The sequence below is a fragment of the Gordonia sp. C13 genome (assembly GCF_023218005.1).
GTDB lineage: Bacteria > Actinomycetota > Actinomycetes > Mycobacteriales > Mycobacteriaceae > Gordonia > Gordonia namibiensis.
This window is the reverse complement of record NZ_JALPSY010000013.1, coordinates 1-57,671: the sequence shown is the minus strand read 5'-3', so window position 1 is coordinate 57,671 and position 57,671 is coordinate 1. Positions and strand designations below refer to the sequence as shown.

Genomic DNA, 57,671 nt, shown 5'->3' with positions numbered 1-57,671 from the left:
AACCAGTCCCGACGGTCGGCGTCTATGGCGTCGCGAACAGGGCCGGTGCGGCTGTCGAACTCCACCGTCGTGGCCACCCGGAAACACCCGCCGGGCATCACCGGTTCGCCGATGTAGTCGAACCAGCGGTCGACGAGCGCCCGCAACCGAGGCATCCCCGCCGGCTCCGAACGCGCCGGCGTCACGACATGCTCGATGAACACCTCACGCGCTGCCTGTACCGCGGCCAGCTGCAGGTTCTCCTTGCTGCCGAAGAGCGTCGCCACGCCGCTCTTGCTGACCCCGAGATCGGTGGCCAGTTTGCCGAGACTCAGCCCCGTCAAGCCTTCCGCCGACGCCACGTCGGCCGCGTGACGAGCGATCGTCGCGCGCGCCCGGGCACCCTTGATCAGCCGCTGGTCGGATATCTGCCTCGCATCAACCACCCCCTCATCTTGGCACCCAGGCCTTGCTATGTCGAACGAACGGTCGTACGGTAATTAATACGTACGACCGTACGTTCTTTTTGGAGGTAGCGATGACCATCGAACAGATGCCGTCCGAGGCGGGGACACTGACCGAGGCGAACGACCCGATGCTGCTCAGCGAGGCCGCAGCTCGCGAACTGCTCAGAGGTGCACCGTGGCAGCGGTTCGCCGTCCTCGGCGACTCGGTCGCCGCCGGCACCGGCGATCCGTGGCCCGGTTACGCCGACGTTCCATGGGCGGACCGGCTCGCGGCAACGATGACTGCCGTGCGTCCCGACCTCGTCTACCTCAACACCGGCGTCTACGGCGCGACGATCGATCAGGTTCGCCGCGAACAACTCTCGACGATCCTCGACTTCCAACCCGACCTCGTCCACGTCTCCTGCGGCGGGAACGACCTGTTCTACGGTTCGGATCTGACAGACATCGAACGGGATCTCGACTCCCTGTGCGCCGTCCTCGCTGGCAGTGGTGCGCAACTGTCCCTGTTCACGCTCGCCAACGCGTTCACCGACCGGCTACGCCGGTTTCAGCCGAGCTTCGCGGCTTACGCCGACATCGTCCGACGCGTCGCCGCCAACCATGATGCGATCCTCACCGAGTTCTGGGACCACCCCGCGCGCCTACGCACGAACTGGCTGAGCGCCGACCATATCCACCTCACGAAAGCTGGCCACGCAGTGGTCACGACCGAGGTCACCCGGTCACTGGGCCGAGCGATCCACGGTGCGTGAAATGGCTCGCGCGTTGTCGAAAACGCTGTGATGCAACATCATCGACGCTTCGGGCGCACCCCGGGCTTCTTACGTCCGCTCTTCCCCGGGATCTTGCCCGCGGCCTCGTGCGCGGCACGCTTCGCGGCGGCCTTCTCCTTGGCCGACCGTTTCGGCGCAGGTTCGGACTGTCCCCTCGACGATGTCGCCTTGCGGCCGCGCACGATCCCGATGAACTCGTCGGCGAGTTCGGTCGTCGGGGCCGGCCACAGCAGGCCGACGGTGCCGGTCGGCGCGTCGGTGACCGGGCGGTAGACGAGATCCTTGCGGTGGTGCAACCGCGCCAGCGACTGGGGCACCAGAAGGACCCCTATGCCCGCGGCGACGAGTTCGATTGCGTCGCCGGTGGTTTCCGGACGGTGCTCGACGGCGGTGCCGGGACCTCGATACGCGGCGTCCTCGCTACGCTCGGTCGGTGCTACTCGGCCGGCAGGACCGATGCCGGCGACCGGCTCGTCGAGCGGCCACAGGAACTGCTCGTCGGCGAGATCTGCGAGGGTCAGCTCGTCCCCCGCGGTGAGCACGTGATCTCTGGGGACCACGACGACGGTGGTCTCCTCGTACAGTTCGATCGTGTGGTGCGGACCGGCCTCGCCGTGCCGCAGGGCGTCGGGCAGACGCGTGATCGCCATCTGCACATTTCCCTGAGCGACGGCGCCCGCGCACTCGGCGACCTCGAGGGCGACGAGTTCCAACGGGACGCCGGGTCGCCGCTCCGACCAGATGCGCACCCATTTGCCGGGGGTCACGCCGGGGACGTATCCCAATCGGAACGTCGAAGCCCCGGAATCGCCTGCCCGGTCGGGTGTGGTCACGACCAAAGGCTACCGCCCGATACCCTGGGGCAATGAGTTCGCAGTCGATGAAGCCGGCCACCGCCGCCAAGAAGCTGGACGTGTACCTGCCGGCGACCCCCGCGGAGTTCCGCGAGGGTTCCATCACGCGCGCCGAGCTCGCCGCCCTTCAGGCCGATCCGCCGGAGTGGCTGAAGACCCTCCGCGCCGAGGGACCGCACCCGAAGAACCTGGTCGCGGCCAAGCTCGGTGTCTCCAACTCGGCGCTGGTCCGCAACGGGATCACCGAGGCGCTGACCACCGCGCAGATCAACGACCTACTCGCCGAGATGCCCGAGTGGCTCGCCGCCGAGCGCGCCACGCAGGTGGAGGTCCGCCGCGAGGAACGACGCGTCAAGTCCCTCCACGAGGATCGTCGCCGGGACCGCGAGGAAGCCGAGAACCCCGAGGCCTGACCTGTCGGCCAGAGAAGCCCAGCCCCGCCCCAGCCCCGCTCAGGGAACCGACAGCACGCCGTTGCCATCCCGCGTTCCGCCGTCACAGACCGTCTCGGCCCTCGCAATGCCCACCGGCGCCCGGGGATTCACCGACGCAGTGGACGTAGACCTCTGGTGTGACCGTTTCGCGAACTTCACCGATCCATCTTCGTTATCCTCCCAGCGAACCCACCCAGGGTGAATCCCGCGTGAGGAGACCAGAGGTGCCGCGTCGAAACCACCACCGTCGGACGGCGATCGCAGTGGCTGCTGCAATCGGCCTCGTCGGACCCCTGTGCTTCTCCGGAGCCGGTCCCACACCCGCGGCCCCGACCCCGTCGGTCTCCGGCGCGGTGGCCGCCGACGGTCCCGCACGGGCATGGGATGTGCGCGCCTGGATCACCGGGACCGACTCGTCGACAGCACGCAGTGCGGGGGTCGCGCAGTCGGACCGATCCGGTCGCTTCACTCTCCGACCCACCGCACAGCCCGGCGCGGACGAGGCCTTCTACGTGACCGCCACCCCGGCGGGACAACCGAATTCGTTCACGACCCTTGCCACCATCTCACCGACCCTGCCCTCCCGCCTGACCGTGAACGAGCTGACCACCGTCGCAACGGGTTACGCCATGGCACAGTTCGTCGACGACACTCGCATCAGCGGACGGGCACCGGGAGTGCGCAATGCGGCGTCGATGGCCGGCAACCTCGCCGACCCGACCATTGGCCGGATCGGTTCCACCCTCGCCTCCGCACCGAATGGCGCACAGACGTCGACCCAGGCCGCCTTCCTCTCGCTGTCCAATGCGCTCGCCGCCTGCACGTCGTCGGCCGAGGGATGCGCCGCCCTCCGATCCGCGACGACGACCCCGCTGAGCGGCCGACCGTCGAACATGGTCGAGGCGATGGCCAACATGGCGAAGAGCCCGGAGCACAACCCTGCCGGGCTGTTCGGCGTCGCGCTGCGCAGACCCGCTCGACCCGGCGCGCTTCCGCTCCCTCCCGCCGCCTGGACACTGGCGCTCCGATTCGACGGCGGCGGTGGGCTACTCGCCGGCCCGGGCAACTTCGTCATCGGCGAGGGCGGCGACATCTGGGTCAACGCGAACTACGAGTACGACGCCGATCCGCGAACCCCGGTGTGCGGCAGCAAGTATCTCTTCCGCTTCGGGCCCGACGGCACACTCGTCGGCGGACGCCCCATCACCGGCGGCGGCCTCAGCGGCGCCGGTTACGGCATCACCCGGGACCACTCCGGCGACATCTGGGTCAGCAACTACGGCTTCGCCGCACCGGAACCGGGCTGCCCCGCCGACCGCCAGCCGCCGCACAACTCGATGTCGAAGTTCAGCGCACAGGGTGAAGTCCTCTCTCCGCCCGCCGGATTCACACAGGGATCGATCAGCTGGCCGCAGGGCATGACCACCGACCGCACCGGATCGGTGTGGACCACCAACTGCGCCACCAACTCGCTGACCGTCTTCCCCGACGGCGACCCGAGCCGGGCCCGCAACATCAAGGTCGACGTCAAGCAACCCTTCCATCTCGTCGACAACGGCCGAGCTCTCTTCGTCAGTGGCCTGCAGAGCAGTTCGATCGCGATGCTCGATCGATCCGGGCGACCGTTGCGCACCCCGATCACCGGACCCCACGTCGACAATCCGCTGGGCCTGGCCACCGATGCCCGCGGCAACGTGTGGATCGCGAACTCCGGGGTCATCACCCTGCCGTGCCCCGACCGTCCCACCGGCACGGGATCATTCGGTTCCGTGTCCGCTCTCGGCCCGACGGGCAAAACCCTCGTCGGGCCGCTGCGCGGTGGCGGCATCACGATCCCGTGGGGCATCACCACCGACGGCGATGGCAACGTCTGGGTCGGCAACTTCGCCGGCAAGCGCGTCTCGAAGTTCTGCGGCGCGAATGCCGCCACCTGCCCGCCCGGCAAGCGCACCGGCGACGCCATCTCCCCGGACGTGACCGGTTACTTCTTCGACGGGCTGGCGCGCAGCACCGGCATCATCGTCGACCCCGCGGGCAATGTCTGGACGACGAACAACTGGAAAGAGGTCCCGCTCCAGACCAACCCGGGCGGACTCCACATCGTCGCCCTGGTCGGTGCCGCGGCCCCGGTCCCGGTGCGCTGACCGGTCCGCAGCCGTCGGCCCACCACCTCACAGACATCGCGCCGGTGATCGCCACCGAGTCCGTGTGTCCGATTTGCGGAACTTTGTCACAGATTTCACTCTAATTCGCGTGACTAACGGAAGCGTGCAGGTCACGCTTGTCATCGCGCCGGAATCGGGGACCAGTGCAAAAGTGGTACTCAGTAACTAGTGTTAGTCACTAACACATGTGGCGCGACCGTCGCATGTCGCATCAACGGTCGGCGCCGGCGCCGGCCCTGCGCTCGAAAACCGAAAGGGTTCACACGCCATGGCGTCGCTTCTGTTCAGGCTGGGGAGTTTCTCCTTCCGGCACAAATGGGCCGTCATCGCGGCCTGGCTGGCCGCGATGATCGCGGTCGTCTCACTCGTCGGCGTTCTCCAGCCGAAGTTCGCCCAGGACTTCAGCCTTCCCGGAACCGACTCCGGCACAGCCACCGAGCAGGTGCAGGAGTACTTCCCGCAGGTCATGAAGGAGCAGGAGCGCGCCTCCACGAGTATCCTCGTCGCCGCGGACGACGGCCTGCAGAACCACACCGACCAGATCAACAAGCTGGCCGAGGATCTGCGCACACTGCCCGATGTCATCGCGCCGGAGGCCGTGGTGAACCCGGTCGTGGCCGCCGCCGTCGACCCGGCGATCGCCCCGTCGGTCCTCGGTGACAACGGTCGCGTCGGTCTCATCCAGGTCCGTCAGAACATCACGGTCATGGACCTGACGGCCGAGAACAAAGAAGAGCTCGTCAAGATCCTCGACGAGAATCGCGGCAACGGCCTACAGGTCGAGGCCACCGGCGCGCTGATGCAGGTCATGGATCAGGGCGGCGCCGCCGAGCTGATCGGCTTCGCCATCGCCTTCGTGGTCATGATCGTCGCCTTCGGCGCTCTGATCGCCGCGTTCATCCCGCTGGTCACCGCCATCGTCGGCGTCGCGATCACCATCATGCTGCTCACGCTCTCGGCAGAGCTGCTCTCGATCAACCAGTCCGCCACCGCCATCGTCACGATGCTCGGCATCGCGGTGTCCATCGACTACGCGCTCTTCATCGTGTCCCGGTACCGAGCCGAACTGAACCGAGGTGGTGATGCGGCCGATGCCGCCGGCCGCGCGGTCGGCACGGCGGGATCCGCGGTCGTGTTCGCCGGTCTCACGGTCATCATCGCGGTCGTCGCCCTCGTTGTCATCGGCATCCCGATCATCACCCAGATGGGTGCCGGCGCCGCCGTCGCGATCTTCATCGCCGTCTCCGCCGCACTCACGCTCATCCCTGCCCTCCTCGGCGCGTTCGGTCGTTTCGCCTTCCGCCCGAAGATCCCGTGGATCAAGCACGCCGAGCAGGCCGAGTCCGGCGACACCCTGGGAGTCCGCCTGGGCCGCACCGTGGTCAAGGCCCCGATCCCGTTCATCGTCATCGGCCTGCTCGCTCTCGCCGCGGCGGCCATCCCGGCCACCAAGATGGAGCTGGGTCTGTCGCTGTCGACCGAGGACGAGGCACCGGCACAGGCGTTGCTGAGCAAGGGATTCGGTGAGGGCATCAACGGCCCGCTGCTCGTCGTCCTGCACGACGACGACGCCCCGATCGCACCCGTCGCCAACGAGGCCGTCAAGCACATCGCCGGCCTGAAGGACGTCGTCAACCCCGAATCCCTCACCTGGATCGGCAACGAGGGCGGACAGAACGGCAGCACCGCGCTCATCACCGTGACACCGAAGAGCGCACCTTCGTCCGCGGCGACGCACACGCTGATGGACAACATCCGCGCGTACTCGCCGACCGTCGACAAGGAAGGCGCCGAGCTGCACGTCGGCGGACAGACCGCGATCATGTCGGACCTCTCGCAGAAGCTCGACGACGCGCTGATCCCCTACCTGATCGTGGTCGTCGGCCTCGCGTTCCTGATCATGATCGGCGTCTTCCGCTCGCTCTGGGTGCCGCTGGTCGGCACGGTCGGCTTCATCTTCTCGGTGCTCGCGACCTTCGGCATCACCGTCGCGATCTTCCAGGAGGGCTGGCTCGGGATCATCACGAACACCCAGCCGATCATCTCGTTCCTGCCGATCTTCCTGATCGGCGTGGTCTTCGGCCTCGCAATGGACTACCAGGTGTTCCTGGTGACCCGAATGCGCGAGGAGTACATCCACGGCATGACCGCCAAGGAGGCCATCGTCGCGGGTTACCGGCACGGCGCCCGCGTGGTGACCTCCGCGGCGATCATCATGATCAGCGTCTTCGCCGCGTTCATGCTGTCGCCGGAGACGACGGCCAAGATGATGGGCTTCGCCCTCGCCTCGGCAGTCCTGTTCGATGCCTTCGTGATCCGCATGCTGGTCGTCCCGGCCGTCATCGCCCTTCTCGGCGACCGCGCCTGGACCCTGCCGCGCTGGCTCGACAAGCTCGTCATCAACTTCGACATCGAGGGCGAAGCAGTCCGCCACCGCGGACTCCCGGACCCGGACGACAAGAAGACGCCGGTACCGGCGAGCTGACCGTGTCCACCGCACCACCCACCACCGACGCCCCGGGCAACCGCCCGGGGCGTCGGCCCGGGTTGCGCGAGCAACAGAAGATGCGCACCCGCAACGCCATCCGCGAGGCAGCCCTGCATCTCATCGCCGAACAGGGTTACGCGAAGACGACCGTCGAGCAGATCGCCGAGACCGCCGGCGTCTCCCACACGACCTTCTTCCGCTACTTCCCCACCAAGGAACAGGTGGTGGTCGGCGGAGAACATTTCGAGTCCGAGGCGCGCGCCATCGTCGAATCGATGCCACCCGGCCTCGGGCACTTCGACCTCATCCGGCGGCTGTTCACCGAACTCCACCGCCTCACCGTCGACGACCCGTGGGTCGGCAATCCGCTTCGGATGCAACTGATCCGGTCGGAACCCCTGCTGCAGAAGACCTTTCAGGCCGAGTCCGAGCGGATGATGACCGGGATGCGGCAACTCATAGCCGACTACCTCGGCCGCGACGCCGACGACTTCGCCCTCGGCGTGTTCCTCGACGCGGTGGCCGGGGTGACCTATCGGCTCGCGACCGAAGGCGACGACAACCCAGTGGACCTGCAGATCGAGACAACCCTGCGTGCGATCGACCTTCTCGAGCAGGGTCTTCCGCTCGACTGACCCCCGGCTGCAACCGGAATGCGCCCCGGAATGCGCCCCTGAAATGCGCCCCCGGTAAGCACCCTCCAGAGCGGCGCGGGCGACATAGTGTTGTCGGTCTGGCCATGGAGGGCGTATTTCGGGGGCGGTTCCGAGGGGCGCATTTTCGTGACGCCTTTCGATCCAGTTTCCGAAAGCTGCAGTGCACGGGCATAACCCAACCTACGATGAGCTGATCCGTGCAGGAGGGATCAGCATGCGCCTCACCCGACACCTCCAGATCCGGCTCTGGCCACGCGCTCTCGCGGTCTCCGCGCTGACGTTCGTCCTTGTCGCGACGTCGTTGATCGCGGCCTCGCCGCCGACGGCCCGGGGTTTCGCCGAGGACATCTGTTACACGCCAGGGGCACCACCCCACAACTGCGCACCGTTGCCGTTCGCCTGCCCGCCGAACAACGGCGACGATCCGTTGTGCGGTATCCGCGGCGCCATCCGTTACGGCTACACGCTGCAGCAACCGCTCGGCGGACGCAGTCTTGTGCACACGGATTCGACGTACATCATGGCGCGCAAGGTGGGCTTCTCGCTGCAGGACGCCTATTGGATCGCCGCCTACAGCGAGGCCACCGACCTCGGCACCTTCGCGCCCCGTGACATGCGCAGCAACAAGGTCCCGCACGCAGCCGCGTTGACCACCAGGGACATCAGCGGCCTCGTGCGCACTCACTTCAACACCGGCGGGTTCCTCTTTCACGTGCTGCCGACGATGCGTGATCCTCGATCGCCGGTACCGAACGGGTTGCGACCCAACGTGAACGATCCGCGGCACGAAGTGATGCTCACCCACATCCGGCGCTGGGCCATGGAAGGCCCCGGCAGCGACGCACCCCTGTGCACCGGCGGTTTCACCGACCGGACCGCACGCGGCGACTTTTCCACCGGAACAACGTGTTACGGCGGTCGGAACCCGGCCCAGATCACCGGCCAGTACAGCGTCGCCTATCCGGTCACCCTCCCCTTCCAGAACGTGACCGGCCGCCAGGTCATCACCGACGGGGTGACCTCGGAGCGATTCGACTCCTACGTCGGTGAGCAGTCGGCCAACGCGCGTATCGGCATCTACATCCACGCACTCGGCGACCGGATCTCGCACCATACGTGCACCGACCGGGCCTCGATGACCCCACCGACGCCGCGACACCGCGCCTTCGACATCGACCTGGTCGATCGCGCCTGCAATCAGGGACCGCACGCGGTGCGCCACGAATACGAGACCGGCGTGGACTTCCACGATCTCGCTGCGGAGGACCGCACCACCGAGGCAGCCCTCTCGATGGTCTACGACGAGCTGGTGAACTTCGCCCGTGAGCGCGGGGTGCTGGACCCGGCAGCCACGAGCCCGGCAGCGAAGACCACGGTGGTCACCAACGGCCTGGTTCCCGCGCTCGAGCGGCGCAATCCCGAGGCCCGGATCCGCGCGGTGACCGCGGTCGGTTGCGGTCTCGGCGTGCCGGCGTTCCCGGGTAGCCCGTCCTGCTGATCCCGGCGGCCCCGGCGAGTCGCACTAGTCAGCCGAAGCGGCCTCGGACTCGTCCTCGACGTGCAGCAAGGCCTTGACGCGAACATCTCGCGTCCGCTGCAGGTGACGTGTGATCAGGTCGCGCGCCGCGGCGACATCGCGTGCCCGCATCGCGTCGATGATCTGGAGATGCTCGTCGTGGCTGTGGGACAGGTTTCCGGTCTCGGCCAGTGACTGGGTCTCGTAGGTTGCGAGCTGAGAGGTCAAGCGCTCCAACACCTCACAGATGGTGTCATTGCGTGAGGCGGCGGCGAGGACGCGATGCCAACGCCGGTGCAGCTGCCGTGCACGGTCGTGGTCGGCTTCGGCGACGGCATTCTCGTGAACGAGCGTCAGCCTCGCGAAGTCGAGCTCGGTCGCGTGCCGGATCGCCGATTCCACGGCCTCGGCCTCGAGGGCGATACGCACCTGGTAGATGTCGTAGATCTCCTCGGGCGTACGAACCCTGACCACCGCGCCGCGCGGGCCGCGTTCGACGAGACCTTCCGCCTCGAGCCGCAACAGGGCGTCACGCACCGGCGCGCGGGAAACACCGTGCCGGTTGCTGAGCGCGACTTCTTGCAGTGCGCCACCCGGGGGCGGGTTGCCGGCGAGGATCTCCTGCCGGATCACCTGATACAGAGCACCACGCCCACCCGTCGCATCGGCGTTCGATTCGCCGGCGGCCGAACCCGGCGCCGGCTCGAGAACTTCTCGTGGCACATGCCCTCCTATGGCGATGGTCGTGGCAATGGTGTCATCTGCGACATCTCACCGTCGGGGCGGTCTGTCGACCTCGTCGTTCACTGCTTCTACCGGATGCACCTCGGCTTCACGAAGTTCCCGGCCGACAAAAGCTCACGCTGCGCGGAAGTCTTGTCGCAGGCGATGGTAACGCCGTATGAGTACGTCTGTCGACATCCGTAGACATATGTTGACGGGCGCTTACCAGCCATTTCCCACGCCCGCCCGCGCCGAACCGCCCAAGGTCAGAGGAGACAGCCACGTGAACACGCCGCGTGAGCATCGCACACCCGAGAACTCCCTGATTCTCATCACCACCGCGATGGGCGTCGGGATGCACCTCGGTGCCTGGCGGTACCGGACGGGCGAGGCCTCGGACTATCTCGACCTCGAGTTCTACAAACACGTCGCCCGATCGGCGGAGCGCGGCGTCCTGCACGGACTGTTCCTCGCCGACACGCTCGCGTTGTCGGAGGAGAATCTCGAACGGCCCAACCTCGGCGCCCTCGACCCCATCGTGGTCCTCGCCGCACTGGCATCGGTCACCGACCGCCTCGGACTGGTGGCGACGTCGTCGACGACGTTCAACGAGCCGTTCAATCTTGCCCGCAGGTTCTCCGCGCTCGACCACCTCAGCGGTGGCCGGGCCGGTTTCAACGTCGTCACGACCTTCGTGCCCGACGTCGCCGCGAACTTCGGCGCGAGCGACCTGCCCCAGCACGACAACAGGTACGCCCGGGCCGAGGAGGCTATGGACGTCATCACCGCCCTCTGGCACAGCTGGGGTCAGGATGCACTGATCGGCGACAAGACCTCCGGGGTGTTCGCCGATCGCGAGCAGGTTCGGCCCATCAACCATGCCGGACAGCACTTCTCGGTCCGCGGACCGCTCACCCTCCCCCGGACCCGTCAAGGCTGGCCGGTGGTGTTCCAGGCCGGGGCGTCCGAAACCGGACGGCAACTGGCCGCTCGCACCGCCGACGCCGTGTTCACCGTCCAGAACACCCGATCGGCGGCATCGGAGTTCCGCGCCGACATCCGTCGTCGAGCCGAGGGTTTCGGCCGCCATCCGGATTCGGTGAAGGTGCTGCCGGGTCTCGTTCCCGTCATCGGACGAACCCGGGAGGAGGCGCGCGCCCGCAAACTCGCCCTCGACGAGTTGAGCGCCGACGCCGAGCTCCGCAAGCTCGCTCTCCGGATCGGAGTGCCCGTCGACGCACTGGACCTCGACAAACCACTCCCGGTTGACCTCATCCGCGCGAACCCCTCGTTCAACGCCTCGCACGGATTCCGCGACGCCGTCGTCCGGCTGGCCGTCGAGGAGAACCTCACCGTCCGAGAGGTGCTGTACCGCAACGGTGGTGGGCACGCTCAGGTCGTCGGGACACCTGACGACGTCGCCGACCTGATCATCGACTGGTACCGCAACGGGGCCGTCGACGGTTTCAACCTCATGATCGACGTCCTGCCCGACGGCCTCGACGACTTCGTCGATCTCGTGGTCCCCCGCCTCCAGGATCGCGGTGTCTTCCGAACCTCGTACCAGGGCACCACGTTCCGCGACGACCTCGGACTCTCCTCGGCCCTCCAGACCGTGTCCTGACACGGCGCCCCTCATCCCGAACACCCCACCCCCGACCCCCGACCCCCGAAGGAGAACTCATGCTGCAGATTTCCCGTATCGATCTCGCCGAGGCGAGGTCGCTCATCGCCGCGGCCACCGAACGCTCGCAAGAGATCGGCGTGCCGATGTGCATCGCGGTCGTCGACGAAAGCGGATACCTCGTCGCGTTCGACCGCATGGACACCGCGAAGATCACCAGCGTCTCCATCGCGATCGACAAGGCCTTCACCGCGGCCGGCGCCCGCAACCACACGTCGTTCTACGGCAAGGTGTCCCAGCCGGACGGACCGGCGTGGGGCATCAACCAGACCAACGACGGCCACTTCAACGTCATCGCCGGCGGAATTCCGATCATCGTGGACGGCAATGTGATCGGCGGTATCGGGATCAGTGGCGGCAACTCCGCCCAGGACGACGACGTCGCGGCTCATGCGGTGAACCGCGCCGGCGTCGGCGAGCCGGTCGAGCTACCGGTGTCGGCCGGGGCACACTGATGGCGTCGAAGTCTCTTCCGGCCGGCATCATCGGCGCCGCGCTGACCCCTTTCACCGAAGACAACCGCGTCGATCGTGCGCGCCTCGATCCGTTGCTGGACTTCATGGTCGACCACTGTGACGCGGTGTCGCTCCTGGGTGCCGAGGTCTCCGAGTACCAGATCCTCGGCGAGGCCGACCGGGTCGCGACACTTCGGGCCGCCATCGACACCGTCGACGGACGTGTTCCGGTTCTGGCCGGCGCCTCCTCACCCGATGTCGCCGAGGTCCTTCGGCTCGCCGAGTCCGCGGCGGACGCCGGCGCCGACTTCATCCAGGTCCTCATGCCCCGGCACCCGGGTGGCAACCCGGCGCGGGTGGGCGATCTGGTCGCGTTCTTCGAACGGATCGCGGCGTCGTCGCCGCTTCCGATCGTGGCCTACCACAATCCATCTCAGGGGACCGACACCGATGCCGCGACCATGGTCGAACTCTCGCTGATCGACGGCGTGGTCGGGTTCAAGGAGAGCTCGCGCGACCTGACCAAGATCGGGCGGCTGTGCGCCGAGATCGACTCGGCCGGCCACGCCCGCTACTTCACCACGATGCAGCCGCTGCTCACGACTCTGCTGCTGGGCGGTTCAGGCGCGATGATGCCGCCGCCCGGCACCCTGATCGGCGCACAGGTCGTCGGTGCGCTCCGCGACGGCGATCACGAGCGGGCTGCTCAATGGCAGCGCCACTTCCGACTGTTCCCCAGCCGGTGGGCCAAGTACGGACTGACCACCACCATGAAAGCCGCGATGGGCGCCCTCGGTCACGACCTGGGCGGTCCCGCAGCACCTTTCGGCCCGATGCCCGAAGCGGACATCGAACTCCTCGCACGACAACTCGATTCGTTCGACCTCCCATCCCCACTTGTGGCGCCGGCGACCGACGGCGCCCTCGCGAAGGGCCTGTCCTCGTGACTCATACGCTCACACCCCCGAACACCGAAACCCCAGAGCAGCGCAACGGCGGGCGGCACGCTTTCGCCGGTGCGTACCTCGGCTGGATGTTCGACGGCTACGAGACATTCGCGACCGTGCTCGTGGCGTCGTTCGTCGTCAACGACCTCGTGGGCAAGGATGCCTCGCCGTACTACGTCGGTGCCATCCTCGCGATCACCCTGCTGTCGTGGGCGATCGGCGGTCTCGCATCCGGCGTGCTCGCCGACCGTTTCGGTCGGCGGAAGGTCATGATCGTCTCGAATCTCTGGTACGCGATCTGCGCGGGACTAACCGCACTGGCACCCAGCTACGGCGTCCTCCTGGTGCTCCGCTTCCTCACCGGCCTCGGCATGGGCGCCGAGTGGGGCGGCGGCAGCTCACTGGTCGCCGAGACCGCACCTCCCCGTCGCCGCGGCCTTCGACTCGCGTTCCTGCAGAGCGGCTTCGGCATCGGCTTCCTCATCGCGACCGGTGTCTGGCAGTTAGTGAACCAGGGCAACCCGGGTGACTGGCGCTGGATGTACGCGCTCGGCGTCGTACCCGCGCTCCTGGTCCTGTACATCCGCCGGCTCGCCTCCGACTCCCCGCTGTGGGTCAAGGTCGACCAGCAGCGTCGGGCGCTGACCGAGGCCGTGTCTTCTGGCAGCGTCAGCAGCGCGAAGGCCGCTGAGTTCCTCAAGCCGTCCATCAGCCAGGTGTTCTCCCACCCCGTCTACCGCCGTCGGGTCCTGATGCTCACCCTCGGCGCGCTTGCCTCGATGATCGGCTGGTGGGCCGTCTCCACGTGGATCCCCGCCTACGCCCGCAGCATCCTCGTCGGTACCACCGACGACGTCCCCAGTGCGGTCACCCTGGTCGTGCTCGCCTACAACGCGGCCGGCATCGTCGGTTACCTGGTCAACGGATGGCTGGCCGACCTGGTCGGTCGCAAGCCGGTGATCTTCACCTTCTTCGTCGCATCAGTCGCGTTGACCCCCTGCATGTTCCTGATCCCCGACAGCAAGGGCTCGCTGATCTTCTGGGCGGCGGTGAACGGCTTCTTCACCCTCGGCCAGATGACCTGGCTGGCGCTGTACCCGAGTGAACTGTTCCCCACCAACGTGCGCGCCACGGGTATGACCCTGGTGTTCAACCTGGCGCGCTTCCCGGCCGCCATCGGCGCGCTCATCAGCGCCTCGCTGATCACCACGTTCGGTTCGATCTCCGATGCTGCCATCGTGATCGGTTGCGCAGGTTACGGTCTCGGCGTGATCGTCGCCCTGTTCCTCGGGCCGGAGACCCGCGGAACCAACCTGCCGGCACCAGTGGACATCGCCGAGATCACCAGCACCGAGGAAGGAGCCCAGCGATGACGGACTCATCGGACACCACTGCGGCGCTGCATCAGCCGCCTTCACCACTGGAGGACCCGTCGAGTCCGCTGTCGCGGATCGCTCGGCAGCCGATGATGCTGGGGTTGTTTCTCCCCACGCAGACCGGGGCCTTCTCCCAGTCGACCTACCCACGCGACACCCGCTGGGATTTCGAGTACAACCGCGAACTCACGCTGAAAGCGGAAGCGCACGGCCTCGACTTCGCCTTCGGCCTTCAACAGTGGGTGAAGAAGGGCGGATTCGGCGGTGAGACGAACTATCGGGAGAACTTCCTGGACCCGTTCATCTCGACCATCGCACTCGCACCGCTGACGACGCGGCTGGTCACGATCTCGACGGTCCACGTGCTGTACGGGTCCCTGCATCCGCTGTACCTGGCCCGTTTCGCCGCCACCGCCGATCACATCGCACAGGGACGGTTCGGCCTCAACATCGTGACCGGTTACGACGCCCGCGAACCGCTCATGTTCGGCATGCAGCGCATCGAGCACGACGAACGATACGCCCGCGCGGACGAATTCGCCTCGATCATGGAAGACCTGTGGGCCGGTGAAGAGGACCTGACCTTCCACGGCCGGTGGTACGACCTCGAGAGCGCCTACGTGTCGCCGCGTCCGGTCCACGGGCGCCCGATCATGGTGTCGGCCAGCGCATCGGCGGCAGGTTTCGCCTACGCCGCCGACCATTCCGACATCGTCTTCACCTCGAGCCGGTCGGGGGCGCCGTATGCCGATGCGATGCGGTCGATCCCGACGATCACCAAGGAGATCGACGAGGCCTACGACCGGACCGGTAGGCAGCACAAGACGATCATCTTCCCGATGGTCATCTGCAAGGAGACCCGCGAAGAGGCCTACGCCTACCGCGATGCGATCACGGCCCGCGCCGACACCGCGTCGATCGTCAACTACGACGCGCGGCACCGCGCGGGCGACGCACAGGGATGGCCCGAACACGTGCCGTCCGACCGTGTTCTGGGCGGACACGTCCAGATCATCGGCAGTCCCACCGATGTGGCGGACCAGCTCGAGGGGTTGCACGAAGCCGGCATCGACGGTGCGCAGCTGGGCTTCTACGACTACGGTCCGGAACTCGACTTCTTCGCCGAAGCCGTGCTCCCGATCCTCGAGGCCCGCGGCCTGCGTATCCCCGACCCGATCGTCAGCAACCCCCGAGAGGCGGTGGCCGCGATGACCGCCGTCTCGTCCACCGAACCGGTGCTGGTCCGGGCCGAACACGATGGCCCGATCACGACAGTCACACTCTCCAACCCGGAACGTGCCAACGCTCTCACCTATGGTGCGATGCAGCAGTTCATCGAAGGGTTGCGGGCCGCTCACAGCAATCGGTCGCTGCTGCTGATCATCCGGGCCGAGGGTGACGACTTCACCGTCGGACGCGATCAGAAGGAGAAGGTCCCCGGTGTCACCAAAGCGCAGTCGCTGGGACTGATCCTCGAGGCCAACGCGTTGTTGCGCGGGTTCCCCGGCATCAGCGTCTCCGTGATCCGTGGCCGCGCCCTCGGGTTCGGCAGCGGGATCTCGGTGCAGTCCGATCTGTCCATCGCCGCCGACACGGCCACCCTCGGGTTCGACGAGGTGCGCCACGGCCTCGCCCCCTTGGTCGTCGCCGAATACCTGCCGCCGCTCATCGGACCTCGCGCCACCGCGGACCTCATCTACACGGGGCGGGACGTCTCGGCCTCGGAGGCACTCGCAATCGGTCTCGTCAGCCGCGTCGTGCCCGAGGCCGACCTGGAGGCCGAGGCCCGTGGTCTCTGTGACTCCCTGGTGGCCGGTGAACCCGGCGCGCTCCGGCTGATGAAGAGTTACTCAGCCCGCCTGCGGGCCGGGGGCATCGCCGATCCGCAGGCCGCGGCCGTCGCTGAGCTCGACACCTGGCTGTCGGCCGGGCGCCCCGCGTTCCCGGACGTCCCGGAGAATCCCGCCGCCCGATAGTGGAACCCGATAGTCGAGCCCGATAGTCGGACCGGGCGCCCCTCGCCGCTCATCAGAGTCGGGGAGGGGCGCCGCCGCGTCCCGGCCGTTCGTCCGGCGAAACAACATCTACGATCGTGAGGTGACCTCGGACAGCGTCGCCAGACCCCGCACGACCTCCGCACCCCGCCCGCGCCGGCGGACCCTCGTGCGGCTGTTCGCGCCCGTCATCGCGACCGCTGCCGCCGTCGCAGCAACCGCCGCACTGGTGGCCCCGACGCAGGCCGCCCCCGCGAAGCCCGCTCCGGCGCCGTTCCCGATCGGCGACCTCGCGCGGCTCTACCCGTCGGACATCTCCTCGTTCCCCGGCGGCATCTACCTGCAGCCCATCGAGACGTTCAGTGCACTACGCCGGGACCACCCCGAGATCATGGCGCAGAACCTCGACAAGGTCGTGGCCATCAACCAGGCCGCGGACGATGACCCCGCCCTGCAGCGACGCGCACTCACCGACGCCCACGACGATCCGCTCGTGACGATGTCCGACGCGTTCGGACAGAAACTCGGCCGCCACTTCCGCGACGCTCTGGCCGCCGGCCGACTGCCCAAGACGACGTCGATCTTCAGCGACTACCTGGCCCGCGGTGGTGGGATCGCCAACACGACGCTGGTCGAAAAGTACGTCTTCGATAACGACCGCCCATTCGTCGTCGCCCCCAAGCGAATCCGGAAGTACACCCGCGCCGGCGCGAACGAGTACGACGCACTCGGAATGAACCCGTCGTTCCCGTCCGGGCACGCGGGCATGTTCTTCTGGCGCGGAACCCTTCTCGCCCTGATGCTCCCCGAGTTCGCCCCGCAGTTCCTCACGCGCGCTTCCGAAGGCGGTTATCACCGCGTGGTGCTCGGCGTGCACTACCCGCTCGACGTGATCGGCGGAGCGATGGTCGGTCAGGCGGCGGCCGCCGACCGGTGGAACGACCCGGAGTTCAACCGGTTGCTCCGCGCTTCCGCCGCCGAGATCCGTCGTGAGCTCGAATGGCGTTGCGGCGCCCCGTTGTCCGCCTGCATCGACCAGGACACCCCGTATCTCACCGACGACGAGGCGAAGCGCATCTACACCGAGCGCCTCACCTACGGCTTCGACCGGGTCTCCTCACCGACGCATCGAATGGTGGTCCCGCAGCAGGCCGTCGACATGATCGCCCCCGCCTTCCCGTCGCTGTCCGACGCGCAGCGGCGCCAGATCCTCGTCGCGACAGCGCATCCCGCCGGCTACCCGCTCGACGATCAGCGCCCGGGCCGCGCCTCCTGGCAGCGACTCGACCTCGTCCGGGCTTACACAGCCCGGGTGGCCGTCGACGCCGACGGCCACCTCACCGTTGACTGACGACGCTTCCCTCTTTCCTTCAGTGAATCGTTTGTCCCACTGCGCGTTGCGAACTCACCTCGCGTACACCTCGTCGTACCGATCTGGATCAGAGTGTGTCCAGTTTTTCGTCCTCCTCGACGAGCCCGCGGCCGGCCTCGACACCCACGAGAGCCGCGACTTCGGTGCCGAACTGCGTCGCATCGCTGCCACCGGCATCGGCATCCTCCTCATCGACCATGACATGTCGCTGGTCCTCGACGTCTGCGACCGCCTCTATGTGCTCGACTTCGGGAAGGTCATCGCCAGTGGCACACCCGCGGCCATCCAGGACGATCCGGCGGTGATCTCCGCGTACCTGGGCAGCCCGGAGGTGGACCCGGATGCGGTCGCCGAACTCGACGCGTCCGGGACATTCATCGAATCAACAGATCTGGCAACCGAAACCGAACCGACCTCGTCCGAGGAGAACCGATGAGCACGCCGTCCGACGCCTCCTCGGCCACCCCCGTCCTCGAACTCGACGACATCACCGTCGGTTACGGCGGGGTGCCGGCCGTGCGCGGCCTGAGTGCCTCGGTCCGCGCCGGGGAGATCCTGGCCCTGCTCGGACCGAACGGCGCAGGCAAGACGACCACCCTGCTCGCCACCGTCGGCGCCCTTCCGCTGATGTCGGGCTCCGTGACCGCGCTCGGGGAGCCGATCGACCATCACATCGAACGCAACGCCCGCCGCGGCGTGACCCTGGTCCCCGACACCCGCGGCCTCTTCCACAAGCTGTCGGTCTCGGACAACCTGCGACTGGCCAAGCGCAAGAACGGAACCGACCTCGACACGGTCGTCGGGTACTTCCCGAAGCTCAAGACCATGCGCTCTCGTCATTGCGGCAATCTCTCCGGCGGTGAGCAGCAGATGCTCGCCCTGGCCAAGGCGCTGCTCGCGCGTCCGCGGGTTCTGCTCATCGACGAGATGAGTCTCGGTCTGTCTCCGGTCGCCGTGCAGGATCTGCTACCGCGGCTACGCTCGTTCGCGGACGAACACCAGATGGCGGTGGTCCTCGTCGAACAGCACATCGACCTCGCCCTCGGGATCGCGGACTCGGCGATCGTCCTCCATCACGGCCGGGTGGCCCTGTCGGCGAGTGCCGCCGAACTTCGCAGCCGACGGGACAAAGTGGAGGCCGCTTACTTCGGTCGGACCATAGAGGAACAGGCCTCCTGAGGCCGGACACGACGAACGCCACCACCGACGAATCCGGGGACGCCGTGGTCACCGCCGACGATCGATCTGCAGAGGGGACCGAACGGTCCTCCGGGGGACGCGCCGAGCACGAACGCCCGGCGCGCAGCACCCGGAATCGCCCGACCGACGAGCAACTTCTCGATGCGGCCTGCGAGGTGATCGCCGAGGTGGGCGCCGACCGCGCGACGATGACCGCGATCGCCGAGCGCGGTGCCACCACCCGGGTGACGCTCTACGCACACTTCGGGTCCCGCGATGATCTCGTCGCCCGCGTGATCAGCCGCGAGCTCGACACCTTCACCTCGTTCATGTTCCGCGTCTACGACGAGAGCGAGGAGATGCCGTACGGGGCGCGAGCGCGCTACTCGGTGCGATGCCTGTTCGACTACGCCCGAAATCATCCCGCGGGTCTGCGGGTCCTCATGGGACACCGTGAGGGCCACGGCAACCGGCGCCTGTACGCCGCTCTCGAGCCGAGGATCTCCGCACGGCTGCGGAAGAACTACGCCGAGCGCGGCACCCGGATCGCCGCCGGCGCGGACGCCCTCGCATCGTTGCTGCTCGGCATGAGCCTCGACGTCGCGCATCGTGCCCTCATCGCCGACGGCGCCGGCATCGACGCAGCCTGCGACCTCGCCATCACCGCCACCATGGCCGTGCTCCGCGACGTCCGGCCGGAACAGCTCCAGGCACTCGACGCGTCGCTCGGACAGCGCTGACACCCTGACCAGGACCTCTGCCCAGAGGCTCCGTCCGAGATGGTCCAAGACGATCCAAGACGGTCCAAGACCCGGACAAGTCGACCCCAAGTTCCCCACAAGCGGACCGGGCGATTCTTTCTCCTGTCACACGAACCCCCACGGTCGACCGCCCCGGCACCCCCGGACGACGACCGCCCAGGAGAGGAAACCGCATGTCCCGCCAGCAGAACACCCAGCCCGACACCGATCGCCTCGAGATCGCGCAGATGCACCACGCGCAGATCGGTCCCGTTCCCGGCCCCCGCCGGCCGCTGTGGCAGATCGGCCGACGTGCCACCGTCATCGTCGCCTGTCTGGGCTTCAGCGCCCTCGCGGCCTGCAGCTTCAGCATCGGCTCTCAGACCGTCGAGGAAGCCTCCGACATCGACGTCGGCGAGTGCCTGCAGATCGGCGAGGAGGCCGGCGAGGGCAAGGTGAAGGCCACCAAGGAGGACTGCGAGGGCACCGAGGGCCTCACCTTCTTCGCCGCCGACAAGGTGGCGTCCGACTCGGAATGCACCGCCGACTACACCTCGACCCTCACCTTCGCCGACGGCGACCAGAAGCTCTGCATGACACCGAATTTCGCGACCGACACCTGCTATCAGATCCCGATCAACGGCGGGAAGCTCGCGGACTACCGCGAGGTCGAATGTGGCGCCTCCCCGGTCGAGAACACGGTCATCGCCAAGACGGTCAGCCGCGGTGACGGGTCGATCAGCTGCCCGGATGATCAGACGAAGTGGACCTTCGCGCAGCCCGTCTCGATCGGTTACTGCCTGACCGAGGACGTCACCGCTGCAGGCGCATTCGGCGGTTGAGCGGGCGGCCCGTCGACCGGGGGCCGGCCCGACGATGCGGAGGCGGCGGCCGCGTCGACCAATCCGTGGGTGACCCGGTAGTCGTCGCGCATCCGGGCCATCTCGGCATCGCGCACGCGGTAGGCCATCTCGACCCGACGACGAGCGCGCCGTGCGCCGCCGACACGCTGCGCCGCTCCGGCGAGCGCGAGAACCGGGCCGATCCGGCCGAGGACGTGTTTGACCCTCCCGTCCGGGATGCCCAGGGCGTCGGCGTCATGGTCGCCGACGAACACCCGCTGCAATCCGTACATGAGGTTGGTGGCCAATCGATCTCGCAGGATACGCGGACCGGGCAGTACGTTGGCGAGCTCGGGGGCGAGGTAGTCCTCGGTGAGCGCGACCACGAAGTCGTGATCATCGTGCCCCGGCCCCGGTGACGTCAGGCGGTACAGCTCCTCGATACGGACGTGGTCGGCCTCGCACCGCGGATTGAGTTCGGGACTCATGCCCACGACATGGCCGACGTAACGCCAGAGGTGGTAGATGTCGTCGAGTTCGCGGTCGGTGAACCGGACTCCGAGGGTGTGCATCGCGTCGATCGCGATGTGTCCGAACTCGGCGACCGTGAAGGCCATGTACGGCTGCGGAATCGGCACACCCCAAGCATTTTCGTCCCAATCTCCGCGCTCCCACAGCATGCGCCGTACGTGCGCATGGATCATGCGGACCGGCACGGTGTAAGCGAAACCGTCTCCGTCGCGCCGCATCCCGCCCGGGGTGATCACCTGACTCAGCCACTCCCCGACCTCCACCGACCGCATCGCCGGCTGCGACACATAGCGTCCGGTGATCGCAAGGCGTTTGGCGGCGATCGTGTTTCCCGCACCGCGCACCAGTGAGGCCGCGCCCAGTACGATGCCGAGCGGTGCGGTGTTCACGATGAGCGCATCCGCGGCCCGGGCCATCCGATCGTGGTCGACCTAGTCCGGTTCGTCGTCGAGAAAGGCGAACAGGGCCCGCATCGACTCGGTGGACTCGTCGAGCGAGGAGATCCCGGCGGCGAGCGCCTGCCGGAGCACGGAGGTCGTCGAGCCGCCCGGATGTGAGTCGGCCGCCACCGCGTCGGCGAGCGGATCGGCGAGCCACATCTGGTCGAGCCAGACCCGTCCGGCCTTCCCGTATCGCTGCACGGCCAGATCGGGATTCACCAGATCAGTCGGTATCCGCTCCATGACTCAATGAGAACACGGGCGTGCTCACTTTCCCTACCGTTTCCCGCTCCCGCCGGGAGCGCCTCAGAGACTGCGCTGTTTCGCGTACTCCGCCATCGCCGCGCGCTCACCGTCGTGATCCGGGTAGAAGAAGAAGACGATGGCGGCGCCCACCAGCACGATCGCCGCGGCGGCGCCGTAGGCGCGGTTGTCCCCGTGCACGAAGGCGTCCCGGGCGGCTCCGATGATCTGATCGGCGTACTGGGGATAACGCTCGGCGAGTATCTCTGCGCTGGAGAAGGACTTGGTCAGCGCTGCCTCGGTCTGTTCGGTGACCTGATTCGCCTGCGGGGAGTTCGCGATCGTCTCCCGCAACTGGTGGGCGTAACCGGCCGTCAGGATCGCGCCGAGCGTCGACTGCAGGATGGCTCCGCCGAGGTCTCGTTGCAGGTCCGACATGCTCGACGCCATGCCCGCGCGCTGGACGGGCACCGACCCGGTGAGCGACTGCGACGCCGGGGTGCCGGCCAGGCCCACGCCGATGCCGACGAGGACGTACACGAGCCCGACGTGCCAGAAGTGCGCGTGCTCGTCCCAGGTGAGCATCGCGAACACCAGCCCGAGCACGATGAAGGCGTACCCGGACAGCAGGGTGAACCGAGATCCCATGCTGTGCACCAATGTGGCCGACCGCGGCGCGACGATGACCATCGCTCCGGCGGCGGGCAGGATCGTCGCACCCGCGGCGAGGGTCGAGTAACCGAGCACGTTCTGCATGTACTGCTGGCCGATGAACATCGCACCCATGAGCGTGCCGAAGACGATGAGTCCGCCGAGCGCCGCGACCCAGAAGGTTCGACGGGACGCGATGCGGAGATCGAAGAGCGGAACACGCACGCGGAGTTGGCGCCACACGAATCCGGCGCCGGCGACGACCGCGATCGCGGCGAGGATGTAGACCTGCAGTCGCTGATCGCTGTTGGGCGCGAAGTTGATCGCGAGGACCAGCGCCCCGACCATCACGATCGAGACGATGCCGCCGAGGTTGTCGACGACCGCCGCCTCGTCACCGGTGTCGTCGGGCACCAGCCACCAGGCCGCCGCCAGCGCGAGCACCGCCAACGGCAGGGTCACCAGGAACACCGAATGCCAGTCGAACACCTCGAGCAGACCACCCGACATCACCGGGCCGAGCGCGGAGATCGCGCCGCCGAACGCCGACCAGGCGGCGATCGCCCGGGTGCGCTTCGGCCCCGACCACAGCGCGGTGATCACCGCGAGGGTCGTCGGGAAGGCCAGACCGGCCGCGATTCCCCCGAGCAGTCGGGCACCGAACAGCACCTCGACGTTCGGCGCGAAGCCGGCCACCAGCGACGCCGGAATCGACAGCGCCATGCCGAACACGAGCATTCGCTTGCGGCCGTGGCGATCTCCGAGCGCACCGAAGTACAGCACCGACGCGGCGAGACCCAGCGAGTACCCGACCGCGATGAGGTTGAGTTGCGTCGAACTGGCGTCGAGATCCTTGCCGATGTCCGGCAGCGCGACGTTGGCCACCGCGAGATTGATGTTGGCCACGCCCGCAACGAGGATCAGGGCGACGAGGATGGCACGCGCGCGTGCCGGTGCCGTACCGGTGTCAACCTCGGGCGTCGTCGACGTCATCGGTGAATCGTACGTGCGGAATCACTGCCAGAGCAGGACTTCCGCACGTCAGCGGCACGGAATTGCCACGCCCCGGGGAGCCTCGACCCCCGGGACGCGATCGTCGTGCCGTCAGATGCAGATGTTGAAGGACAGTGAACCCAACGGGACACCGAAGCAGAGCGCCACGGAACCCATGACGGGTTGCGCCTCCACCGGCGCCGCTGCGGCCATGGGCGCACCGGCGAATGCGAGTGCGCCTGCCGCGGCGACAGTGGTGATCCCGACGGTCAGACGACGAGTGATCTTGGATGTGTACATAGCGAGCCCCCTCGAGCACGTTTCCCCCACACCGAACCCCGCTCACGTGACCCATCGCCGCAGGTGGTGCTAGGTTTCGAGTCTACGCCGCCAGGTCAAGAGATCGTGTCGCACATCTGGAGGACATCGAGCGGAACCGCCGTCGATGACCGGGCTCAGAGGCTGATCCGCAGGCCGTCCCATTCGTGGTCGTGCATGAAGCCCTCGGCGAGCCCGACCCGGTACTTCACACAGCTGCGGAGGATTCCCGCGTAGGCGAGCGGGAGCAGGACCGCCGGTTTCTGGTCGCCGGACCGGGTGATCACGTCCGACGCGCCGCGGAAGTCACGCGCGAACTGGCGGAACGACCGGCCGTTGCGGGAGGGCGCGCGCCACCCGTAGAGCATCATGCCGAGCCCGATCATCTTGTCGACACCGGGTGCGGGAGTGATGATCTCGGCATCGGGGTCCGAGGTACCGAGGAAGGCTCGATCCACGCCGTCCTCCGGGGAGAACATCATGATGCCGCTCGTCGCACGTGGATTGCACTCGATGCAGAACAGATCCTTGTCCGGTCCGTCCTCGATGAAATCGAAGCCGATCTGCCCGGTGAAGTTGACGCGCTTGACGATATCGGCGACCCACGCCCGGATACGAGGATGGTCGACGGACCGGAAGTTCAGGCATGAGCTGCCGTCGATCGCGTAGTCGACCGGATAGGTGGCGTGCGCGTAGATCCGGCCCTCGTGGCACACCGAGTAGGTGCAGTACTTGTCGCCCGAGACCCACTCCTGCGCGACCCACGGGTTCTGCTCGTCGTGCTCCAACCAGGTGAGCGGATCCCCCGGCTGCACCTTGTGCACCTTCTGCGAACCGCGCGAGTAACACCGCTTGAGCGCGAAGGGCTTGTCGAAGTCGAGCGAACCCGCGTCTTCGGGTCCGGCGACCCGCGCGAACTTGCGGGTGGGGATTCCGAGTTCGACGAGCAGTTCCTGGAATTCGTACTTGTGGTGCAGCCGGTTCTCGATGTCGAAATCGGAGAGGAAGAGCCGACACTTCGGCGGGAACAATTCGGCCAGCATCGCGATGATGTCGGTTTCCTCGTGCACCGGGATCACCATGTCGACGTCGTTCTCCTCGACGATCCGCGCGAGGGCTCGGCAGTATTCGAGCGGCTCGAACTTCGGCGGCGGAACACGATGGAATTCGCCCACCGAGTTGGAGAATCTGCTGATGGCGACGGGTATCGAGTCGACGGTCGTCACACGATGACCACCCGCGGCCATGAGTCGTGCGAGTTCCAGTGAGAGGAACGACCGACCGAAGGTGATCAGTACATGAGCTCGTCCGGCGCTGTCCACCCGTCAGAGTCTAGGGGGTACCCCGGACCCTGCCGCGCCGCGTCGGCTCCTACGCCTGTTGAATGGAATCGGACACTGCGGGAATATTCGGTACCGGCCTGTCGGTTCGTCCTGTTAGTTTCCGCACGACCGCACTCGGTGCCGGTCGAGCCTGTGGTGGCAGGCAGTCGGATCGGGCGACGGCCCGGATGACCTCGAGAACCGGGGTCGACGGACCGAGTTGGAGGAGGCATGCAACTGTTCGTGGTCGGCGTCATCGCGGCATGCCTTGCCGCAGTCGCCTACGGGATGTCGACGGTACTCCGTGCGCTCGGCGCGCGTCGTGTCGCCGCGACCGCCGCCGAACAGGGCAAGGGCATCACCACCGAGACCGGGGCACCCACCATCTCCTCGACGATGTCGACCTTCGTCGATCCCGCCTTCATCCTCGGCACCACGATGGTCGTCTTCGGTTTCGCGGGCGGCGCACTCGCCGCGCGTTTCCTCCCCCTCTTCCTGTCGCAGACGATCGTGTCCGCGAACCTCGTCGTCACCGCGCTCCTCGGCACGATCATCCTCAACATCGCCCTGCACACCCGCGAATGGGTCGCGATCTGGCTCGTCGTGATGTCGCTGTGTCTGCTCGGTGTCTCGTCGTCGCATCACACCGGCGGTGGTGAAGAGGTCGGTTTCCACTGGGGTCTGTTCCTGGCCACCGTCGCGCTGTGCGCTTTCGCGCTCGTGGCCGTCTACAACCTCGGCTCGACCGCAGGCGCCCTCGTCGGCGGTGCTGCCGCAGGCCTGCTGTTCGGCATCATCGCCATCGCGGTCCGGATCCTCGACGGCGTCGACCCGTTCGATCCGGTCGCCCTGCTGACCGACCCGGCGGCGTGGACCATCGCGGCGGCCGGCGCGGTCGGCTTCTACATCCAGACCGTCGCGCTACAGCTCGGCGCCGTCAACGGCGTGACCGCCGTGTTGGTGGTCGGCGAGACCGCCGGGCCGAGCCTGGTCGGCGTCGTGTTCCTCGAGGACACGGCCAAGCCGGGACTCGGCTGGCTTGCCATCCTCGGTTTCGTCGGCGCCGTCATCGGCGCCGTGCTGGTGGCCTGGTACGGCTCGGTCGACCCCGATCATCTCGGCGAAGCACCGCCGATGAAGGGCGGCTGGCGTCGCGGGCGCGAGGAACCGGAGGACTCCGAGTCCGAAGAGCTGGGTTCCGAGGAATTCGACCCCGCGGAACTCGACGCCGAGCAATTCGACCCCGAAGAGTTCGACCCGGATGCGTTCGAAGCGGAGGCCTTCGAAGCGGAGTTCCGCAGCGACCCGGACGATCCCGGCGCTCGCGCCGGCAAGCGCGGACCGCGTCCCGACGCCCCCGAGTCGGACGATCGATCCGTCGGCAGCCGGGACTCGCGGCACAACTGACCGCCGGCGTCCATCGCCGCGAAGTGGTTGACACCCGTTCCGCCGGTGGAGAAGGTGGGGTGATGACGACCACAGCGACAGAGTCGCTCTCCCGCCTCGCCTACGAGACCCTCGAGCCCTTCCACATACTCGCGTACTTCAACCCGGGACTCCGCTCCGCACAAGAGGACACCGGTCTCGACGGCCACGCCTTCTACGTCGGCGCACGTGGCGCTCCCCTCGGCCCCTGCGCCGCCCCGGTCGTCTCCGCCGCGTTCTACAACTTCAACCCCGACCTGGTCGCCAAGTCGTGGCGGGCCGCGGTCGAAGTCGGCCTCGACCGCGTCCACGAACGCCGCCACGCGATGCTCGACGACTCGCTGCGAGAGATCCTCGGCGACTCGGCCGACGACGCCCTCCTCGACGAACTCGCCTCCGAGTACACCCGTCTCGCCGCAGATCTACCGCTCAGCGGTCGTCCCCTCGCTGCGGCGTGGGCCTCGGCGCCCACCCCGGACACACCACGTCTGCGGTTGTGGCAGGCGATCGCCGTACTCCGGGAGTGGCGGGGCGACAACCACATCGCCGCCCTCGTCCTCCACGGACTCAACGGTTTCGATGCCGCGGTCTTCCACGAGGCGCAGCTGCCCGATCCCTCGGTGAAGCGCCGGGTGATGGGCAAGCGCGTCGTGCTGCTCACGCGCGGTTACGCCGAACAAGACTGGGAGGACAGCATCGACCGGCTGACGGAGGCGGGCCTGGCCGAACGAGCCGACGACGGCCACCGACTCACGGCGCAGGGCGCCGCGGTCTACGACGACATCGAGGCGACCACCGACGCCGCCGGAGAGTCGTTGTGGGCAGGCAACTCCGAGCTGCTCGAACGAACCCGCCCGATCGTCAAAGCCGTGCTCGATGCCGGCGTCCTGCCCGGAACGAGGAACAAGTGAACAACCACAGCGAAGACCTCCGCGAGATCGAGAACCTCAAGTACCGGTACCTGCGGGCCCTCGACACCAAGGACTGGACGACGTTCGCGTCGACACTGACCGAGGACGTGACCGGTAACTACGGTGCGAGCCTGTCTTTCGACAATCGCGACGAGCTCGTCGGATACATGGAGGCCAACGTCGGCCCCGCGGTCATCACCGAGCATCGCGTGAACCACCCCGAGATCGAGGTCGCCGGCGACACCGCCCGTGGCCGTTGGTATCTGCAGGACCGCGTGATCGTCGCCGAATTCTCGTTCATGCTGATCGGGGCGGCCTTCTACGAGGACACCTACCGGCGGACCGAAAACGGTTGGCGCATCAGCTCCACCGGTTACGACCGCACCTACGAGGCCACCGTCGGACTCGCCGATCTGCCGAGCTTCAAGCTCGAGGTCGGTCCCGCCGTGCACATCTGAGGACACCGTCATGTCCGGCCGCGTCTTCTCCGACCGAGTCGCGGCCGGACGTGCTCTGGGCTCCCGGGTCTCGGAGAGACTGCGGGCCCGGGAGGACACCCGCGGCGCCAGGCCGGTGGTCATCGGCCTGGCGCGCGGCGGGGTCCCCGTGGCCCGCGAGGTCGCCGACGCGACAGGCGGCGACCTCGATGCCCTGGTCGTGCGCAAGATCGGCGCACCGGGGCACGAGGAGTTCGCGATGGGCGCCCTGACCGCCGGGCATCTCGTGGTCAACGACGACGTGCCCCGCCGACTGGGTGTCTCGCGTGCCGAGTTCGACGCGGTCGCCGACCGGGAACGTCACATCCTGAACGATCGTGAGGAGCTCTACCGCGGCGGACGCGCCCCGGTCGAGGTCGAGGACCGCGTGGTGGTGCTGGTCGACGACGGTCTCGCCACCGGTTCGACGATGGCCGTGGCCGTCGACGCGATGGATGCGGCCGGTGCGGCACGGTTGATCGTGGCCGTGCCCACGGCTCCCTCGGATTCGGTGGGCCGGCTCATCGATCGGGGCGTCGACGAGGTCGTCGTACTGACCATGCCGGAGCCGTTCGAGGCGGTCGGACTCTCTTACGACGACTTCAGCCAGGTCGACGACGACGAGGTGATCGAGTGTTTGGATCGCGATCGCGGACGTTGAAGGTGGTGCACGAGAGCGCCACTGAGGATTTGCGTGTCACGCGTCCCGAGCGCTGGTCACGAATATCGCGGTCGTCAGGAGGATCACGGTGACCGCCGCGAAGTACGCCAACGAGCCGTACGCGTTCCAGTGAAAGGCGGTGTCGCCGCCGGACAAGAAGTTCCACCCGTTGAGGAACGGCAGGAACGGCGTGATGTTCTCCCCGATACGCGGGAGCACGGACAAGATGCGCTCGAACGCGAACATCCACCCCAGCACGATCGCCACCGCTCCCGCGGAATGCCGTACCAGAGCACCCACCGACAACCCGATCAACGCACACAGCGTCGCGAAAACCGGAGTGCCCCAGAGTTGCCGAACCGTGTCCGGGCCACCGAGCGCGATACCGTTACCCGTGAGCGCCTGTCCCAGAACAACCCCGAGCAGGCCCACGACCGCGGCCACCACAAGGGTGAGCCCGCCGAACACGACGGTCTTCGCCAGGAGCACGAGCGGCCGTCGGGGTACTGCGGCGAAAGTGGGTCGGATGGTGCCGAACCGGTACTCGGTGGTGACGCCGAGAACGGCCATGATCGCGAAGACCGCGACCCCGAACTGGTTGACGCCGACCAGGTAGTCGATGGTTCGGGTGTCGACCGACGCCGAGTCTGCGTAACCGCCGGACAACAGCCAACCGAGAAGTACCGCAACACCGATCCCGAACACGACCACCATCGCGAGACACCAGTACGGGGCCCGGGTGCTGGACAACTTGATCCGCTCGGCGTCGACCGCCGCGAGTGCCTGGCCGATCATCGCCGACTCCCTTCCGCGGTGCCCTGACCGCCCCGACCGCCCTGACCGCCGGGTCCGGATTCGACGGGCCGGAAGCCGTCACCCCCGTGATAGTCGACGGCGTGGGCGGTCATCGACATGAACACCTCCTCCAGCGAGGCCGATTCGGCGGCGAGCTCGTGCAGCGTCACGCCTGCCGCGGCGGCGATGTCCCCGACACGGTCGGTCGTCGTGTCGGGCACCCTCATCACCGGCCGTCCCGCGGCATCGGGTGCACCGGGCGCCGGCGTGAGACCGGCCTGTTCCAATGCGGTGTGCAGCTTCTCGAGTTCGGGCCCGCGCACCCGCACCGACTGCCGCGCCCGACCGGTGAACTCACCGACCGAGCAGTCCGCGATCAGACGTCCGCGGCCGATGACGACGAGATGATCTGCGGTGAGCGACATCTCGGTCAACAGGTGACTGGAGACGAGTACGGTGCGTCCTTCGGCGGCCAACTGCCGCATGAAACCCCGAATCCACACGATCCCCTCCGGATCGAGGCCGTTGACCGGTTCGTCGAACAACAGGGTGTGCGGATCACCGAGCAGCGCACCCGCGAGCCCGAGCCGCTGCGACATACCGAGCGAGAACCCACCGGCCCGCTTCCGGGCCACCGACGCCAGCCCGACGATCTCGAGCACTTCGTCCACCCGGGACCTGGGAATCCGGTTGCTCGCCGCCAGCCAACGCAGATGCGAACGCGCGCTGCGATTGGGGTGGATCCAGTGTGCATCGAGCAGTGCACCGACCTGACGGAGCGGGTGGTCGAGTTCGCGGTACGGCACGCCGTTGATCGTCGCGGTCCCCGACGTCGGGCGGTCGAGTCCGAGCATCATGCGCATCGTCGTCGACTTGCCGGCGCCGTTGGGTCCCAGGAAGCCGGTGACCCGCCCCGGCCCCACCTCGAAGGTGAGGTCGTCGACCGCGCGCTGACTCCCGAAATCCTTCGTGAGATTCGTTACCCGCAACACGCCTCGACCATAGCGGCCGGGCGGTGCTCCGCCGGGTGGTTGCGACACGCCGGGCCTTCGAGGCTCGTCGACTTCGATACGCTCCTTCGTCGCTACTCAACCCGGCGGCTTGCGCTCCCCGCACCTCGGGCAACAGGGTCGGCTCAGGCGCGATCCGGGGTCGGTGACGACGCCTGCGCCCAGAACCGTTTCGGGATACGACCCGCCTGCGTGGCGAGCCTTCCGGCGATCACCGCATGCCGCATCGCCGACGCCATCCGCTCCGGATTCTCCGCACGCGTGACGGCGGTCGCGAGAAGCACTCCGTCGCAACCGAGTTCCATCGCGCGGGCGGCGTCGCTGGCCGTGCCTATGCCGGCATCGAGGATCACCGGGAGCGGATCATCGAAGGCCGTGGAACAGTGGTCGACGATCATCTCGATGTTGTGCGGGTTGAGGATTCCGAGTCCGGTCCCGATCGGTGAGCCGAGCGGCATCACTGCGGCGACCCCGAGGTCGGCGAGTCGCGCGGCGAGGACCGGGTCGTCGTTGGTGTAGGCGAGCACCACGAATCCGTCGGCCACCAATGCGGCTGCGGCGTCGACGAGTTCGACGGCATCCGGCATCAGGGTGCGCTCGTCGGCCACGACCTCGAGTTTGACCCAGTTCGTCTCGAACGCCTCGCGAGCCAGCTGCGCGGTGAGCACCGCCTCGGCAGTGGTGTGACACCCGGCAGTGTTGGGCAGTACCGCGATGTCGAGCCTGCGCAACAGGTCGAAGACACCCGTTCCCGACGCGGCGTCGACGCGACGCACGGCGACGGTCGTGAGTTCCGTGCCCGACGCGACGAGCGCACGCTCGAGGGACGCGAGATTCGTTGCGCCGCCGGTTCCGGTGATGAGTCTGGAGGAGAACTCGCGGCCGGCGATCCGAAGCGGGTCGGCCTCGGAAACGTCTGCGCCGTCGATGCTGTCGGATTCAGCCACCCTGCACCGCCGTCACGATCTCCACGACCGCTCCCGAGGTCATGGTGTGGGCCGACCATCGTCCGCGCGGTACGACCGCACCGTCGACGGCCACCGCGATGCCGCGGTCCGGCAGCCCGAGTCGGGTCACGACATCCGTCACCGACGCGTCGTCGCCGACGTCGAGGTCCTCTCCGTTCACGGTGATGGTCACGCTGATGCTCCTTCCAGAATCCCGAGCACCTTGTCCGCCGTGCCCGGTGCGAGGACGATTCCGTTGCGGCCGTGGCCGGTCGCGACCACCGTGTGGTCGTCGATCCGCTCCACGATCGGTAGGCCGTCGGCGGTGCACGGACGCAGTCCGGCGCCCGCCTCGGTCAGTTCGTAGGTACGCAGCCCCGGCATGACCTCGATCGCGTCGGCGAGCAGATCGGCCACGCCGCCCGCCTGTGGGACGCGGTCATGAACGTCCCCGGCCTCGTACTGTGTTGCGCCCACCACGATCCCGTCCTCGCGGGGGACCAGGTACACCGCCCGGCCGTGGAGTCGGGCACGGACCACGTGTCCGGGCGGCGGGACCGACCACCGTGTCCGGCGCAATCGGAGGATCTCTCCCTTCGCCGCGTGGAGGGGTACGTCGGGAAGCAACGTCGCGGTACCGAGTCCAGCGGCGAGGAGTATCTGATCTCGTGGACCGGCGAGTTCGCGCGCGTCGGTGAGGCTTTCCACCCGCGCATCCGTGTACCGCACCCCGGCCGCGGCCCCGCCGCTGCGCAGGGTCGCCAGCAGCCGCCGGTTGTCGATGGACCACTCCCCGACCGCCCGGTACCCGCCGATGAGTCGCGAACTCAAGGACGGCTCCAGAGAACGGATCTCACGACCCGTCACCGAGCTGAGCGTGGCGTCGGTCCGCGGCTGGTTGGCCCAGACGAAATCGGCGAGGTGACGCAGGTACGCGGCGTCGGCCGCCGAACCGGCGACGAACAGGGAGTCGGTGGCCGTCACGATCGCGGGGTCGTCGAGCCGCTTCACCAGCGTCGGCCAGCGCCGCACCGATTCGACCGACAGCGCGAGCGCGGCCTCCTCACCCGGATGACCCTCGCCGAGCGAACCGAGCATGCCGCCTGCCACCCACGAGGCCCGCTCGTCGTGACCGGCGTCGATGACCTGGACTCGCCAGCCCGCATCGGCGGCGGCGAGCGCACAGGTCAGACCGACGACGCCACCGCCGACGACGGTGAGCGCACGGTCGAATTGTGCTGGGGTGTCGCTCAAGTCAGATCACCTTCCTTCGCCGGAATGACCCGGATCAGGTTCGACGGTCTGCGGAAGGGGTCCGCACTCTCAGCCCGCCTGCCCGGGCTCCCGTGTGTTCTCGCGGTCCACCCTACGCCCGGCCGGACCACGCGGGGCTAGCCTGGTCGCCGTGACGATCACCCCCGGCTCACGTGCCACCGAATCGCGCCGCCGACTGGACTCCGCCCGGCTCTACCTGTGCACCGACGCGCGGCGCGAGCGCGGCGACCTGCTCGAGTTCGTCGGCGCCGCCCTCGCCGGTGGCGTCGGCATCGTGCAGCTGCGCGACAAGGGGTCGGCGGGCGAGAAGAAGTTCGGCACGCTCGAGGCCCGGGAGGAACTCGAGATCCTCGCCGCGCTGCGGGGCGTCGTCGACGCCCACGGTGCGCTGCTCGCGGTCAACGACCGTGCGGACATCGCCGCGCTCTCGGGTGCCGACGTCCTCCACGTCGGACAGGGCGACCTCCCGCCACAGGTGGCGCGCCGGATAGTCGGACCCGACACGATCATCGGGGCGTCGACTCACGATCCCGCGCAGGCCGCCGCTGCCGCTGCCGACCCCGACGTCGACTACTTCTGCGTCGGCCCGTGCTGGACCACCCCCACCAAGCCGGGTCGCAGCGCCGCCGGCCTCGACCTGGTGACCACGACAGCCGAGGCCTCCCCCGACAAGCCGTGGTTCGCCATCGGCGGGATCGACGCGCCGCGGGTGCCGGAGGTGACCGCCGCGGGTGCCCGCCGGATCGTCGTCGTGCGGGCGATCACCGCCGCCGCCGATCCCACCGCCGCGGCTGCGAACCTCCTCGACCGGTTGTAGCGCCGACCTGCTGAAAAGCGCCCCTGGAATCCGCCCTCTGCAGCCGGACCTCGGACATATCGTCGTCGACGGCCCTCTGGAGGGCGGATCTCGGGCGCGCTTCCCAGGGGCGGTTTTCAGGGGCGGTTTTCAGGGGCGGTTTTCAGGGGCGGTTTTCAGGGGTGGTTTTCGGATCGGGCCCGGGGTGGAATCCGTTTGCCTGATCCCGACACCGCGGTCTAGCCTGGACGGATCATGATGCTCAAGCGCGTGCTCGTAACCCGCCGCAGCGGGGTCTGATTCTGACCGACCCCCCGCTGCGGGTCGGTTGCGCGCTCCAGTCGGTCATCCGTTCTTCGACCGAAATCGGTTTTCGAGATGCATCTTCTTCATCTGCCCCACCCATCCTTCTCACGACACAGGCATGCGACCGCGCCGTCGGGGGACCCCGTCACCGAGCACTTCGGCCGCCCGCTGCCTGCAGGTATGCGCGAGGAGGCCATCGGGATGAGCTGGCAACACTTCACCGACGAGTACGCATGCGGCGGAGCCATCCGCCTCGGCTCGTGGTCGGTCGCACCGGCGCGGCAGGACCTCGTCGAATGCCGTGCGACCATCGCGATCGCCGACCGCATCATGTCGTGCAGCGCCGTCGCCGCCGGACCGCTCGGTGCGATGACGTCCATCCTGTACGACCTCGGCGCACCCGTTCAGATCCTGCGGCTGCACCAGCGCGAGGTCGACGGCGCGATCGCCACGTTCCTGCTGTGTGAGAACAACGGCCGGCAGGCGTGGGCTTTCGGCGAGGGCCGAACCGGGGACGACGCGAACATCGCCGCACTGATCTCCGGCGCCAACCGGCTGCTCGGCTCCTAACCCTGCGGGTCGAGTGCGGCGATGCGCTCGCGCAGCGTGGGCCAGGCCCGGCCGAACGCCGGATGCAGCGGCAGCTGATCGACGTGCTGTTCTTCGACCCAGCGCAGTTCCGTCGACTCGAAGTTGGCGACCGTGCGCACCGGCTCGTCGGTCTCGGCGATGACCGTCGTGTAGGTCCAGCCGCCGGGTGACTCGTGGGTGACGACGGCGGCGACGACCCGCAGGTCCGCGCTGTCGATGCCGGCTTCTTCCTCGGCTTCGCGCATCGCGGTGTCGATCGCGCCCTCGTGGGAGTCCCGCGCACCGCCGGGCAGGGCCCAGGTCCCGCCCTGGTGGGACCACGCGGCGCGATGCTGGAGCAGAACACCTGTCGCGCCGTCGGCCAGCGGCGCCCGGAGCAGCAGACCCGCCGCGCCGTGGACACCCCAGTACCGTGAACCGTCGGGATCGATCACCCAGCCGTCGCCGTCTCCGCGCACCACGCCTCCTTGCAGCCCGGCGAGCCGTACGCCGGATTCCTCCACCGTAAGTGAGACTCGCGCGACCTGCCAGGGCCATCAGGAACCCGTCGGCGTGGCGACCGCGATGCCCGGAGGAACCCTCCTCGATGGCATAGGCTGAAACACGCACGACCCGGTGAGCGATGACCCAGATGAGTCATTCTTCTTTCAGGTCGCGGGAGCCGGCACGGGGACCGGGGACCGAGCGGCCGCACCGGAGACGATCCAGCGTTCGAGAAGGGGATCAGCTAGGTGACCGGCGATGCGTCCTCCGTGCGGACGGCACTCACCCGTGGCGGTCGCACGATCCGCCCCGCCCAGTCGTCGCCGCCGATCCGCCAGGTCCTCGCCGATCGTCGAGAGCTCGTCGCCACCGCACGCGAGCGCGCGCAGTCACCGTTCCAGACTCTCCGTCATTACTCGGGCACCACTCCCGGCAAGCTGATCATCATCTGCGTCATCCTCGTGCTCGGCTGTCTGACCACCGGCTGGTACGCCTCGATCGTGCTCGAGGACCGCACCCAGACACTGCAGCGTCTGATCGACCGGACCGAGCCGCTCGCCGAGGCCGCGCAGGTCCTCTACAGCTCGCTGTCGATCGCCGACGCATCCGCGAACGCCGCGTTCATCTCGGGCGGTCTGGAGACGCCGGAGCTGCGGGAACGCTACTCCGACGCCCTCGCGACCGCCTCGTCGTCGCTGATCCTCGCGACCGGGACCTCGAGCGAACCCGGACCGGGGATGACCGAGGACGCGACCGAGCGGGCGCTGTCGGCGGACCTCGACACCCTGTCGACGTCGATCCCGGTCTACAGCGGCCTCATCGAGACGGCCCGCACCAACAACCGACTGGGCAATCCGGTCGGTTCGGCCTTCCTGGGTCAGGCGTCGTCGCTCATGCAAGACAAGATCCTGCCGGCCGCCCAACGTCTCTACGAGAGACGGTCGATGGCGATCGCCGACCCGCAGCATTCGCTGACCCGGCCGCCGTGGACGGTCTACATCCCGCTGTTACTGCTGCTCACCGCCATGGTGCTGACCTCCCGGTATCTCGCGCGCAAGACCCGGCGTCGTTTCAACCTCGGGATGGTCGCGGCGATCTTCGCGCTGACCCTGGGGACGGTGTGGCTGCTGGCGTCGGGACTGATGTCGGTCGCGGCGACCAGCAACGCCCGCACCGACGGCGCCGACCCGCTGCGCGAGCTGACCGCCGCACGCATCCTGACCCAGCAGGCGAGATCGGCCGAGACCCTGTCACTCATCCGCCGCGGCGATCAGGGCGGGCTGGAACGCACCTTCGCCGCAACGACCGCCAAGATCGCCGGCATCGTCGACGACGTCCGCGGCTCCGACGAGACGGGTTCGGTGTCGGATCAGCAGCTCGATGCGGTGAGTACGGCGCTGGCCGAATGGAAACGCACCGACGACGCCGTCCGCCGGTACATCCAGACCGGCGACTTCGACCGTGCCCGCCAGTTGACGGTCGGCGACGGCCTCAACAGCTCGGCCCGCGCGTACACGGCCGTCGACACCGCGCTGGTCGACGCGATCACCACCGCGCGGACGTCGTTCCGCGACGACATCAACACCGCCCAGCGCGTGCTCGGCTTCACCGGGACCGGCATCCTCCTGCTGTCGGTCGTCGCCGCCGTCGCGATCGTCGGCGGGCTCACCCCCCGAATACGGGAGTACCGATGACCTTCTCCCGGCTCCGCCTTCCCGGCCCCGCCCGCTCGCGGCGGCCGCTGATCGTCGCGGTCCTGCTGCTCGTGGCCCTGGTCGCCACGGGCTGTGTCCGGTTCCCCGCTCCAGAGGCACCGCCGCCGACCGCAACGGCCGGACCGCTGGTGTTGCCCGGCGTCCAGACCGACGTGCCGATCGAGCCGCCGCCGAGTTCGGAGGCGTGCAACGCGACCCTCACCCTGCGCCCACCCGCCGAGATGCCCGTACCAGGACGCATGCCGCCGAACTCGACGATGGCCGGCATCTTCGAACGCGGCCGGCTCATCGTCGGACTCGACATCGGTTCCAACCTGTTCAGCTTCCGGGACCCCATCTCCGGCGACATCCAGGGCTTCGACGTCGACATCGCCCGCGAGATCGCGGCGGCGATCTTCGGCGACCCGAACCGCGTCGAGTTCCAGGTGCTCAGCTCCGCGCAACGCATCGACGCGTTGCGCGACAAGACCGTCGACGTCGTCATCAAGACGATGAGCATCACCTGCGACCGACTCCGCGACATCTCGTTCTCGGCCCCGTATTACGTGGCGTCGCAACGTATCCTGTCGTTCCGCAACTCGAACATCGTCGGGCCTTCCCAGCTCGCCGACAAGCGGGTCTGCGCCGCCCGCGGCACCACCTCGATCGGCCGGATGCAGTCCATCCAGCCGCGGGTGCGGATCGTCAGCACCACCACCTGGGCCGATTGCCTCGTGCTCATGCAACAGGGCCAGGTCGACGCGGTCACCAGCGACGACGCCATCCTCGCCGGACTCGCCGCACAGGACCCGTGGGTCCGGGTCGTCGGCCCGAGTCTCGGTGAGGAGTTCTACGGCGTGGGCATCCCGAAGGGCGAGGACGACATGATCCGCTTCGTCAACGGGGTCCTCGAACGCATCCGCGCGACCGGCCGCTGGCAACAGATCCGCGATCGCTGGCTCACCATCCTCGACAGTGGATTCGGCGCACCGCAGCCGTACTACCGGGACTGATGCCCATGGACTACGCCGGCGAACCATCCCACGCAGACCCTCACGGCCCCGAGGGTCATGACGTACCCACCCCCGACACCCCGGAGGAGGTCGGTACCCAGCGCGTCTCTCTCGCCGACCTGATGGGCGACGACGAGGCCGACACCGATCGTCACACCACCGACGCGCATGCCGCCGAGGCCGCCGGCCCCGAGAACCCGACCGACGACCACACGACCGATGTCCGTTCCCCCGACGAGGGCACCACCGACCAGGTCGTCGAGGTCGGCACGCAGAAGGCTGATCTCGACGCTCTGATGGCCGGAGCCGACGACACCGCCGACGACGACGACACCACCAGGCCGCGCGCGGTGGCCGACTCCGATGTCGGAACGCAGGCGGCCGCGCCCGCATTCACCGTCGGGATCGCGCCGCCGGACCGCTTCGACGGCCGAACCGACCGGGTTGTCCGCACCCGCGCCACACCGGAACCGGATTCGGGCCCGCTCGGACGGCGACTCGTCCCACGGCGACGCCCGCCGGTCCACGAGCGCCGCCTCGGCAGCGGCCTGGTCGAGATGCCGAAGATCACCGACATCGAGCCGGAGGACGCGGTCATCGACGACCCGGTGATCGCCGAGAGCAAGCGATTCTGCTGGCGCTGCGGCAAACCCGTCGGACGACTCGAGGGTGAGGGCGAGGGCCCGCCCACCGGCGACTGCGCCAACTGCGGTGCGCGGTACTCGTTCGTGCCGGGCCTCGCCCAGGGGACGCTGGTCGCCGACCAGTACGAGATCGCCGGCGCCATCGCCCACGGCGGACTCGGGTGGATCTACCTGGCCATCGACCGCAACGTCAGTGACCGGCCCGTCGTTCTGAAAGGTCTTCTGAACTCCTCCGATTCGGAGGCCCAGCGCGTCGCAGTGGCCGAGCGGCAGTTCCTGGCGTCGGTGAACCATCCCGGCATCGTCAAGATCTACAACTTCGTCGAGCACATCAGCGATGACGGCGAGCGTTTCGGCTACATCGTGATGGAGTACATCGGCGGTCAGACGCTCAAGCAGATCACCTCGGGCGACCCGGAGAAGTCACTGCTGTCGGTTGAACAGGGTCTCGCCTACATCCTCGAGGTGTTGCTGGCAGTCGGCTATCTCCACTCGGTGGGCCTGGTCTACAACGACGTCAAACCCGAGAACATCATGGTCGGCAGCGACGAGGTCAAGCTGATCGACCTCGGGGCGGTCTCACCGATCAACGGCTACGGACACCTCTACGGCACACCGGGTTTCCAGGCCCCGGAGATCGTCAAGACCGGCCCGCAGGTCGCCACCGACATCTACAGCGTCGGACGCACCCTCGCGGTGTTGACCGTGCCGATGGAGATGCGGAACGGGCGCTACGTCGACGGTCTCCCGGCCCCCGATGAGACCGCCGTCTTCCGCGACAACCCGTCGTTCTACCTTCTGCTGCAACGTGCCACGGCCCCCGATCCGGCCGACCGGTTCGCCTCGGCGGAGGAGATGAGCACCCAGGTGCTCAACGTGCTGCGCGAGACGGTCGCCGTGCACACCGGTGTCCCCCGACCTTCGCTGTCCACGGTCTTCACTCCGCAGCGCTCGACCTTCGGCACCGATCTGATGCTCGCCCCGGTCGACGGCTTCTTCGACCCCGACCAGGCCGCCTTCTACGATCCGGTCGACATCGCCACCGCACTCCCACTGCCCCTGGTGAATCCGTTGGACCCGGCCGCGAGCCTGCTGACGTCGGCCGCCCTGTCCGACCCGCGGCAGACCCTCGACTCGATCAACACCGCACGCGCCGAAGGGTTCGCATCGCTGTTCGGCGGCCGACCGGTGAAGAACGCCCACCCGTCGCTGGAGATCGACCTGGCCGAGGCGCGCGCCCACCTGCAGCTCGACGACGTCGACACCGCTCTCGCATTGCTCCGCGATGTCCGTGAGCACCACGGTGATTCGTGGCGGGTGGAGTGGTACATGGGCATCTGCGCTCTGATGAACGACGAACCCGAGCTGGCTTACGAACGCTTCGACGAGGTGCTGGGTGCGATGCCGGGCGAGGTCGCTCCCAAACTCGCGGTCGCCGGTACCGCCGAACTGATCGGGCGGTGGCTCGCCGACGAGAACGGGTCGGGGAAGTCGGCCGAGAAGATCTCCCGGCTCTACGACGTCGCACAACACCACTATCACGACCTGTGGCTCACCGATCACAGCATCGTGACCGCCGCCTTCGGGCTGGCCCGTCTCGCCGTGGCCGCCGGCGACTACGACGGTGCGATCCGCCCGCTCGACGAAGTGCCCGCCACCAGTAGGCATTTCAACACCGCCCGGGCGACGGCGATCATCGCGCTGGTGCACGGCCGGCCCACCTCGCAGGTCACCCGCAACCAGATCGTCGAGGCCGCACGACGACTCGAGCAGATCCCCGACACCGAACCCCGTAAGTCGCGCATGCTGCTGATCGTGCTCGGTACCGCGCTCGGCTGGATTCACGACAACCCCGAGGAAGAGGATTCGGACAAGGAACCCTCGACCCTCCTGGGCTTCCCTTTCACCGAGTACGGGATCCGCACCGGCACCGAGAGATCCCTGCGCCAGCTCGCCCGTCAGACCCGAAACAACCGCGAACACCGGTTCATGCTGGTCGATCTCGCGAACTACGTCCGGCCGAACACGCTGTTCTGACCTCGATACGCGGCTGGCGGAGTCATCGCTGGTTGAGTAGGCGAGGAGCTTGCGACGAGCCGTATCGAAACCGACTACTCGGCCGACGAACTCTCCGCCACGAGCGCCGCCGACTGCCGGGCGATCGCGAGTTCCTCGTTCGTCGGGACCACCAGCACGTCGACGGCGCTGTCGTCGGCGGAGATCCGACGCGCCGACCGGTCGGCTGCGGCGTTGCGGTCGGGGTCGAGGACGATCCCGAATCGCTCCAGCCCCTCGAGCGCGTCCGCCCGGACACGCGCCGAGTTCTCGCCGACGCCCGCGGTGAAAGTGATCGCGTCGAGCTTGTCGAGGCCGAAGGTGTACGCGCCGAGGTAGTGCCGCAACCGGTGGATGTAGACATCGTAGGCGCGGCGGGCGTACTCGTCTCCGGCGTCGACCAGTTCGGTGATGGAACGGAAGTCGTTCTCGCCGCACAGACCTCGCAACCCCGACTTCTGGTTCAGCAAGGTGTCGATCTCGTCCACGGACAGCTTGGCCACGCGGTTGAGGTGCAGCACCAGGCCGGGGTCGATGTCGCCGCTGCGGGTTCCCATCACCAACCCCTCCAGCGGGGTCATTCCCATGCTGGTGTCGACGGGTTGTCCGCCCGAAATGGCCGACGCCGACGCTCCGTTGCCGAGATGCAGCACGATCTGGTCGAGGTCGGCGGGGTCCTTGCCGAGGAACTCCGCGACGCGGCCCGACACGTATTCGTGGCTGGTGCCGTGGAATCCGTACCGCCGGATCGCGTGTTCGGCCGCCACCTCGCGGTCGACGGCGTAGATCGCAGCCGCGGCCGGCAGCCCGTGGAAAAAGGCCGTGTCGAACACCGCGACCGACGGCACGTCGGGGAGCAGGGTCCGGGCCGCTTCGATGCCCACCAGATTGGCCGGATTGTGCAGCGGCGCAAGGGTGGAGATCCGCTTGATCTCCGAGATGACCCAGTCGTCGACGAGGGTCGGCTCGTAGAACGACCGGCCGCCGTGCACCACACGGTGCCCGACGGCCGCGAGTCCGGCGTGTACGAGGTCGGTGCCGTTGTCGGCGAAGAACTGTTCGGCTCGCCGGACCGCCGTCAGATGGTCGGGCAGCGGCACCGACTCGGTGACCGTCTCCCCGTTCTGCTCATGCGTCATCGACGACCCGGCGTCGCCGATGCGTTCGGCGATCCCGTCCGCGATCACCACTCCGGTGTCGGGCTGTACCAGTTGGTATTTCAGCGACGAGGAGCCGGCGTTGAAGACGAGGACCGCCCCGGCGGTGTCGGCGCTCACCGCGCGTCTCCGACGGTGGCCGTGTCGGTGTCGACCTGCTGCGCCTGGATCGCGGTGATGGCCACCGTGTTGACGATGTCGGACACCAGCGCACCCCGGCTGAGGTCGTTGATCGGCTTGTTGAGGCCCTGCAGGACCGGCCCGATCGCGACGGCACCGGCGCTGCGCTGCACCGCCTTGTAGGTGTTGTTGCCGGTGTTGAGGTCGGGGAAGATCAGGACGGTGGCCCGGCCGGCGACCGAGGAGTCGGGCATCTTGGTAGCCGCGACCGACGGTTCGACCGCCGCGTCGTACTGGATGGGCCCCTCGACGAGGAGCTCGGGTGCGCGCTGCCGGACGAGTTCGGTTGCGGTCTTGACCTTTTCGACGTCCGCGCCCGAGCCGGAAGTGCCGGTGGAGTACGACAGCATCGCCACTCGCGGCTCGATGCCGAAGGCCGCCGACGTCTCGGCCGACGAGATGGCGATGTCGGCGAGTTGTTCGTCGGTGGGGTCGGGCACGATCGCGCAATCACCATAGGCGAGAACCGTGTCGGCCAGGCACATGAAGAACACACTCGACACCGTGGAGACCCCCGGTTTGGTCTTGATGATCTCGAAGGCCGGCCGGATGGTGTGGGCGGTCGTGTGGGCCGCACCCGACACCATCCCGTCGGCGCGCCCGGTGTGCACCATCATGGTGCCGAAGTAGGAGACGTCGAGCATCTTCTCCTGTGCGCGTTCGAGATCCATGCCCTTGTGCTTGCGCAGATCGGTGTAGATCCGGGCGAACTCGTCCAGATACTCCGAGGTGGCCGGGTCGATGACGGTGGCCTCTGCGAGGTCCAGGCCGAGCTCGATCGCCCTCGCCTGCACGGCATCCGGGTCGCCGAGCAGTGTCAGATCGGCGACGCCGCGGCGGAGGAGTCTGCTCGCCGCCCGCAGGATGCGATCGTCGCCGCCCTCGGGAAGCACGATGTGCTTGCGCTGTGCCCGTGCCCGGGAGATGAGGCGGTACTCGAACATCTGCGGAGTGACGACCGACGGGACGTCGACATTGAGGTTGCGCATGACTACCTCGGGGTCGACGTAGGTCTCCATCAGCGACAGCGCCGCCTCGATCTTGCGAGCCGATCCGGCGTTGAGTCGGCCACGGGTGTGGGCCGCGGTCCGCGCGGTGTCGTAGGTGCCGTGCGGGCAGCTGATGATCGGCAGCGTCGGCTTGAGCCCGCTCACGAGGGCCTCGATCATCGGGTGTGGTTTGAGCCCGCCATTGAGGATGATGCCCGACAGTCGCGGGAAGCCGTGCGCCGTATTGGCATTCACGAGTGCCAGGAGGACGTCGGAGCGGTCGGCGGGGGTGATCACGACCGTGCCGTCGGTGAGACGTTCCAGGATGTGTTCGACGGTCATGCCGCCCACCATCACACGCAACGCCTCGTGGTCGAGGAGCTCCTCGTCGCCGCTGTACATGGTGGCGCCGAGCGCCTCCTTCAGTTCGGCCATGGTGGGAGCGAACAGGATCGGCTCCTCGGGGAGGCACAGACTCGGCACCCCGATGCGGCGCAGCGTCGTCCGGATCTCGTCGAGTCGGTCCGGATCGCAGCGGTTCGCCACGATCGCGATCGGGGTGGCGTGGGCGGCGCCGACCTCGGACACCAGCCCCGCGGCGAGATCGGCGATCTCGTCGGGAGACCGGTCGTTGGCCTTCAGCGCGATCACCATCGGGGCCGACAGATTGGCGGCGATGCGTGCGTTGAAGCTCAGCTCCGACGGGGTTCCGACGTCGGTGTAGTCCGAACCGACGATCACGACGCGGTCGCAGTGCGTTGCCAGCGCATGGAATCGGGCGACGATCTCACCGATGGCGGCGTCAGGATCCTCGTGGACCTGCTCGTAGGTCACGCCCAGGCAGTCCTCGTAGGGCACGTCCACCGAGTCGTAGTCGATCAGGAGGTCGAGCAGCGGGTCCCGCGCGTCGCCGTTGGCACGGATGATCGGGCGGAAGACGCCGACCCGGCCGCCGGTCGCCGCGAGCAGCGCCAACAGCCCCAGCGCCACGACCGATTTCCCGGTCTCCCCTTCGGCCGACGCGAGATAGATGCTGGTCGTCGACTCGTCCGCACCACCTCCGTCCCCGGTGGTTCGATCTCCAGCGGCGGGGTCGGTAACGGCAGCGTCGGTGGCCATGCGCCCCAGCATAGTGGCGCCTCGGGATTCAGATCAGGATGCCGGGATTGCAGATGCCGTCGGGGTCGACGGCTGCCTTCACCGCACGCAAGGCCTCGAGCGCCAGCGGGCCGATCTCGTCGTGGTAGGCGTCGCGATGGTCGCGGCCGATGGCGTGGTGATGGGTGATGCTTGCGCCGGCGGCCCGGATCGCGTCGTTCGCCGCGGTTTTCGCCGCCGTCCACTCCGCGATCGGGTCGGTGCCGAACGGCGCGACCACGGTGAAGTACAGCGAGGCGCCAGAAGAGTAGACGTGGCTGATGTGGCACATGACCAGCGGCGGTGTGCCCGACGCGGTGACATTCGACCCGCTCGCTCCGCTTCCGGCGCCGGTCAACGTGTCGGTGATCGCGGCGGTGACCGAGGCGCGCAGCTCGTGCAGCTTCGACCAGTAGGTGACCGTCTCCAGCGTCTCGACCAGCACACCGGCGTCGAGCAGCGCGTCACGCAGGTATGGTCCGGCGAAACGTCCTGTGCGCCAAGATTCTCCGGGGGCGGCGCCGAGTGACGTACCACCGGCGTCGACGAGGACCTCCGACGCGGCATCGCGACGGCGGAGCACCTCGCGCTCCTCCCCCTCATAACCGGTGACGACGAGACATCCCGTCGACTCACCGCCGAGCTGTGCGGGATCGGCGAGGTTGATCGCGGTCTCGACCTCGTCGGACAGGCGGATCACGGTGGGCAGCGGACCATCCTGGGCGAGGCGACGGAGCGCGGTCGCACCGTCGGCGAACGTGGCGAACCGCCAGCCGTCGAAGAGTCGGGTCGTCGGGGCGGGATGAACACGCAGGCGAACGCTGGTGATGACGCCGAAGGCGCCCTCGGAGCCGAGGATCAGCTGGCGCAGGTCGGGCCCGGCCGCGGAACGGGGTGCCGTTCCGACCTCGATGGTGCCGCGGGGAGTTGCGAGCACAATTCCCTCGACCATCTCGTCGAAGCGGCCGAAACCCGCCGACGACTGACCCGCCGACCGGGTCGCCGCGTAGCCACCGATCCCAGCACCCTCGTAGGACTGCGGGAAGTGGCCGAGCGTCCAGCCCTGCTCGCGCAGAAGCGATTCGGCGGCACTCCCCCGAAGGCCGGCCTGGAGGGTGGCGATGCGGGAGATCTCGTCGATCTCGACGAGACGGTCGAGCCGACGGAGGTCGAGGCTGACCACGCCGTCGAACCCGGCACGATCGGGGGTGAGACCGCCCACGACCGAGGTCCCGCCGGTGAACGGCACGACCGCGACCTTCGCCTCGGCACAGATCTGCAGGATTCGCACGACCTCGTCGTGACCGGCGGGATAGATCACCACGTCCGGGGCGTCGGAGGCATCGCCGTTGCGCAGCCGCAGCAGGTCGGGCGTCGAATAGCCCCGGGTGTGCTGGATGCGTGCGTCGTCGGAGCCGACGACGTGTTGGGCGCCGACGAGGGCCTCGAGGTCGGCACGCACCGCGGACGGCAGGGTCGGCGCGGGCGGGGTGACCGCCTCCGGAGCGACGCCCCGGTCCTCGGCGGCGTCGCCGGCCAGCGCGGCCGCGGCGGCGGGTAGCTCCGTGACGCGGGCCGGGTCGCCCCAGCGCGGCCGGCGCATCTCGACGACCGGGATCGCGGTCTCGTCCGCGGTGGACTCCTGTTTCCCGGTCATCGTGCGATCACTCCTCGTTCTTGACGACCGCCCGTACGACGAGGTCGGCGATCTGCTCGTCGGTGAGCGAACTGTCCGGGATGAGCATCAGCGAGTAGATCGTCCGCACCAGGAACTCCGCGGCCCCGCGCGGGTCCGGGACCAGCTGATCCCGGATCTGCGGATCGAGATCGGGCAGCGTCTGGTCGACGATCTGGTGGATGAGGGTGGGACCCGACGAGTCGCTCGTCGCGACCAGCGCCCGCACGATCTCCTCGGGCTCCTTCCGCAGCACGTACTGCAGCGCCTCGTGCTCACGGATGTAGGGCAGCACGTTCACGACCTGTGCCCGGACTTTGCCCGCGGCGTCGGGTGCGGAGGCCGACCACTCCCGTAGCTTCACGCGCAGCAGGGAGACCTCACGGTCGACGATCGCCGCGACCAGCGCATTCCGTCCACCGAACATGCGGTAGGCGGTGGCTCGGGCGACACCTGCGTGACGCGCCACGGACGTCAGACTCAACGTCTTGGCACCGAAGCGGGAGACGAGTCCCACTCCGACGTCCACCATGCGGTCACGATCCATGCGGAGAACTTATCGAATCGGGATGGGGCGTGACCGTCCTGGTCGCCGTTGTCGAAGAAGAATCGCCACTTTGCATCGGTGGCGCTACGTGGAACTCGTGCTTCTGCCGGCGACACGGGGTTCCGACTCGAGGTCCGAACCGAGCGCCTCGTCGTTCACCGGGTGCGGACGAGGGCCGTCGACACGGCCGCCCCGGCGGCTGCGCGGCAGCAACTGACGGGCGATCGCGACACCACCGATGCACATCACGCCGCCGACGATCCCGACGCCGGTCGGCAGTTCGTCCAGCAGAGCCCAGGACATCAGGATGACGATCGCCGGGACCACGAGGGTGGTCGCGGCCATGGCGCCGGCATCGGTGCGGGCGAGCGCATACGCCCACGTCGAGAACGCGATCGCGGTGGGCCCGACCCCGAGGTAGATCACCGCGGCGATCGCGGAGGCATCGGCGTGCGCGAGTTCGGCGACGGCAGCCGGCGCGAACGGGAGCGTTGCGACGAGCCCCGCGAGCGCACCGAGCCAGGTCGCGGTCAACGCGTCGACGGAACGGAGCGCGGACTTCTGGATGAGGACGCCCGAGGCGTAGAGCACCGCGGCCGCGATCCCGAGGAGCACCCCGAGCCAGTCGGCGTGTGCGTCGGCGGTGGCGGAACCTCCCGTGGCGATCAGCACGACGCCGGCGAACGCGATCGTCATGCCGATCACCAGATGCCGCGGGAACCCCTCGCCGAAGAAGAGACCGGCAGCGACGGCGACGAGGATCGGGGCCAGGTTCACCAGCAGCGCCGCCGTCCCGGCGTCGAGATGCTGTTCGGCCCAGTTCAGCAGGATGGTGTAGCCGGCGAACCAGGCGACGCCGTATGCGATGACCAGCATCAAGGCGCGTCCACGTGGAAGCCAGGGGGTCAGTGGACGGTCGTCGGCGGTGCTGCGTCGCCGCAAACGCACCACCAGCATGATGACCGTGAGCGGTAGGACCGCCGCGAGCAATCGCAGGAACGCCATCGCCCCCGGTGAGAAGGAGTCGCCCAGCGCCCGGATGCCCACGAACGCCGACGCCCACAGCACCACGGTGATGAGGGCAGCCAACGCCGGGAGCGAGACACCGAGAAGGGCCGGGGACGAGGGGCGCGAGGTCATGTCAATCAGAGTCCGGCATGAACCACTTCAGAACAAGTGAAAGTTTCTACCGGTTTGTTAAGTCCGGCTGTATCGTCAATCTCATGGTCGACATCCACCGGCTTCGTGTTCTGCGCTCGGTCATCGGCGAGCGTTCCATCGGCGGGGCGGCCAACGCCCTGGGATACACGCCGTCGGCGGTGAGCCAGCACATCGCCGCCCTTCAGCGCGAGACCGGATTGACCCTGGTGGAACGTGATGGACGTGGCATCGTGCCCACCGAGGCCGGCACCATCCTCGCTGCCGAATCCGAGGGGGTGTTCGAGGAACTGTCCCGGGTGGACGGGCTGATCTCGGAACTACGCGACGGGCGGCTCGGGCAGTTGCGCATGAACTACTTCGCTTCCGCGGGGGCCGCCTGGATTCCGCCGATCGTGGCCACGATCTCGCGGGAGTTCCCCGGTCTGCGCCTCGATCTGCGACTCATCGAGCTCGTCTCGGCGGCCACGGCCTCGCCGGATGTGGAGATCTACGTCGAGGACACCGAGCGACCCGTTCCGGACCCCGCCGGCTTCGTCAGTCGGCCGCTGACCTCAGACCCGTATCACGCTGTGGTTCCGACCGATTCGGCGTGGACGGAGTACGACTCGGTGACTCTGCGGGAGCTGTCCCAGGTGCCCTGGGTCGACAACGACGTCGCGCGCGGCCCGTGCCGTCAAGCACTCCTCAGCGCGTGCACATCCGTCGGCTTCGTCCCCGACTTCAGCATCGAGACACAGGATTACCCGACGGCGATCCGCTTCGTCGCCGCCGGCGTCGGCCTCACGGTGGTACCGCAGCTCGCTTTGACCGACCTGCCCGCGGGCGTGGTGGCGATCCCCATCGTCGACCCCACGCCAACCCGTGCGATCCGGGTGCGTGTGCGCCAGAGCGCCCACGATCTCCCACCGGTGCGGCGTGTACTCGAACTCCTCGACGCCGCTGTGCTGCAACCGATTTCGTAGCGATAATGGGGTTATGGCGCCCACTATCGCTACGAAATCCGACTAGCCGAGCTTGCGCAGGCGCGGTTCCAGGTCGCGCTGGAAGTTCTCCAGGAAGCGACGCTGATCGTGACCCGGAGCGTGGAAGACGAGGTGGTTGAGTCCGGCGTCGGTGTAGAACTTGACCTTCTCGACGGCCTCGTCGGGATCAGAGGCGACGATCCAGCGCTTGGCGACCTGCTCGATCGGCAACTCGTCGGCGAGACGTTCCATCTCGGTGGAGCTGTTGACGCTGTGCTTCTGCTCGGGGGTCAGGGACAGCGGCGCCCAGAAACGCGTGTTCTCCAGCGCCAGTTCGGGATCCGGATCGTAGGAGATCTTGATCTCGATCATCTTGTCGATGGCGTCGAAGTCGCGTTCGGCCTTCTCCGCACCTTCCTTGACCGCCGGCAGCAGCTTCTCGGTGTAGAGCTCGGCACCCTTGCCCGAGGTGCAGATGAAGCCGTCGCCGGAGCGACCCGCATAGCGTGCGACGACCGGCCCACCGGCGGCGACGTACACCGGGATCGGTTGTTCCGGAACGTCATACATGTAGGCGCCCTGCGTGTGGTAGTACTCGCCGTCGAAGTTGACCTCTTCGCCGGTCCACAGTTCGCGCATGAGCTTGATCGACTCGCGCAGGCGGGCGAAGCGCTCCTTGAACTCGGGCCACTCGCCCTGGAATCCGGTGGCGTACTCGTTGAGGGCCTCGCCGGTGCCGACGCCGAGCATGATGCGGCCCGGGTACATGCAGCCCATCGACGCGAAGGCCTGGGCGATGACGGCCGGGTTGTAGCGGAAGGTCGGGGTCATGACCGACGTGCCGATCTGGACGCGCTTGGTGCGCTCCCCGACGGCCGCCATCCACGCGAGCGAGAAGGGCGCGTGGCCGCCGTTGTGCCGCCACGGCTGGAAGTGGTCGCTCACCGCGACGGAGTCCAGCCCGTGCTCTTCGGCTGCGACCGCGATCTCCACCAGCTCGCGCGGGTCGAACTGCTCCGCCGACGCCTTGAAACCGAGTTTGAGTTCTGCCATGAGCCTCGCCCCTAACCGTCGGCCGTGCCGACCTTTCCCCGGTCGATCCGCTGATCGTGATCGCCGCTGTGACCTCAGTAACCAAACTAGAGCATCGACGAGAGCGCTGACCTTCCCGTCCGATCCGGGCATCCCGCGCACGATTAGACCTCAAGTCGACTTTAAGTTCTACCCTGGGCGACATGAGTATGGAGTCGGTCGCCTGGGACATGATGTACAAGTCGTCGACCTCGCCGGACGGTAAGCGGTTACGGGGAGATCGGCGCGCGACGCTGCGGCGGATCGGCGGGTTCGCGAGCCCCCACCGACGCCGGATCGCATTGTTCCTGGTGCTGTCGGTGTTCACCGCAGTCCTGACCGTGGTGACCCCGCTCCTCGCCGGACGCGTCGTCAACCTCATCACCGACAACGGCGCCGAGTCGATGATCGTCGGACTGGCGGTGGCGATCGCACTGATCGCGGTCGCCGAGGCCGCAGCAGGCATCGGCGTCCGTTGGTTGTCGTCGAACATCGGTGAAGGTCTCATCCTCGATCTGCGGCGCGCGGTCTTCGACCATGTCCAGCGCATGCCGGTCGCCTTCTTCACCCGGACCCGGACCGGTGCTCTGGTGAGCCGGCTCAACAACGACGTGATCGGTGCGCAGCGAGCCTTCAGCGACACCTTGTCCGGTGTGGTGTCCAACTTCGTGACGCTCACCCTGACACTCGGCGTGATGATCTACATCAGTTGGCAGATCACGATTCTCGCCCTGGTGTTGCTCCCGGTGTTCGTGATCCCGGCACGTCGGATGGGAGGCCGGATGGCCGCCCTGTCGCGGGAGGCGGCCGAGCACAACGCCCGCATGTCGACCCAGATGACCGAGCGGTTCTCCGCACCCGGCGCCACCCTGGTGAAACTGTTCGGACGGCCCGACCTGGAATCCCGCGAGTTCGCCGATCGCGCGGATCGCGTGCGCGACATCGGCGTCCGGCGCGCCATGCTGCAGGCCTACTTCTTCACGGCGCTGACCCTCGTGTCGGCACTCGCCCTCGCACTGGTCTACGGCCTCGGCGGATGGCTTGCGGTGCACGAACATCTGTCGGCGGGCGCGGTCGTGTCCCTCGCACTGCTGCTGACCCGGATGTACGCGCCGCTCACCGCCTTGGCGAACGCCCGCGTCGAGATCATGAGCGCGCTGGTCAGTTTCGAGCGCGTCTTCGAGGTCCTCGACCTGACCCCGCTGATCGTCGACGCCCCGGATGCCCGTCCGGTGCCCGGTACCGAGAGCGGTCGGCCGGTGCCGGTGTCGGTCCGCTTCGATGACGTGTCCTTCGCCTACCCGTCGGCCGACAAGGTCTCGCTGGCGTCCCTGGAAGAGGTTGCGCAGCTGGACAACCGGGCCGGGCAGACGGTTCTGCACCATGTGGATCTCGACGTCCCGGCGGGCAGCATGGTGGCCCTGGTCGGTAGTTCGGGTGCCGGCAAGTCGACCATCGCCAGTCTCGCGACTCGGCTCTACGACGTCGATGAGGGCTCGGTCCAGCTCGCCGGCGTCGACATCCGGGACCTGCAGATCGCGTCCGTGCATCGCACCGTCGGACTGGTCACGCAGGATGGACATCTCTTCCACGACACCATCCGCGCCAATCTCGTTCTCGCACGGCCCGACACCTCCGACGAGGAGATCTGGGAGGCGCTGCGTCGAGCACGCCTCGAGGAACTGGTCCAGTCGTTGCCCGACGGCCTCGACACCATCGTCGGCGAACGCGGTTACCGACTCTCCGGCGGTGAGCGGCAGCGAATGACCATCGCCCGCCTACTGCTCGCACAGCCGTCGGTGGTGATCCTCGACGAGGCGACCGCGCACTTGGATTCGACCTCGGAGGCGGCGGTTCAGGAAGCATTGAGCGAGGCCCTCGAGGGCCGCACCTCGATCGTCATCGCGCACCGGCTCTCGACGATCCGAGCCGCCGACCAGATCGTGGTGCTCGAAGCGGGCCGCGTCGTCGAACGCGGTGATCATCCGACGCTCCTCGCGCGCAACGGTCGCTACGCCGAGCTCTACCGCACCCAGTTCGCCGACGACGGGGACGAGGACGACCCGCTCACGGCATGAACGCGCAGCGATCCGACCACCGCTGACCGAGCGTAGCGACCGGACCCCGCTGCCTGATCTAGAGCAGCGACCCCACCACCGCTGCTCGATCGAGACCAGCGACCCCACCACCGCTGCCCGATCGAGACCAGCGACCCGACCACCGCCGCCCGATCGAGACCAGCGACCCGACCACCGCTGCCCGATCGAGACCAGCGACCCGACCACCGCTGCCTGAGGTGTGAGGAGCGCAAGCGACGAGCCACGAAGGCCTGGCGAGATGACGTTGCCAGCCCTTCGTGGCTCGCTTCGCTCGCACCTCAGGGAGCGGGGGGTGGCGTTCGCCACACCTCAGGGAGCGGGGGGTGGCGCCCGCCCACACCGCAAGGAGCGGGGGGTGGCGTTCGCCACACCTCAGGGAGCGGGGGGTGGCGCCCGCCCACACCGCAAGGAGCGGGGGGTGGCGTTCGCCGCACCTCAGGGAGCGGGGGGTGGCGTCCGCTCGCACCTCAGGGAGCGGGGGTGGCGTTCGCCCGCACCTCAGGGAGCGGTGAGTGGCGTCCCTCAGGGATCGGGGCTACTGCTCGTCTTCGAGATCGTCGAAGTTGTCGATCAGCGGACGACGCGGACGCTTGGTGTCCTTGGCGCGCTCCATTCGGCGGCGACGGAACTGCATCGCGATCAGCACGATGTTGACCACGATGATGGCGATGCCGACAGCCACCCAGAACCAGCGTCCGTCGCGCCACCAGTCGACGGTCAGCCAGCCCAGGCACACGATGAGGATGGTCGCGCCGATCATGGTCATCGTCGTCGACACGGTCTGCGCGCCGCGGGCGAAGTCGGGGCCGGTACTCACGGGAACTCCTGGATAGAACGGTTGCTGGCGATCGGGTCTGGACTCGATCACGTCTGAACTACGACGACGACCGCGATCAGGATGGCCACCACCACTATCGCAGTGACGACGAAGAGGATCTGGGCCGGGCCCGGCATCTGCCCGCCGCGTTGCAACACACGCATCGTGCGACGCCAGCGCCAGGCACCGATCACCGCGAGGGAGCACCCCAGGGCGACGAGGACGAGCCCCAGGACCAGTTCGAGAACCGGATTGTCGATGTCGGGGGCCAGATAGACGATCGCCATCCCGGCGGCCATGAACCCGAGGGCGGTGCGCACCCACGCGAGCAGCGTGCGCTCGGCGGCGAGGGTGAAACGCGCGTCGACCGCGCCGGGCGGGGCGGCAGGTGCGGCGGGCGATGCCGCACGCTTGCCGGGTCCGGCGCCTGCTCCGTCAGCCGGCCCGTTGGTCCTCTCGGTCGTCAGCGCTCTTGCCCTCTCGTATCGCCTGCTTCGCAAATGCCGCGGTCACCTGGATCGCGTGAATGGTCTCCGGGTGATGTGAGGTCAGCACCGGGAACGCGTGTACCTGCCAAGCGTAGCTGTGGGCGAGGGCCTCGATGCCGGCCTCGTCGAGGGTCTCGATCAGGCCGATGACGTCCGGTTCCAGCATCTCCCCCTCGGCGGTGACCATGACCGTCGGAGGGAACTCGGTCGGGTCGAGGTCGGCGATGCGGCGCACCCCGGTCAGCGGTACAGGACCGCGATCGAACTGGGGTGCCAGCTTGGCCATCTTCGACTTCGGGAGGTAGGCGTCGGACTTGCTGGACCGGTCCGGGTTGGTACCCAGGTCGACGTCGAGCAGCGGGGAGAAGCCGATGAGTGCGGCCGGAGCGGGGAGTCCGCGTTCGACGGCGGCCTCGACGACCTTCGCCGCCAGGAATCCGCCCGCCGAGTCACCGGCGACGATGACCCGCCGGTAGTGGCGGTCGTTGATGAGTTCGGCATAGGCGTCGACGGCGTCGGCCACCGACGCGCCTACACCGGCCTGCGGCAACTGCCGGTATTCGAGCGAGAAGACCGGGACCTCACAGGCCTTGGCCAGTCGCGCGGCGATGGAACGGTGTGTACCCAGACCGCACACCACGAAGGCCCCACCGTGGAGGTACAGCATCGCCGTGTCGCTGTCGCGGCGCGAGGGGCCGGCAGGAATGGCCAGTTCGGTGGAACGTTCGGCGAGTGTCAGCTGCTCGCGCACCACGCCGCGGGGCTTGGGGCCCACGGCGACGACACGGTCGATGAGGAACAGCCCGGCCATGCCCGCCGTGTTGATCGGCCACAGGGTGAGCAGCGGCTTCAGGAACACACGGGAGCCGAACCAGATGGGATACGACAGGAGGCTCGGCCGCCGGTGGTGAACGATGGGCATGGGATTCCTCCTGGTCTCAGCCGAAGCTACACCCCGGCACCCCCCGTATAACCGGTAAACGCCGAGCAAAACATTCATCCAGCCGCGGTCTGCGGGCCACCCGGGTCGCTATATTCTCGAACCCGTGACAAGACGGTGGCCGTGACGCAGGTGCAGATCCCTCCACAGTTCCTGTTGTCCGCGCAGGCAGACGATCCGCGGACCCTGTGCGACGTCCTGACCGCGACCGCCCGGGCACACCCCGATGCTCCCGCGATCGACGACGGCGACGTCACCCTCACCTACGGCCAGCTGCTGGCCCTGATCCGACGCACCGTCGCCCGTTTCGCCGAGGTCGGCGTCGGCCACGGAAGCCGCGTCGGCATCCGGATGCCCTCCGGCTCGCGTGACCTCTACGTCGCCATCCTGGCCACCCTCTACGCCGGCGCCGCCTACGTCCCCGTCGACGTCGACGACCCCGACGAGCGCGCCGAACTCGTGTTCGGGGAGGCCGGTGTCGATGCCATCGTCGACGCCGACGGCCCTCGCCCGGCGAAACCCGCCACCGGGACCGCCAGCGCACCGGCACGGCCGACCCCCGACGACGACGCGTGGATCATCTTCACCTCGGGCTCCACGGGAACACCCAAGGGCGTGGCGGTCACCCACCGGAATGCGGCAGCCTTCGTCGACGCCGAGGCACACATGTTCCTCCCCGACGAGCCGATCGGGCCCGGTGACCGTGTCCTGGCCGGCCTCTCGGTGGCCTTCGACGCCTCGTGCGAGGAGATGTGGCTCGCCTGGCGCAACGGCGCCTGCCTCGTCCCGGCACCCCGATCGCTGGTGCGCAGCGGGATGGACCTGGGCCCGTGGCTGGTGGCCCGCGACATCACCGTCGTCTCGACCGTGCCGACCCTGGCCTCGCTGTGGCCGCCGGAGGCCCTGGAAGCGGTGCGGCTGTTGATCTTCGGCGGCGAGGCCTGCCCACCCGAGCTCGCCGACCGCCTGGCCGTGCCCGGTCGCGAGGTCTGGAACACCTACGGCCCCACCGAGGCAACGGTCGTCGCGTGCGCCGCCCTCCTCGGCGACCGTGGCCCGGTACGCATCGGATTACCTCTGCGCGGTTGGGATCTCGCGGTCGTCGACACCGACGGCAACCCCGTCACCGAGGGCGAGGTCGGCGAGCTGGTCATCGGCGGCGTCGGGCTGGCCCGCTACCTCGACCCGGCGAAGGACGCCGAGAAGTATGCGCCGATGCCCACGCTGGGCTGGGAACGCGCTTACCGCAGCGGCGATCTCGTACGGCTCGATCCCGCGGGACTGATCTTCATGGGTCGCGCCGACGACCAGGTGAAGGTCGGCGGGCGGCGCATCGAACTCGGTGAGATCGACAACGCCCTGCAGAATCTGCCCGGTGTGAGCGGGGCTGCTGCCGCGGTGCGCAAGTCCGCGGCGGGCAACAGCCTGCTCGTCGGTTATCTCGTCTCCGCCGACCCCGACTTCGACGTCTCGGCAGCACACGCCGAACTCACCCGTCACCTGCCCGCCGCGATGGTCCCCGCCCTCGCCCTCGTCGACGAACTGCCTACGCGCACTTCGGGAAAGGTTGATCGTGATGCGCTGCCCTGGCCTCTGCCGGGCAGCAGCAGACCAGTGGATGACGACGTCGAACTCGGCGAGACCGAGTTGTGGCTGGCCCAGCTGTGGACCGATGTGCTCGGCATCCAGATCACCCACCCCGACGTGGACTTCTTCGCGGAGGGCGGTGGTTCGCTCGCGGCCGCACAGCTGGTGACGGCGATCCGCGGACGCCACCCGGACATCTCGGTCGCCGACCTCTACGACCATCCCCGGCTCGGGTCGATGGCGGAGATGCTCGACGCGCGCCGCCCGGCGACCAGCATCGTCGAACGCGATGTCGCACCCACGCCACGTGCGACGGGTCTCGCCCAGCTCGCACTGACCGTTCCGCTGACGACCCTGACCGGTCTGCAGTGGGCGACCTGGCTCGGCGTGGTGAACAACCTGGGGATCGTCGTGGCCGACCGGTTGGATCGTTCGGTCCCGTGGCTGGTCGAGGTGAACTGGTGGGTCCTGCTCGTGGCCTTCCTGGTCTTCATCACCCCGCCCGGCCGGATGTGTATCGCCGCGTTGGGTTCCCGCCTGCTCCTCTCGGGCGTCACGCCGGGTGACCACCCGCGGGGCGGCAGCGTGCACGTGCGTCTGTGGGTGGCCGAACGGCTCCTCGATGCGAGCGGCGCGGCGAACCTGTCCGGTGCGCCGTGGATGATCTACCTCGCCCGGGCGCTCGGGGCCCGGATCGGCCGCGACGTCGATCTGCACACGATCCCGCCGGTCACCGGACTGCTGACGGTCGGTGAGGGCGCGTCGGTGGAGCCGGAGGTCGACCTCGCCGGCTGGTGGATCGACGGCGACGTCGTCCACATCGGTGAGATCGCGATCAAGCGCGGGGCGTCGATCGGTGCGCGGTCGACACTCATGCCGGGGGCGGTCGTCGGACGCGACGCCGTCGTCGCACCCGGTTCGGCGGTGTTCGGCCGGGTGAAGGCGCGTCAGCACTGGGCCGGCTCACCCGCGATCAAGATCGGCAAGGCCGCCCACCCGTGGCCCGACCACCGGCCGCCGCGCGCGCGGGCCTGGGTACCGGTCTACGGATTGTCGTCGCTGGCGCTGGCCGCGATCCCGCTGGTCTCACTGGCCGCGGGACTCGCCGTCATCGGCCTGTGGGCACTGTCGGCAGATCGGTTGCGCGACGTCGCGATCCGCGCCGTGATCCTCCTGCCGGCGGCGACCCTCACCAGCCTCGCCGTCTTCGCCGCGATCACCGCCGGACTGGTGCGACTGGCATCCCTGGGCCTGAGCACCGGCTACCACCCGGTGCGGTCGCGAGTCGGCTGGCAGGTGTGGCTGACCGAACGCCTCCTCGACGCCGCCCGCACCTACCTGTTCCCGCTCTACGCGAGCCTGCTCACGCCGATCTGGTTCCGCGTGCTGGGCGCCAAGGTGGGCAAGGGCACCGAGATCTCGACGGCACTGGTGCTACCGCGGTTCACCATCATCGGCGACGGCGCCTTCCTGGCCGACGACACGATGGTCGCGTCGTACGAGCTCGGCGGCGGTTGGCTGCACATCGACGAGGCGAAGATCGGCAAGCGCTCGTTCCTCGGCAACTCGGGGATGACCGGCCCGGGCCGCAAGGTGCCCAAGAACGGCCTGGTGGCAGTTCTGTCGGCGACGCCGAACCGAGCGAAGTCGGGGTCGAGCTGGCTGGGCAGTCCCCCGGTTCGCCTGCGCCGCACCGCCGCCGAGACCGACACCTCACGCACCTTCGATCCGCCGACGAAGCTGAAAGTTGCGCGTTCGGTCATCGAGACCCTGCGCCTCGTCCCGGTGATGGTGTCCTTCGGGCTCGGCGTCGGCATGCTGATCGCGCTGCAGTCTGTGGCCGTCCACGTGCACTACGGCGTCGCCGCGCTGGTCAGCGGGCTGCTGCTGCTCGGGGTCGGCGCTGTAGCCTGTGGCACCGCAGCCGCCGCGAAATGGCTTGTCGTCGGCCGCATCACCGTCGGCGAGCACCCGCTGTGGAGCTCCTTCGTCTGGCGCAACGAACTGTCCGACGCCTTCGTCGAGACCGTGGCCGCACCGTGGTTCGCCAACGCCGCCACCGGGACACCGATTCTCAACCTGTGGCTGCGGCTGCTCGGCGCCCGGATCGGACGTGGCGTCTGGTGTGAGACCTACTGGCTACCCGAGGCCGATCTGGTCAGCCTCGGAGACGGTGCGACCGTCCAGCGCGGCTGCGTCGTCCAAACACATCTGTTCCACGACCGCGTGATGGCCATCGACCGCGTCACCCTTGACGCCGGTGCGACGCTCGGCCCGCACTGCGTCGCCCTTCCGGCGTCGGGGCTCGGCGAATCGGCAACCGTCGGACCGGCTTCGCTGGTCATGCGCGGCGACGTCGTGCCCGCCCACACCCGCTGGCAGGGCAATCCCATCGCCCCCTGGCCGGCGGCTGATTAGTTCGGTCCATCAGAGAACGAGCACGCAACCCCCGATCCCCGAGGTGCGCGCCCACGGCCCCCGCTCCCCGAGGTACGCGCCCACGGCCCCCGCTCCCCGAGGTGCGCGCCCACGGCCCCCGCTCCCCGAGGTGCGCGCCCACGGCCCCCGCTCCCTGAGGTGCGAGCGAAGCGAGCCACGAAGGGCTGGCGACCCTACCTCACCAGGGGCTTCGTG

The 57,671-nt window shown here is 68.2% G+C and carries 48 protein-coding genes, 2 pseudogenes and 1 riboswitch (1 of these 51 running past the window's edge); of the genes and pseudogenes, 28 read left to right on the top strand and 22 right to left on the bottom strand.

The features are described 5' to 3' along the window. Positions 1 to 425, bottom strand: partial view of a TetR/AcrR family transcriptional regulator gene (locus M1L58_RS12485; protein WP_248659111.1) — the 5' portion only. The gene continues 202 nt to the left of window position 1, outside the view; the window shows 425 of its 627 coding nt (coding positions 1-425); it begins with the start codon at positions 423 to 425; its stop codon lies beyond the left edge, outside the window. 92 nt (positions 426 to 517) lie between these two features. On the opposite strand from M1L58_RS12485, the gene M1L58_RS12480 reads away from it, so the two are divergent. Next, positions 518 to 1,201, top strand: coding sequence for an SGNH/GDSL hydrolase family protein (locus M1L58_RS12480; protein ID WP_248659110.1), 684 nt, complete (start codon positions 518 to 520; stop codon positions 1,199 to 1,201). 38 nt (positions 1,202 to 1,239) lie between these two features. Here M1L58_RS12480 and M1L58_RS12475 read toward each other — a convergent pair whose 3' ends face one another. Further along, a complete protein-coding gene (locus M1L58_RS12475; protein WP_248659109.1) occupies positions 1,240 to 2,061 on the bottom strand; it encodes a LysR family transcriptional regulator substrate-binding protein in 822 nt (273 codons plus the stop codon). Between the two features lie 41 nt (positions 2,062 to 2,102). On the opposite strand from M1L58_RS12475, the gene M1L58_RS12470 reads away from it, so the two are divergent. From M1L58_RS12470 to M1L58_RS12450, 5 genes are all read left to right on the top strand, one after another. Further along, the gene (locus tag M1L58_RS12470; RefSeq protein WP_006868883.1) at positions 2,103 to 2,489 is read left to right on the top strand and encodes a DUF5997 family protein; all 387 of its coding nucleotides are present in this window, start codon (positions 2,103 to 2,105) and stop codon (positions 2,487 to 2,489) included. 284 nt (positions 2,490 to 2,773) lie between these two features. Further along, complete coding sequence (locus M1L58_RS12465; RefSeq protein ID WP_248659108.1) at positions 2,774 to 4,654, top strand: Vgb family protein; 1,881 nt, start codon at positions 2,774 to 2,776, stop codon at positions 4,652 to 4,654. Between the two features lie 289 nt (positions 4,655 to 4,943). Next, a complete protein-coding gene (locus M1L58_RS12460) occupies positions 4,944 to 7,160 on the top strand; it encodes an MMPL family transporter (protein WP_248659107.1) in 2,217 nt (738 codons plus the stop codon). Positions 7,161 to 7,162: 2 nt separating this feature from the next. Further along, complete coding sequence (locus M1L58_RS12455) at positions 7,163 to 7,798, top strand: TetR family transcriptional regulator (protein ID WP_248659106.1); 636 nt, start codon at positions 7,163 to 7,165, stop codon at positions 7,796 to 7,798. A 235-nt stretch (positions 7,799 to 8,033) separates the two neighbouring features. Beyond that, on the top strand, positions 8,034 to 9,317 hold the full coding sequence (locus tag M1L58_RS12450; RefSeq protein WP_248659105.1) for a hypothetical protein: 1,284 nt from the start codon (positions 8,034 to 8,036) through the stop codon (positions 9,315 to 9,317). 24 nt (positions 9,318 to 9,341) lie between these two features. Here the strand turns inward: M1L58_RS12450 and M1L58_RS12445 are convergent, their stop codons facing one another. After that, the gene (locus tag M1L58_RS12445) at positions 9,342 to 10,058 is read right to left on the bottom strand and encodes a GntR family transcriptional regulator (RefSeq protein ID WP_248659104.1); all 717 of its coding nucleotides are present in this window, start codon (positions 10,056 to 10,058) and stop codon (positions 9,342 to 9,344) included. Between the two features lie 283 nt (positions 10,059 to 10,341). Between M1L58_RS12445 and M1L58_RS12440 the strand changes: the two genes are divergently transcribed. The 10 genes and pseudogenes from M1L58_RS12440 (at position 10,342) to M1L58_RS12395 (ending at position 20,647) form a co-directional block, all read left to right on the top strand. Continuing rightward, entirely contained in the window at positions 10,342 to 11,682 is a 1,341-nt protein-coding gene (locus M1L58_RS12440; protein WP_248659103.1) for an LLM class flavin-dependent oxidoreductase, read from the top strand. A 59-nt stretch (positions 11,683 to 11,741) separates the two neighbouring features. Then, positions 11,742 to 12,197, top strand: a complete 456-nt coding sequence (locus M1L58_RS12435; protein WP_006868876.1) for a GlcG/HbpS family heme-binding protein — start codon at positions 11,742 to 11,744, stop codon at positions 12,195 to 12,197. Then, complete coding sequence (locus M1L58_RS12430) at positions 12,197 to 13,144, top strand: dihydrodipicolinate synthase family protein (RefSeq protein WP_248659102.1); 948 nt, start codon at positions 12,197 to 12,199, stop codon at positions 13,142 to 13,144. Before M1L58_RS12435 ends, M1L58_RS12430 begins: the two co-directional genes overlap by 1 nt. Continuing rightward, complete coding sequence (locus tag M1L58_RS12425; RefSeq protein ID WP_248659101.1) at positions 13,141 to 14,517, top strand: MFS transporter; 1,377 nt, start codon at positions 13,141 to 13,143, stop codon at positions 14,515 to 14,517. The genes M1L58_RS12430 and M1L58_RS12425 overlap by 4 nt, the downstream gene beginning before the upstream one ends. Continuing rightward, entirely contained in the window at positions 14,514 to 16,496 is a 1,983-nt protein-coding gene (locus tag M1L58_RS12420; RefSeq protein ID WP_248659100.1) for an LLM class flavin-dependent oxidoreductase, read from the top strand. The genes M1L58_RS12425 and M1L58_RS12420 overlap by 4 nt, the downstream gene beginning before the upstream one ends. 187 nt (positions 16,497 to 16,683) lie before the next feature. Continuing rightward, complete coding sequence (locus tag M1L58_RS12415; RefSeq protein ID WP_374112711.1) at positions 16,684 to 17,865, top strand: phosphatase PAP2 family protein; 1,182 nt, start codon at positions 16,684 to 16,686, stop codon at positions 17,863 to 17,865. A gap of 109 nt (positions 17,866 to 17,974) precedes the next feature. Continuing rightward, a pseudogene (locus tag M1L58_RS12410) lies at positions 17,975 to 18,322 on the top strand (ABC transporter ATP-binding protein); the annotation flags it as partial. After that, on the top strand, positions 18,319 to 19,065 hold the full coding sequence (locus M1L58_RS12405) for an ABC transporter ATP-binding protein (RefSeq protein WP_248659099.1): 747 nt from the start codon (positions 18,319 to 18,321) through the stop codon (positions 19,063 to 19,065). The pseudogene M1L58_RS12410 and the gene M1L58_RS12405, both read left to right, overlap by 4 nt. A 44-nt stretch (positions 19,066 to 19,109) precedes the next feature. Continuing rightward, positions 19,110 to 19,805 carry a TetR/AcrR family transcriptional regulator gene (locus M1L58_RS12400; protein WP_248659098.1) on the top strand — a complete coding sequence of 232 codons (696 nt, stop codon included), beginning with the start codon at positions 19,110 to 19,112 and terminating at the stop codon, positions 19,803 to 19,805. A 194-nt stretch (positions 19,806 to 19,999) separates the two neighbouring features. Then, entirely contained in the window at positions 20,000 to 20,647 is a 648-nt protein-coding gene (locus tag M1L58_RS12395; protein ID WP_248659097.1) for a pyridine nucleotide-disulfide oxidoreductase, read from the top strand. On the opposite strand, the pseudogene M1L58_RS12390 reads toward M1L58_RS12395, so the two are convergent. The 4 genes and pseudogenes from M1L58_RS12390 to M1L58_RS12375 form a co-directional block, all read right to left on the bottom strand. Next, a pseudogene (locus M1L58_RS12390) lies at positions 20,599 to 21,861 on the bottom strand (oxygenase MpaB family protein). The gene M1L58_RS12395 and the pseudogene M1L58_RS12390 overlap by 49 nt on opposite strands. Before the next feature lie 63 nt (positions 21,862 to 21,924). Further along, positions 21,925 to 23,505, bottom strand: coding sequence for an MFS transporter (locus M1L58_RS12385; protein ID WP_248659096.1), 1,581 nt, complete (start codon positions 23,503 to 23,505; stop codon positions 21,925 to 21,927). A 111-nt stretch (positions 23,506 to 23,616) separates the two neighbouring features. Beyond that, positions 23,617 to 23,805 (bottom strand): hypothetical protein, encoded by a 189-nt coding sequence (locus M1L58_RS12380; protein ID WP_006868862.1) that lies wholly within the window; start codon positions 23,803 to 23,805, stop codon positions 23,617 to 23,619. 155 nt (positions 23,806 to 23,960) lie between these two features. After that, on the bottom strand, positions 23,961 to 25,145 hold the full coding sequence (locus M1L58_RS12375) for an ATP-grasp domain-containing protein (protein ID WP_248659095.1): 1,185 nt from the start codon (positions 25,143 to 25,145) through the stop codon (positions 23,961 to 23,963). A gap of 231 nt (positions 25,146 to 25,376) precedes the next feature. Here M1L58_RS12375 and M1L58_RS12370 point away from each other — a divergent pair, with 231 nt between their 5' ends. The 4 genes from M1L58_RS12370 to M1L58_RS12355 all read left to right on the top strand — a co-directional run bounded on the left by M1L58_RS12370 (position 25,377) and on the right by M1L58_RS12355 (position 28,618). After that, positions 25,377 to 26,552, top strand: coding sequence for an EamA/RhaT family transporter (locus M1L58_RS12370; protein WP_248659094.1), 1,176 nt, complete (start codon positions 25,377 to 25,379; stop codon positions 26,550 to 26,552). Between the two features lie 62 nt (positions 26,553 to 26,614). Then, positions 26,615 to 27,481: an SCO6745 family protein gene (locus M1L58_RS12365; protein ID WP_248659093.1), complete on the top strand. Its 867-nt coding sequence runs from the start codon at positions 26,615 to 26,617 to the stop codon at positions 27,479 to 27,481. After that, the gene (locus tag M1L58_RS12360; RefSeq protein ID WP_006868858.1) at positions 27,478 to 27,939 is read left to right on the top strand and encodes a nuclear transport factor 2 family protein; all 462 of its coding nucleotides are present in this window, start codon (positions 27,478 to 27,480) and stop codon (positions 27,937 to 27,939) included. Before M1L58_RS12365 ends, M1L58_RS12360 begins: the two co-directional genes overlap by 4 nt. Before the next feature lie 10 nt (positions 27,940 to 27,949). Further along, positions 27,950 to 28,618, top strand: coding sequence for a phosphoribosyltransferase (locus M1L58_RS12355; RefSeq protein WP_248659092.1), 669 nt, complete (start codon positions 27,950 to 27,952; stop codon positions 28,616 to 28,618). A 36-nt stretch (positions 28,619 to 28,654) separates the two neighbouring features. On the opposite strand, the gene M1L58_RS12350 is transcribed toward M1L58_RS12355, so the two are convergent. From M1L58_RS12350 to thiO, 5 genes are all read right to left on the bottom strand, one after another. Further along, positions 28,655 to 29,413, bottom strand: coding sequence for an ABC transporter permease (locus tag M1L58_RS12350; protein ID WP_248659091.1), 759 nt, complete (start codon positions 29,411 to 29,413; stop codon positions 28,655 to 28,657). Continuing rightward, positions 29,410 to 30,405, bottom strand: coding sequence for an ABC transporter ATP-binding protein (locus M1L58_RS12345; protein ID WP_248659090.1), 996 nt, complete (start codon positions 30,403 to 30,405; stop codon positions 29,410 to 29,412). The genes M1L58_RS12350 and M1L58_RS12345 overlap by 4 nt, the downstream gene beginning before the upstream one ends. Before the next feature lie 143 nt (positions 30,406 to 30,548). Continuing rightward, positions 30,549 to 31,370, bottom strand: coding sequence for a thiazole synthase (locus tag M1L58_RS12340; RefSeq protein WP_308221811.1), 822 nt, complete (start codon positions 31,368 to 31,370; stop codon positions 30,549 to 30,551). Then, positions 31,363 to 31,563, bottom strand: a complete 201-nt coding sequence (thiS, locus tag M1L58_RS12335) for a sulfur carrier protein ThiS (protein ID WP_006868853.1) — start codon at positions 31,561 to 31,563, stop codon at positions 31,363 to 31,365. The genes M1L58_RS12340 and thiS overlap by 8 nt, the downstream gene beginning before the upstream one ends. After that, positions 31,560 to 32,624 (bottom strand): glycine oxidase ThiO, encoded by a 1,065-nt coding sequence (gene thiO, locus M1L58_RS12330; protein WP_248659089.1) that lies wholly within the window; start codon positions 32,622 to 32,624, stop codon positions 31,560 to 31,562. The genes thiS and thiO overlap by 4 nt, the downstream gene beginning before the upstream one ends. After that, a riboswitch (TPP riboswitch) is annotated at positions 32,618 to 32,728 on the bottom strand. It overlaps the preceding gene by 7 nt. Positions 32,729 to 32,775: 47 nt before the next feature. Between thiO and thiE the strand changes: the two genes are divergently transcribed. Together thiE and M1L58_RS12320 are read left to right on the top strand one after the other, a co-directional pair. Beyond that, entirely contained in the window at positions 32,776 to 33,462 is a 687-nt protein-coding gene (gene thiE / locus M1L58_RS12325) for a thiamine phosphate synthase (protein WP_248659088.1), read from the top strand. A gap of 486 nt (positions 33,463 to 33,948) precedes the next feature. Beyond that, positions 33,949 to 34,317, top strand: coding sequence for a hypothetical protein (locus tag M1L58_RS12320; RefSeq protein WP_248659087.1), 369 nt, complete (start codon positions 33,949 to 33,951; stop codon positions 34,315 to 34,317). Here M1L58_RS12320 and M1L58_RS12315 read toward each other — a convergent pair. After that, positions 34,314 to 34,796: an NUDIX hydrolase gene (locus M1L58_RS12315; protein ID WP_040537177.1), complete on the bottom strand. Its 483-nt coding sequence runs from the start codon at positions 34,794 to 34,796 to the stop codon at positions 34,314 to 34,316. The genes M1L58_RS12320 and M1L58_RS12315 overlap by 4 nt on opposite strands. A gap of 273 nt (positions 34,797 to 35,069) precedes the next feature. On the opposite strand from M1L58_RS12315, the gene M1L58_RS12310 reads away from it, so the two are divergent. From M1L58_RS12310 to M1L58_RS12300, 3 genes are read left to right on the top strand one after another with little or no spacing between them, the layout of a single operon-like run. Continuing rightward, positions 35,070 to 36,515, top strand: coding sequence for a hypothetical protein (locus M1L58_RS12310; protein WP_006868848.1), 1,446 nt, complete (start codon positions 35,070 to 35,072; stop codon positions 36,513 to 36,515). Then, positions 36,512 to 37,528, top strand: a complete 1,017-nt coding sequence (locus M1L58_RS12305) for a glutamate ABC transporter substrate-binding protein (protein ID WP_006868847.1) — start codon at positions 36,512 to 36,514, stop codon at positions 37,526 to 37,528. Before M1L58_RS12310 ends, M1L58_RS12305 begins: the two co-directional genes overlap by 4 nt. Next, entirely contained in the window at positions 37,528 to 40,209 is a 2,682-nt protein-coding gene (locus M1L58_RS12300; RefSeq protein ID WP_248659086.1) for a serine/threonine-protein kinase, read from the top strand. Before M1L58_RS12305 ends, M1L58_RS12300 begins: the two co-directional genes overlap by 1 nt. Before the next feature lie 74 nt (positions 40,210 to 40,283). On the opposite strand, the gene M1L58_RS12295 is transcribed toward M1L58_RS12300, so the two are convergent. From M1L58_RS12295 to M1L58_RS12275, 5 genes are all read right to left on the bottom strand, one after another. Then, positions 40,284 to 41,504 (bottom strand): acetate kinase, encoded by a 1,221-nt coding sequence (locus tag M1L58_RS12295; protein ID WP_248659085.1) that lies wholly within the window; start codon positions 41,502 to 41,504, stop codon positions 40,284 to 40,286. Further along, a complete protein-coding gene (gene pta / locus M1L58_RS12290) occupies positions 41,501 to 43,684 on the bottom strand; it encodes a phosphate acetyltransferase (RefSeq protein WP_248659084.1) in 2,184 nt (727 codons plus the stop codon). The genes M1L58_RS12295 and pta overlap by 4 nt, the downstream gene beginning before the upstream one ends. A 16-nt stretch (positions 43,685 to 43,700) precedes the next feature. Further along, entirely contained in the window at positions 43,701 to 45,347 is a 1,647-nt protein-coding gene (locus M1L58_RS12285) for an FAD-binding oxidoreductase (RefSeq protein WP_248659083.1), read from the bottom strand. A 7-nt stretch (positions 45,348 to 45,354) separates the two neighbouring features. Next, the gene (locus M1L58_RS12280; RefSeq protein ID WP_006868842.1) at positions 45,355 to 45,912 is read right to left on the bottom strand and encodes a TetR/AcrR family transcriptional regulator; all 558 of its coding nucleotides are present in this window, start codon (positions 45,910 to 45,912) and stop codon (positions 45,355 to 45,357) included. Between the two features lie 84 nt (positions 45,913 to 45,996). Further along, positions 45,997 to 47,052, bottom strand: a complete 1,056-nt coding sequence (locus M1L58_RS12275) for a DMT family transporter (RefSeq protein WP_248659082.1) — start codon at positions 47,050 to 47,052, stop codon at positions 45,997 to 45,999. Between the two features lie 83 nt (positions 47,053 to 47,135). Between M1L58_RS12275 and M1L58_RS12270 the strand changes: the two genes are divergently transcribed. Then, positions 47,136 to 48,035: a LysR family transcriptional regulator gene (locus M1L58_RS12270; RefSeq protein WP_248659081.1), complete on the top strand. Its 900-nt coding sequence runs from the start codon at positions 47,136 to 47,138 to the stop codon at positions 48,033 to 48,035. A gap of 42 nt (positions 48,036 to 48,077) precedes the next feature. On the opposite strand, the gene fgd is transcribed toward M1L58_RS12270, so the two are convergent. Continuing rightward, positions 48,078 to 49,088 carry a glucose-6-phosphate dehydrogenase (coenzyme-F420) gene (gene fgd / locus M1L58_RS12265; RefSeq protein WP_006868839.1) on the bottom strand — a complete coding sequence of 337 codons (1,011 nt, stop codon included), beginning with the start codon at positions 49,086 to 49,088 and terminating at the stop codon, positions 48,078 to 48,080. Between the two features lie 182 nt (positions 49,089 to 49,270). Here fgd and M1L58_RS12260 point away from each other — a divergent pair, with 182 nt between their 5' ends. After that, entirely contained in the window at positions 49,271 to 51,184 is a 1,914-nt protein-coding gene (locus tag M1L58_RS12260) for an ABC transporter ATP-binding protein (protein ID WP_248659080.1), read from the top strand. 556 nt (positions 51,185 to 51,740) lie between these two features. Here the strand turns inward: M1L58_RS12260 and M1L58_RS12255 are convergent. Genes M1L58_RS12255 through M1L58_RS12245 form a run of 3 tightly spaced genes read right to left on the bottom strand, consistent with a single transcriptional unit; the run spans position 51,741 to position 53,432 of the window. Then, positions 51,741 to 52,022 carry a hypothetical protein gene (locus M1L58_RS12255; protein ID WP_006868837.1) on the bottom strand — a complete coding sequence of 94 codons (282 nt, stop codon included), beginning with the start codon at positions 52,020 to 52,022 and terminating at the stop codon, positions 51,741 to 51,743. Positions 52,023 to 52,069: 47 nt separating this feature from the next. After that, entirely contained in the window at positions 52,070 to 52,522 is a 453-nt protein-coding gene (locus M1L58_RS23345; protein ID WP_006868836.1) for a YidH family protein, read from the bottom strand. After that, the gene (locus M1L58_RS12245) at positions 52,458 to 53,432 is read right to left on the bottom strand and encodes an alpha/beta hydrolase (RefSeq protein WP_248659079.1); all 975 of its coding nucleotides are present in this window, start codon (positions 53,430 to 53,432) and stop codon (positions 52,458 to 52,460) included. Before M1L58_RS12245 ends, M1L58_RS23345 begins: the two co-directional genes overlap by 65 nt. Before the next feature lie 141 nt (positions 53,433 to 53,573). Between M1L58_RS12245 and M1L58_RS12240 the strand changes: the two genes are divergently transcribed. Next, entirely contained in the window at positions 53,574 to 57,455 is a 3,882-nt protein-coding gene (locus M1L58_RS12240) for a Pls/PosA family non-ribosomal peptide synthetase (RefSeq protein WP_248659078.1), read from the top strand. Positions 57,456 to 57,671 lie beyond the last annotated feature (216 nt).

Bases quoted from the DNA above. Each gene is read 5' to 3' on its own strand.
- M1L58_RS12480 (WP_248659110.1), top strand. From the start codon at position 518: ATGACCATCGAACAGATGCCGTCCGAGGCGGGGACACTGACCGAGGCG.
- M1L58_RS12470 (WP_006868883.1), top strand. From the start codon at position 2,103: ATGAAGCCGGCCACCGCCGCCAAGAAGCTGGACGTGTACCTGCCGGCG.
- M1L58_RS12460 (WP_248659107.1), top strand. From the start codon at position 4,944: ATGGCGTCGCTTCTGTTCAGGCTGGGGAGTTTCTCCTTCCGGCACAAA.
- M1L58_RS12450 (WP_248659105.1), top strand. From the start codon at position 8,034: ATGCGCCTCACCCGACACCTCCAGATCCGGCTCTGGCCACGCGCTCTC.
- M1L58_RS12435 (WP_006868876.1), top strand. From the start codon at position 11,742: ATGCTGCAGATTTCCCGTATCGATCTCGCCGAGGCGAGGTCGCTCATC.
- M1L58_RS12430 (WP_248659102.1), top strand. From the start codon at position 12,197: ATGGCGTCGAAGTCTCTTCCGGCCGGCATCATCGGCGCCGCGCTGACC.
- M1L58_RS12420 (WP_248659100.1), top strand. From the start codon at position 14,514: ATGACGGACTCATCGGACACCACTGCGGCGCTGCATCAGCCGCCTTCA.
- M1L58_RS12405 (WP_248659099.1), top strand. From the start codon at position 18,319: ATGAGCACGCCGTCCGACGCCTCCTCGGCCACCCCCGTCCTCGAACTC.
- M1L58_RS12395 (WP_248659097.1), top strand. From the start codon at position 20,000: ATGTCCCGCCAGCAGAACACCCAGCCCGACACCGATCGCCTCGAGATC.
- M1L58_RS12385 (WP_248659096.1), bottom strand. From the start codon at position 23,505: ATGACGTCGACGACGCCCGAGGTTGACACCGGTACGGCACCGGCACGC.
- M1L58_RS12380 (WP_006868862.1), bottom strand. From the start codon at position 23,805: ATGTACACATCCAAGATCACTCGTCGTCTGACCGTCGGGATCACCACT.
- M1L58_RS12370 (WP_248659094.1), top strand. From the start codon at position 25,377: ATGCAACTGTTCGTGGTCGGCGTCATCGCGGCATGCCTTGCCGCAGTC.
- M1L58_RS12365 (WP_248659093.1), top strand. From the start codon at position 26,615: ATGACGACCACAGCGACAGAGTCGCTCTCCCGCCTCGCCTACGAGACC.
- M1L58_RS12355 (WP_248659092.1), top strand. From the start codon at position 27,950: ATGTCCGGCCGCGTCTTCTCCGACCGAGTCGCGGCCGGACGTGCTCTG.
- M1L58_RS12350 (WP_248659091.1), bottom strand. From the start codon at position 29,413: ATGATCGGCCAGGCACTCGCGGCGGTCGACGCCGAGCGGATCAAGTTG.
- M1L58_RS12320 (WP_248659087.1), top strand. From the start codon at position 33,949: ATGAGCTGGCAACACTTCACCGACGAGTACGCATGCGGCGGAGCCATC.
- M1L58_RS12305 (WP_006868847.1), top strand. From the start codon at position 36,512: ATGACCTTCTCCCGGCTCCGCCTTCCCGGCCCCGCCCGCTCGCGGCGG.
- M1L58_RS12300 (WP_248659086.1), top strand. From the start codon at position 37,528: ATGCCCATGGACTACGCCGGCGAACCATCCCACGCAGACCCTCACGGC.
- pta (WP_248659084.1), bottom strand. From the start codon at position 43,684: ATGCTGGGGCGCATGGCCACCGACGCTGCCGTTACCGACCCCGCCGCT.
- M1L58_RS12285 (WP_248659083.1), bottom strand. From the start codon at position 45,347: ATGACCGGGAAACAGGAGTCCACCGCGGACGAGACCGCGATCCCGGTC.
- M1L58_RS12280 (WP_006868842.1), bottom strand. From the start codon at position 45,912: ATGGATCGTGACCGCATGGTGGACGTCGGAGTGGGACTCGTCTCCCGC.
- M1L58_RS12275 (WP_248659082.1), bottom strand. From the start codon at position 47,052: ATGACCTCGCGCCCCTCGTCCCCGGCCCTTCTCGGTGTCTCGCTCCCG.
- M1L58_RS12270 (WP_248659081.1), top strand. From the start codon at position 47,136: ATGGTCGACATCCACCGGCTTCGTGTTCTGCGCTCGGTCATCGGCGAG.
- fgd (WP_006868839.1), bottom strand. From the start codon at position 49,088: ATGGCAGAACTCAAACTCGGTTTCAAGGCGTCGGCGGAGCAGTTCGAC.
- M1L58_RS12260 (WP_248659080.1), top strand. From the start codon at position 49,271: ATGAGTATGGAGTCGGTCGCCTGGGACATGATGTACAAGTCGTCGACC.
- M1L58_RS12245 (WP_248659079.1), bottom strand. From the start codon at position 53,432: ATGCCCATCGTTCACCACCGGCGGCCGAGCCTCCTGTCGTATCCCATC.